The organism is Morganella sp. EGD-HP17 (assembly GCF_000512315.2).
GTDB lineage: Bacteria > Pseudomonadota > Gammaproteobacteria > Enterobacterales > Enterobacteriaceae > Morganella > Morganella morganii.
On record NZ_AZRH01000005.1, the window covers coordinates 1 to 57,671 of the forward strand.

At 50.8% G+C, this 57,671-nt stretch carries 52 protein-coding genes (1 of these 52 running past the window's edge); 22 read left to right on the top strand and 30 right to left on the bottom strand.

Translation table 11 applies throughout. The features are described from left to right. Positions 1-223: 223 nt before the first annotated feature. Complete coding sequence (locus X965_RS06810) at positions 224-1,345, top strand: cupin domain-containing protein (protein ID WP_004237569.1); 1,122 nt, start codon at positions 224-226, stop codon at positions 1,343-1,345. Positions 1,346-1,488: 143 nt separating this feature from the next. Then, positions 1,489-1,896, top strand: a complete 408-nt coding sequence (locus X965_RS19740; RefSeq protein WP_015422704.1) for a hypothetical protein — start codon at positions 1,489-1,491, stop codon at positions 1,894-1,896. A gap of 162 nt (positions 1,897-2,058) precedes the next feature. On the opposite strand, the gene X965_RS06815 is transcribed toward X965_RS19740, so the two are convergent. From X965_RS06815 to X965_RS06830, 4 genes are all read right to left on the bottom strand, one after another. Next, positions 2,059-2,385, bottom strand: coding sequence for a hypothetical protein (locus tag X965_RS06815; protein ID WP_253280766.1), 327 nt, complete (start codon positions 2,383-2,385; stop codon positions 2,059-2,061). An 82-nt stretch (positions 2,386-2,467) separates the two neighbouring features. Further along, entirely contained in the window at positions 2,468-5,164 is a 2,697-nt protein-coding gene (mgtA, locus tag X965_RS06820) for a magnesium-translocating P-type ATPase (RefSeq protein WP_036417521.1), read from the bottom strand. 669 nt (positions 5,165-5,833) lie between these two features. Further along, complete coding sequence (locus X965_RS06825) at positions 5,834-6,280, bottom strand: GNAT family N-acetyltransferase (RefSeq protein WP_036417523.1); 447 nt, start codon at positions 6,278-6,280, stop codon at positions 5,834-5,836. 4 nt (positions 6,281-6,284) lie between these two features. Beyond that, positions 6,285-7,622, bottom strand: a complete 1,338-nt coding sequence (locus tag X965_RS06830; RefSeq protein WP_036417524.1) for a PLP-dependent aminotransferase family protein — start codon at positions 7,620-7,622, stop codon at positions 6,285-6,287. Positions 7,623-7,708: 86 nt separating this feature from the next. On the opposite strand from X965_RS06830, the gene X965_RS06835 reads away from it, so the two are divergent. Next, positions 7,709-8,593, top strand: a complete 885-nt coding sequence (locus X965_RS06835; protein ID WP_036417526.1) for a DMT family transporter — start codon at positions 7,709-7,711, stop codon at positions 8,591-8,593. A 9-nt stretch (positions 8,594-8,602) separates the two neighbouring features. Further along, on the top strand, positions 8,603-8,842 hold the full coding sequence (locus X965_RS18930) for a M91 family zinc metallopeptidase (RefSeq protein ID WP_072144561.1): 240 nt from the start codon (positions 8,603-8,605) through the stop codon (positions 8,840-8,842). Here X965_RS18930 and X965_RS06840 read toward each other — a convergent pair. From X965_RS06840 to malI, 9 genes are all read right to left on the bottom strand, one after another. Continuing rightward, the gene (locus X965_RS06840; protein ID WP_036417528.1) at positions 8,833-9,975 is read right to left on the bottom strand and encodes an MFS transporter; all 1,143 of its coding nucleotides are present in this window, start codon (positions 9,973-9,975) and stop codon (positions 8,833-8,835) included. The genes X965_RS18930 and X965_RS06840 overlap by 10 nt on opposite strands. Beyond that, positions 9,975-10,769 carry an HEXXH motif-containing putative peptide modification protein gene (locus X965_RS06845; protein ID WP_225973376.1) on the bottom strand — a complete coding sequence of 265 codons (795 nt, stop codon included), beginning with the start codon at positions 10,767-10,769 and terminating at the stop codon, positions 9,975-9,977. The genes X965_RS06840 and X965_RS06845 overlap by 1 nt, the downstream gene beginning before the upstream one ends. 524 nt (positions 10,770-11,293) lie before the next feature. Next, positions 11,294-12,319, bottom strand: coding sequence for a low specificity L-threonine aldolase (locus X965_RS06850; RefSeq protein WP_004237556.1), 1,026 nt, complete (start codon positions 12,317-12,319; stop codon positions 11,294-11,296). 69 nt (positions 12,320-12,388) lie between these two features. Next, on the bottom strand, positions 12,389-13,045 hold the full coding sequence (locus X965_RS06855) for a Crp/Fnr family transcriptional regulator (RefSeq protein ID WP_036417529.1): 657 nt from the start codon (positions 13,043-13,045) through the stop codon (positions 12,389-12,391). A gap of 120 nt (positions 13,046-13,165) precedes the next feature. Further along, positions 13,166-14,413 (bottom strand): adenosylhomocysteinase, encoded by a 1,248-nt coding sequence (locus X965_RS06860; RefSeq protein WP_036417531.1) that lies wholly within the window; start codon positions 14,411-14,413, stop codon positions 13,166-13,168. 117 nt (positions 14,414-14,530) lie between these two features. Beyond that, on the bottom strand, positions 14,531-14,992 hold the full coding sequence (locus X965_RS06865) for an NUDIX hydrolase (protein ID WP_036417533.1): 462 nt from the start codon (positions 14,990-14,992) through the stop codon (positions 14,531-14,533). An 18-nt stretch (positions 14,993-15,010) separates the two neighbouring features. Continuing rightward, positions 15,011-15,916 (bottom strand): AEC family transporter, encoded by a 906-nt coding sequence (locus X965_RS06870; RefSeq protein ID WP_004237552.1) that lies wholly within the window; start codon positions 15,914-15,916, stop codon positions 15,011-15,013. A gap of 151 nt (positions 15,917-16,067) precedes the next feature. Then, entirely contained in the window at positions 16,068-16,637 is a 570-nt protein-coding gene (locus X965_RS06875) for a hypothetical protein (protein ID WP_004237551.1), read from the bottom strand. Between the two features lie 5 nt (positions 16,638-16,642). Next, positions 16,643-17,671, bottom strand: a complete 1,029-nt coding sequence (gene malI / locus X965_RS06880) for a Mal regulon transcriptional regulator MalI (RefSeq protein ID WP_004237550.1) — start codon at positions 17,669-17,671, stop codon at positions 16,643-16,645. A 195-nt stretch (positions 17,672-17,866) separates the two neighbouring features. On the opposite strand from malI, the gene malX reads away from it, so the two are divergent. Both malX and X965_RS06890 read left to right on the top strand, forming a co-directional pair. Beyond that, on the top strand, positions 17,867-19,483 hold the full coding sequence (malX, locus tag X965_RS06885) for a maltose/glucose-specific PTS transporter subunit IIBC (RefSeq protein ID WP_004239373.1): 1,617 nt from the start codon (positions 17,867-17,869) through the stop codon (positions 19,481-19,483). 50 nt (positions 19,484-19,533) lie between these two features. Continuing rightward, the gene (locus X965_RS06890; protein WP_036417535.1) at positions 19,534-20,706 is read left to right on the top strand and encodes a MalY/PatB family protein; all 1,173 of its coding nucleotides are present in this window, start codon (positions 19,534-19,536) and stop codon (positions 20,704-20,706) included. Positions 20,707-20,744: 38 nt separating this feature from the next. Here the strand turns inward: X965_RS06890 and X965_RS19515 are convergent, their stop codons facing one another. The 3 genes from X965_RS19515 to X965_RS06900 form a co-directional block, all read right to left on the bottom strand. Next, entirely contained in the window at positions 20,745-20,909 is a 165-nt protein-coding gene (locus tag X965_RS19515) for a hypothetical protein (RefSeq protein WP_004237547.1), read from the bottom strand. A gap of 1 nt (position 20,910) precedes the next feature. Continuing rightward, positions 20,911-21,666, bottom strand: coding sequence for a PadR family transcriptional regulator (locus X965_RS06895; RefSeq protein ID WP_051997318.1), 756 nt, complete (start codon positions 21,664-21,666; stop codon positions 20,911-20,913). Between the two features lie 241 nt (positions 21,667-21,907). After that, positions 21,908-22,918 carry an NAD(P)H-quinone oxidoreductase gene (locus tag X965_RS06900; RefSeq protein WP_036417536.1) on the bottom strand — a complete coding sequence of 337 codons (1,011 nt, stop codon included), beginning with the start codon at positions 22,916-22,918 and terminating at the stop codon, positions 21,908-21,910. Between the two features lie 502 nt (positions 22,919-23,420). On the opposite strand from X965_RS06900, the gene X965_RS06905 reads away from it, so the two are divergent. Together X965_RS06905 and uspE are read left to right on the top strand one after the other, a co-directional pair. Beyond that, positions 23,421-24,179 carry an FNR family transcription factor gene (locus X965_RS06905; protein WP_004237544.1) on the top strand — a complete coding sequence of 253 codons (759 nt, stop codon included), beginning with the start codon at positions 23,421-23,423 and terminating at the stop codon, positions 24,177-24,179. Between the two features lie 143 nt (positions 24,180-24,322). Beyond that, entirely contained in the window at positions 24,323-25,270 is a 948-nt protein-coding gene (uspE, locus tag X965_RS06910; protein WP_004237543.1) for a universal stress protein UspE, read from the top strand. 58 nt (positions 25,271-25,328) lie between these two features. Here the strand turns inward: uspE and X965_RS06915 are convergent, their stop codons facing one another. The 3 genes from X965_RS06915 to pntA form a co-directional block, all read right to left on the bottom strand. Continuing rightward, positions 25,329-25,772, bottom strand: coding sequence for a hypothetical protein (locus tag X965_RS06915; RefSeq protein ID WP_004237542.1), 444 nt, complete (start codon positions 25,770-25,772; stop codon positions 25,329-25,331). Between the two features lie 78 nt (positions 25,773-25,850). Further along, the gene (gene pntB, locus X965_RS06920) at positions 25,851-27,242 is read right to left on the bottom strand and encodes a Re/Si-specific NAD(P)(+) transhydrogenase subunit beta (protein ID WP_004239384.1); all 1,392 of its coding nucleotides are present in this window, start codon (positions 27,240-27,242) and stop codon (positions 25,851-25,853) included. A gap of 5 nt (positions 27,243-27,247) precedes the next feature. Then, entirely contained in the window at positions 27,248-28,777 is a 1,530-nt protein-coding gene (pntA, locus tag X965_RS06925) for a Re/Si-specific NAD(P)(+) transhydrogenase subunit alpha (protein ID WP_004237540.1), read from the bottom strand. 392 nt (positions 28,778-29,169) lie between these two features. Here pntA and ydgH point away from each other — a divergent pair, with 392 nt between their 5' ends. Both ydgH and X965_RS06935 read left to right on the top strand, forming a co-directional pair. After that, entirely contained in the window at positions 29,170-30,126 is a 957-nt protein-coding gene (gene ydgH / locus X965_RS06930; protein ID WP_004237539.1) for a DUF1471 family protein YdgH, read from the top strand. Between the two features lie 264 nt (positions 30,127-30,390). Next, positions 30,391-31,782 (top strand): amino acid permease, encoded by a 1,392-nt coding sequence (locus tag X965_RS06935; protein ID WP_036417537.1) that lies wholly within the window; start codon positions 30,391-30,393, stop codon positions 31,780-31,782. 251 nt (positions 31,783-32,033) lie between these two features. On the opposite strand, the gene hrpA is transcribed toward X965_RS06935, so the two are convergent. Beyond that, positions 32,034-36,005 (bottom strand): ATP-dependent RNA helicase HrpA, encoded by a 3,972-nt coding sequence (hrpA, locus tag X965_RS06940; RefSeq protein ID WP_152902658.1) that lies wholly within the window; start codon positions 36,003-36,005, stop codon positions 32,034-32,036. Between the two features lie 174 nt (positions 36,006-36,179). Between hrpA and X965_RS06945 the strand changes: the two genes are divergently transcribed. Further along, on the top strand, positions 36,180-36,785 hold the full coding sequence (locus tag X965_RS06945; protein WP_004237536.1) for an FMN-dependent NADH-azoreductase: 606 nt from the start codon (positions 36,180-36,182) through the stop codon (positions 36,783-36,785). Positions 36,786-36,878: 93 nt separating this feature from the next. Here the strand turns inward: X965_RS06945 and X965_RS06950 are convergent, their stop codons facing one another. Genes X965_RS06950 through X965_RS06960 form a run of 3 tightly spaced genes read right to left on the bottom strand, consistent with a single transcriptional unit; the run spans position 36,879 to position 40,044 of the window. Beyond that, the gene (locus X965_RS06950) at positions 36,879-37,217 is read right to left on the bottom strand and encodes a YdbL family protein (RefSeq protein ID WP_004237535.1); all 339 of its coding nucleotides are present in this window, start codon (positions 37,215-37,217) and stop codon (positions 36,879-36,881) included. Positions 37,218-37,225: 8 nt separating this feature from the next. Beyond that, positions 37,226-37,417 carry a YnbE family lipoprotein gene (locus tag X965_RS06955; protein WP_004237534.1) on the bottom strand — a complete coding sequence of 64 codons (192 nt, stop codon included), beginning with the start codon at positions 37,415-37,417 and terminating at the stop codon, positions 37,226-37,228. Positions 37,418-37,434: 17 nt separating this feature from the next. After that, on the bottom strand, positions 37,435-40,044 hold the full coding sequence (locus X965_RS06960) for a YdbH family protein (RefSeq protein ID WP_036417538.1): 2,610 nt from the start codon (positions 40,042-40,044) through the stop codon (positions 37,435-37,437). A 155-nt stretch (positions 40,045-40,199) separates the two neighbouring features. Here X965_RS06960 and X965_RS06965 point away from each other — a divergent pair, with 155 nt between their 5' ends. The 3 genes from X965_RS06965 to X965_RS06975 all read left to right on the top strand — a co-directional run bounded on the left by X965_RS06965 (position 40,200) and on the right by X965_RS06975 (position 42,638). Further along, entirely contained in the window at positions 40,200-41,204 is a 1,005-nt protein-coding gene (locus X965_RS06965) for a 2-hydroxyacid dehydrogenase (RefSeq protein ID WP_004237532.1), read from the top strand. Between the two features lie 564 nt (positions 41,205-41,768). Continuing rightward, the gene (locus X965_RS06970) at positions 41,769-42,089 is read left to right on the top strand and encodes a hypothetical protein (protein ID WP_015422702.1); all 321 of its coding nucleotides are present in this window, start codon (positions 41,769-41,771) and stop codon (positions 42,087-42,089) included. 279 nt (positions 42,090-42,368) lie between these two features. Next, the gene (locus X965_RS06975; protein WP_004239392.1) at positions 42,369-42,638 is read left to right on the top strand and encodes a hypothetical protein; all 270 of its coding nucleotides are present in this window, start codon (positions 42,369-42,371) and stop codon (positions 42,636-42,638) included. Between the two features lies 1 nt (position 42,639). Here X965_RS06975 and ytfE read toward each other — a convergent pair whose 3' ends face one another. Genes ytfE through norV form a run of 3 tightly spaced genes read right to left on the bottom strand, consistent with a single transcriptional unit; the run spans position 42,640 to position 45,988 of the window. Beyond that, positions 42,640-43,302 carry an iron-sulfur cluster repair protein YtfE gene (ytfE, locus tag X965_RS06980; RefSeq protein WP_004237529.1) on the bottom strand — a complete coding sequence of 221 codons (663 nt, stop codon included), beginning with the start codon at positions 43,300-43,302 and terminating at the stop codon, positions 42,640-42,642. A gap of 38 nt (positions 43,303-43,340) precedes the next feature. Further along, positions 43,341-44,477 (bottom strand): NADH:flavorubredoxin reductase NorW, encoded by a 1,137-nt coding sequence (norW, locus tag X965_RS06985; RefSeq protein ID WP_036417541.1) that lies wholly within the window; start codon positions 44,475-44,477, stop codon positions 43,341-43,343. After that, on the bottom strand, positions 44,474-45,988 hold the full coding sequence (gene norV, locus X965_RS06990; RefSeq protein ID WP_036417543.1) for an anaerobic nitric oxide reductase flavorubredoxin: 1,515 nt from the start codon (positions 45,986-45,988) through the stop codon (positions 44,474-44,476). The genes norW and norV overlap by 4 nt, the downstream gene beginning before the upstream one ends. A 179-nt stretch (positions 45,989-46,167) precedes the next feature. On the opposite strand from norV, the gene norR reads away from it, so the two are divergent. Both norR and X965_RS07000 read left to right on the top strand, forming a co-directional pair. After that, positions 46,168-47,691, top strand: a complete 1,524-nt coding sequence (gene norR / locus X965_RS06995; RefSeq protein WP_036417545.1) for a nitric oxide reductase transcriptional regulator NorR — start codon at positions 46,168-46,170, stop codon at positions 47,689-47,691. A 109-nt stretch (positions 47,692-47,800) separates the two neighbouring features. Next, positions 47,801-49,840 carry a TonB-dependent receptor domain-containing protein gene (locus tag X965_RS07000; RefSeq protein ID WP_036417547.1) on the top strand — a complete coding sequence of 680 codons (2,040 nt, stop codon included), beginning with the start codon at positions 47,801-47,803 and terminating at the stop codon, positions 49,838-49,840. 48 nt (positions 49,841-49,888) lie between these two features. On the opposite strand, the gene X965_RS07005 is transcribed toward X965_RS07000, so the two are convergent. Continuing rightward, on the bottom strand, positions 49,889-50,605 hold the full coding sequence (locus tag X965_RS07005) for a Crp/Fnr family transcriptional regulator (RefSeq protein ID WP_004237524.1): 717 nt from the start codon (positions 50,603-50,605) through the stop codon (positions 49,889-49,891). Between the two features lie 96 nt (positions 50,606-50,701). Here X965_RS07005 and X965_RS07010 point away from each other — a divergent pair, with 96 nt between their 5' ends. From X965_RS07010 to X965_RS07035, 6 genes are all read left to right on the top strand, one after another. Then, the gene (locus X965_RS07010) at positions 50,702-51,784 is read left to right on the top strand and encodes an ABC transporter substrate-binding protein (protein ID WP_004237523.1); all 1,083 of its coding nucleotides are present in this window, start codon (positions 50,702-50,704) and stop codon (positions 51,782-51,784) included. Next, positions 51,784-52,803 (top strand): iron ABC transporter permease, encoded by a 1,020-nt coding sequence (locus tag X965_RS07015; RefSeq protein ID WP_049246172.1) that lies wholly within the window; start codon positions 51,784-51,786, stop codon positions 52,801-52,803. The genes X965_RS07010 and X965_RS07015 overlap by 1 nt, the downstream gene beginning before the upstream one ends. Continuing rightward, positions 52,800-53,540: an ABC transporter ATP-binding protein gene (locus X965_RS07020; protein ID WP_015422700.1), complete on the top strand. Its 741-nt coding sequence runs from the start codon at positions 52,800-52,802 to the stop codon at positions 53,538-53,540. Before X965_RS07015 ends, X965_RS07020 begins: the two co-directional genes overlap by 4 nt. 40 nt (positions 53,541-53,580) lie before the next feature. Next, positions 53,581-53,928 carry a cupin domain-containing protein gene (locus tag X965_RS07025; RefSeq protein ID WP_004237520.1) on the top strand — a complete coding sequence of 116 codons (348 nt, stop codon included), beginning with the start codon at positions 53,581-53,583 and terminating at the stop codon, positions 53,926-53,928. Positions 53,929-53,931: 3 nt separating this feature from the next. Then, entirely contained in the window at positions 53,932-54,702 is a 771-nt protein-coding gene (locus X965_RS07030; protein ID WP_004237519.1) for a class I SAM-dependent methyltransferase, read from the top strand. A gap of 408 nt (positions 54,703-55,110) precedes the next feature. Next, positions 55,111-55,620 (top strand): ATP-grasp domain-containing protein, encoded by a 510-nt coding sequence (locus X965_RS07035; protein ID WP_225310083.1) that lies wholly within the window; start codon positions 55,111-55,113, stop codon positions 55,618-55,620. A gap of 160 nt (positions 55,621-55,780) precedes the next feature. On the opposite strand, the gene X965_RS07040 is transcribed toward X965_RS07035, so the two are convergent. The 3 genes in view from X965_RS07040 to X965_RS07050 are tightly spaced (at most 35 nt apart) and all read right to left on the bottom strand, a layout consistent with a single transcriptional unit that may run on beyond the window. Continuing rightward, positions 55,781-56,227 (bottom strand): YcgN family cysteine cluster protein, encoded by a 447-nt coding sequence (locus X965_RS07040; RefSeq protein ID WP_024473000.1) that lies wholly within the window; start codon positions 56,225-56,227, stop codon positions 55,781-55,783. Between the two features lie 35 nt (positions 56,228-56,262). Next, positions 56,263-56,919, bottom strand: a complete 657-nt coding sequence (locus X965_RS07045) for a fumarylacetoacetate hydrolase family protein (RefSeq protein ID WP_036417549.1) — start codon at positions 56,917-56,919, stop codon at positions 56,263-56,265. A gap of 34 nt (positions 56,920-56,953) precedes the next feature. Further along, on the bottom strand, positions 56,954-57,671 hold the 3' portion of the coding sequence (locus X965_RS07050) for a lytic transglycosylase domain-containing protein (protein ID WP_004237514.1). It continues 377 nt past the right edge of the window; the window shows 718 of its 1,095 coding nt (coding positions 378-1,095); the start codon falls outside the window, past its right edge — the gene reads right to left on this strand; its stop codon occupies positions 56,954-56,956.

The following is a 57,671-nucleotide window of genomic DNA, read 5'->3' on the forward strand; positions in this document are numbered from 1 at the left end:
TAAAGTATGAAATAACGAAATCTGTTATTCCGCCAGGCTAAATCATGCTGGTTCATTTATCGTGGATAACGATTTCTTGTCTCCGACCGTCCGACAACTGAATCACTATAAGCCCACGAATCTCCCCGCAAAAGTTATTGACCCGCACTTGACCCCAAACAAAAATATGACAGCGCATTGCTTCTATAATTATCCGCTTATTTCCTCATATAGATGTGGTCACATGGTTAACAAACTGAATCTTAACTGGCCTGAATTTTTAGAAAAATACTGGCAGAAAAAACCCGTTGTACTGAAAAATGCATTTCCTGATTTTGCCGACCCTATCACGCCGGATGAACTGGCCGGCCTGGCTATGGAGCCGGAAGTTGACAGCCGCCTGGTCAGCTTCATTGATAACAAATGGGAAGCGAGTCACGGTCCGTTTGAGGACTACAGCCAGTTAGGTGAAAAAGGATGGTCATTGCTGGTACAGGCTGTCAACCATTGGCATATGCCGGCTGCGGAATTGGTAAAACCGTTCCGCGTGCTGCCTGAGTGGCGTCTTGATGACCTGATGATTTCCTACTCAGTGCCCGGCGGTGGTGTCGGACCACATATTGATAACTATGATGTTTTCATTATCCAGGGCATGGGCCGCCGTCGCTGGCGTGTGGGTGACGCCCTTCCCATGCGTCAGTTCTGCGCACATCCGGCATTACTGCATGTCGACCCGTTTGAGCCGATAATTGATGTGGAAATGGCGCCGGGCGATATTCTGTATATTCCGCCGGGATTTCCTCACGATGGTTTCACCTTCGAAGATACCATGAACTATTCTGTCGGCTTTCGCGGACCGACAGGACGTGATCTGCTGAGCAGCTTTGCAGACTATGCACTGGAACAGGATTTGGGGGGCGTCAATTATGGCGACCCTGACCTGAAAGTACGTGAAAACTCAGGTTCAATGGAATCTTATGAGGTTGAACGCCTGCGTGCCATGATGATTGAAATGATCAACAAGCCAGGTGATTTCGAACAGTGGTTAGGCCGTTTTGCAACTACCCCGCGCCATGAGCTGGATATTGCACCTTCGGAACCGCCGTATGAGCCGGAAGAAGTACTTAGTGCTCTGAATGCCGGTGAAAAACTGATACGACTGAGCGGACTGCGTGTTCTGCGTATCGGGGAACATTTCTTCGTTAATACCGAAGGCTGGATGACCACCGAAATTAAAGGTGCGGATACATTGTGCCGGTTAACCGAAGTCGGCGTGAATGAGCTCGGTGAAGCACTGGAGAACCCGGTTTTTGTTGCGGAATTAACCGAATTTATCAATCAGGGATATTGGTATTTCGACGAATAAGTCACATCAGCCCGACAAGATAAAACACCCGCTGACGGGTGTTTTATCTCCGCGTTTCAAAAACCTCTCGTTCACTACGCTCAGCCATGATAAATTGGCCGGATGTCCATCCCCAAATATTTCCTTTTTTGTGAGATAGTTCAATGAGTAAGAGTGGAAGAAACTATACAAAAGAAAAAATAAGACAGCGCCATATAGCAAATAAAAAAAGAAAACACCCTATTCGTCTTTTTATCAAAAGTTGGGATTTTTGGGGTAAATCCTGCCTTGGCCTTTTTGTTTTTGGCATGTTTATTTATTCATTAAATGATAATGTAACCATTCATTTTTTATGGATAATCTATGCCTGCATTTGTTTACCTTTATTTCCGTTTGCTAAAAAATGCAGTGATGATGTCCTTCGTCATTATTTTTCAGAATCAACATTTGAGGATGTTATTAATGGTAGTAGCCCCCGGGGGCTTGGCGGATTGTATCTGATGCTCATTATTCCGTTTGTCATCCCACTGGCAGCGGGATACTTTATATATCAGATTATAAATTACAAATAAAACCTATCGTTATTTAATCATGTCCATCTGTATGATCTGAAAATAACCGGAATCGCCGGAAATCCACACCATCATAGTTAACAGAACCATCCGGCTGAAATCCGTAACGTGTTATAAACCGGGAAACTTTTCGGGATAACGGTAATAAAATGGTGATACTGGTTAAGTGTATTTCATCAAATGCGTGGCGGATAATTTCATCACAGATGATTTTTCCCGTTCCCCAGAAATCAGGATGAAGTACCAGCGCCAGGTCAGCATCATCACCTTCCCTCCCCAGCCTGCAAACACATCGTCGATCACAAATGCCCAAGGGCCATATCCATTTATTTCCCACTGAGCGTCTTTTTCTTCTGCCCAGTTGCGGCTTTTTCCATCATCAAAATCCGGACTACCCAGCGGCATTTGCTGTAACACTTTCGGGTGATTGTTCAGTGCGGTAATATCGGCCGGTTTTATCTGAGTGAGCCGTTTAAATTCTAATTGCATAGTATTCCTTTTATTTTGATACTCTGATTGTACCTATTATTCAGTAAAAATCAGCTGAATAACAGGTACAACATATCTTAACTTACAGCCACATTCCGAAACGGCGGATATAAATGCCCTTCATGATTTGTGCCAGACCGCAATAGCTGACCAGCGTAGCAGCAAGCCACGGGAAATATTCCCACGGTAACGGCTCAAGCCCGATATAACTTCCGATTGGTGAAAACGGCAGCCAGATCCCGATGGCCATAACAATCCCGGTAACCAATAATACCGGCAGTGTTGCTGTGCTCTGAATAAACGGGATCCGTTGTGTTCTCAGCATATGCACGACCAGCGTTTGTGATAATAACCCCTCAACAAACCAGCCGGAATGGAATAAGACCTGGTTGTCCGGACTGTTTGCCCCGAAAACAAACCATAATAATGCAAAGGTGGTGATATCAAATACAGACGATGTCGGGCCAATCCAGATCATAAAGCGCCGGATATTGCCCGCATCCCATTTACGGGGTTTGCGCAGGAATTCTTTATCCATTTTATCCCACGGCAGCGCAAGCTGAGACATATCATAAAGCAGGTTCTGAATCAGTAACTGAATGGCCAGCATCGGCAGGAACGGAATAAAGGCACTGGCGATAAGAACAGAAAATACATTACCGAAGTTAGAGCTGGCGGTCATATTCAGGTATTTAATAATATTACCGAATGTCTCGCGCCCTTTAATGACCCCCTCCTCCAGAACCATCAGATCTTTTTCCAGCAGGATAATATCCGCGGATTCTTTGGCGATATCCGTTCCGCTGTCCACGGAAATTCCGACGTCCGCATCCCGCAGTGCCGGTGCGTCATTAATTCCGTCCCCGAGAAAACCAACGGTATGGCCGGCGGACTGTAAAATCCGGACCAGGGCTGATTTTTGCAGCGGCGTCAGTTTGCAGAAAATAGTGTGTGTTTGCGCCACCTGTTTCAGTTCCTCATCACCGAGGAGCGCCAATTGATCACCACTGATACTCATCGAGGCATCCAGCCCGACTTCACGACAGATTTTTGCTGTGACAACCGCATTGTCCCCGGTAAGCACTTTTACGGTTACCCCGTTATGCTTCAGTGCTTTAAGAGCTTTTGCCGCACTGTCTTTCGGCGGATCCAGGAAGGTCAGAATTCCGCATAAAATCATATTCTGTTCACTGTCTGCGGAGAGCGGCAATCCCTGCTCTTTGCTGTCCAGAACCCGCTCTGCGAGCAGCAGCACTCTGAATCCGGTTTCATTATAATGATTGACCAGCGCCATAATGGCCTGTTTTTTCTTATCATCCGCCGGTGAAATATGATTGCCGGTCCGGATCAGAGAACAGCACGCCAGCATCTCTTCCGCCGCACCTTTACAGATAAGCAAGGCGGTACCATCCGGTTTTCTTACTGATACAGACAGACGTCTGCGGACAAAATCAAACGGCAGTTCGTCAATTTTCTGATAATTGTGCAGAGACTCTGTTTCGGCTTTACCGCGCCCGAAACGGATGATCGCCTGATCCATCAGGTTACGTGTGCCGCTCTGGTGAAAGCTGTTCAGCCACGCCAGTCCCAGTATGGCTTCATCGGTATTACCCTCCGTATCAAGATGATGCTCGAGGATAATATTATCCTGTGTCAGCGTTCCTGTTTTATCCGTGCACAGGATATCCATTGCGCCAAAGTTTTGTATTGCATTCAGCCGCTTAACGATAACTTTCCGCCGCGACATTGCAATTGCGCCTTTCGCCAGGTTCGAACTGACAATCATCGGCAGCATTTCCGGGGTTAACCCGACTGCGACGGCAAGTGCAAAGAGTGTGGCATCAAACCAGTCGCCTTTGGTAAATCCGTTAATCAGCAGGACAACCGGCACCATCACTAACATAAAGCGGATCAGCAGGATACTGACACTATTCACCCCGCGATCGAATGACGTCTGTGAGCGTGTTCCGACAATGGATTTCGCCAGTGAGCCAAAATAGGTTTTGTCACCGGTTGCCACCACAACACCCAGTGCCGTGCCGCTGGCCACATTGGTGCCCATCAGGCAGATATTGCCCGATTCCGTCAGTGATTGTCCGTTTTCCGTTATCGTTGCGGCATCTTTTTCATGGATATCGCCCTGAGTATCATATTTCTCTACCGGAACCGATTCCCCGGTCAGAATGGCCTGGCTGATAAAAAGATCACGGGAACGAAGCAGCCGCAAGTCCGCCGGTATCATATCCCCGGCGCTCAGAACTACTATATCCCCCGGAACCAGACATTTTACCGGCAGTTCTGCCCGGACAGATCGTCCTTTTTCACGCCGGAGTACTGTGGCAGTGGTTTTTACCAGTGATTTCAGGGCTTCTGCGGCTTTGTTGGTCCGGTATTCCTGCCAGAAACGCAGTACCACACTCAGAAAAACCATCGTTCCGATGATCAGTACACCGGTGAGGTCAGTGTCTTCGCCCTGTTGCAGGGGGATCAGATAATCCGTCATAAAGCTGATAACGGCCAGCGCCAGCAATACATAAATAAACGGATTATGAAATGCGGAAATAAACTGAATAAACGCGGGAGGTGCTTTGTCATGTGCCACCACGTTTTCCTGATGTTCTATCAGGCGGTCAAGGGCATCAATTTCATCCAGCCCCAGCATATCAGAATGTAATTCTGCTAATGTTTCGTCTGGTGTTTTTGCGGCATATACCGCCGCAGGGAAAGCATTATTATCGCGCACAGCCGGAGTGACAGTGCGGTTAACGTTGACAGTCATGGTACGATTCCTTTTATTTCCTCAGATAAACTGAGTCATTTATTTTTCACCGGACTGTCTGATTTAACAGTTAATTTAAATAACTGTCATGATAACGGACAGTCCGGGAAATGATATATTTCCGGGCCCGGGTGGTGTGTCCATATATTCCTTATCAGCAAAAGATAGCCTGTACGCTTATTCATAAATGAATACGTACTGTGGATTTTTTAATAAAAAGCCATGCCCCTTCCGTTCTGAATAGACGGAATAGCAGGATACGGTGCGCAAACACGGCAATTTAAAATGAATTAACCGAAAAACAATCAGTTAGGAGGGAATAACGCCAGCATATAGAGATTCATGATAAATCCGTCCTTTCGGGCCTATCCCGTGAAAGATAAGCTAAATTAAATAAGGAAGTACCATTATAAAGAGAGGTACTGCCGCAGTATTACTGCCGGCAGTCAGAGGAAAACAGAATTACCGGCAGGATCAATGTATTTTGATAAATAATCTATGACTGTCCAATTACGTGTTCTCCGCAAGAAATAAACACATGGAGTATATTCCCGTAAAATCACAAAGTAAATCGTTTTCTCTGAGGGAGAAACAATATATATAATAGTATTATTTAGTTAAACAACACACTGATTTAACAGCGTATATACGATAAAACAGTATCCCTTTTCACTGTTTATAAATATCCGGTCTGACAATCTGCCAGATATAATTCTCCCGGTTGACCGGGCTGTAACCCGATTTTTCATATAACCACGGCGCTGACGATGTGACCAGCATAATGCGTCTCAGCCGGTTCATCACCGGATGTGACTGACAGCACTCCATCAGCCAGCGGCCGAGTCCTTGTTTCTGATATTCATCGATAATATAAACATCGCAGAGATACCCGAATGTAACCCCATCGGTGACAAGCCGTGCAAAACCGATTTGTTCTGTACCGGCAAATAACCCGAAACACAGGCTGTTCAATATACTTTCATTGACCAACTCCCGGCTGATCCCTTCCGCCCATGCGGAATGCGTCAGATAGTCATGAATTTTACCGATATCCAGCCTGGTGATATCCGTTGTTACGGTATAGTGCCGGTCATGCCATTCGTGAATGCTTTTCATAACATCATAAATCCATCAGATAGGTAATGGTGTCTCTGACAGCCATCAGCGCGGATTCCAGGTCATCATACGGCAGTGTGCTGACAGCCACACGGATAGCCTGCGGGATATCGCGGGTTACGGCATAAGACTCTGCAGGACTGACGGCAATATTGGCCGCTCTCAGGCGGCTGATAACCGCATCGCAGCGCACATTTTCCGGTAACGGGATCCACAAAAAATAGCCGGCCGGATGTGCGATATGGGGTAAATCAGCAAAAATCCGGCTGACAATTTTTTGCCGGGCTTTGGCATCGCGGCGCTTTTTCTGCTCCAGTTTTTCGGCTTCTCCCTGCTCCAGCCACTCACGGACAATACCGGTCATCAGTGCTGGTGTGTTCCAGGTAGTGATGCGGATAATTTTTTCCAGCTCAGCAATATATTCCGGAGGAGCAACAATTAATCCGACCCGCAAGCCGGTGGCGATATTTTTGGAAAATCCGGTGACATAAAATGTGATATCCGGCGCCAGTTCTGCCAGCGGAGCTGGTGCTGGTTTCTGCAGAAAAGCATAGGAGCCGTCTTCTATCAGAAAAAAACGGTTTTCCCGGGCCAGACTTATCAGCTTCCTGCGGGATGTCAGATCCATCACCCAGCCGAGCGGATTATGCAGTGTCGGCATGGTGAAATAGCCGCGGATTTTCCGCTGGCGGCATAATTGTGCCAGCGCTGCCAAATCCGGGCCTTCCGGGGTAACCGGCACCGGAACCAATTCGATATGACAGGTTTGTGCCAGTGCTTTAAAGCCGGGATAAGTCAGTGCATCCGCCGCAATTACATCACCGGGGCTGAACATGCTCAGTACAACAGAGGCCAGACCGTGCTGGGCTCCGCTGACCATGACAACAGTATCCGGGTCAACGGCAGAAAAACCACGCAACTTCAGGTGATCAGCAACAACAACCCTCTCCTGATGCCGCCCGGCGTGAGGCAGGTAATGCAGCAGACTTTCCAGATGACCGCTCATGGATAACCGGCGCAGCGTGTGGCGCAGTAATGCGGTCTGTTCCGTGACTTCCGGATAGATAAAGTTAAGGTCATACATTGCCGGAGTGACATCACATTCAATACCGGTAACCGGTAATAAACTGATATCTCTGACAAATGTTCCCCGTCCGGTTTCACCACTGACCAGCCCCTGATTGATCAGTTCCTGATACACACGTGACGCTGTCACTAATGACAGCCCTTCCTGAGCCGCAAAAGCACGATGAGTCGGCAATTGTGTTCCGGCCGCCAGTTCACCGTTACGGATACGGGCTGCAAGGGTATCGACGTACTGTTTATAACGTGGCGTTGCCATACAAATGTATCCATGACAATTTTTTGATTGTCATAATTATCCGCATTACTCTCTGTAATAACAAGAGGCAATTAACGGAGTACAGGATGGATAATGCAATGACAACGGTTTCCCGCTCAACACACGGCTGGATCAACGGGTTTATCGGCGTGCTGATTTTCAGCGGCTCCCTGCCCGCCACCAAGGCGGGTATTACCGGCTTTGCACCGGATTTTCTGACAACCGCCCGCGCAGCGATTGCCGGCATTGCCGCTCTGCTCATTCTGGCCGTTCTGCGCCAGCGTTTGCCAGCTGCGAAGTATCTGTTGTCGCTGATCGTTGTGGCGGCGGGTGTCGTCGTCGGGTTTCCGCTGCTGACAGCTCTTGCTCTTCAGTATGTCAGTTCGGCACACTCGATTGTGTACCTGGGATTGTTACCGTTGGCGACGGCACTGTTTGGTGTGCTGCGCAGCAATGAGCGTCCGCGCCCGGCGTTCTGGCTTTTTTCTGTCCTCGGCAGCTTGTTTGTGATGGGGTTTGCCTTATTTCAGGGCGGTGAAAGTACTCTGACAGGTGATTTGTATATGGTTGCGGCCGTGTTGCTGTGCGGACTGGGTTACGCGGAAGGTGCCCGCCTTTCCCGGCCACTCGGCAGCTGGCAGGTGATCTGCTGGGCATTGGTGCTTTCTCTGCCGCTGATGCTGATTCTCAGTATCACTTTCCTGCCGGTGACATTCAGCGGTATACCGGCACAGGCCTGGGGCGGACTGATTTACGTTTCGTTATTCAGCATGCTGATTGGTTTTTTCTTCTGGTACCGTGGCCTGGCGGAAGGCGGTATTACCGGTGTCAGCCAGTTACAGCTGTTACAACCGTTTTTTGGGCTGGTGCTTTCCGCGTGGTTACTGAATGAAACCGTCAGCTCCGTAATGGTTGCGTCAACCTGTGGTGTGATTGCCTGTGTTGCCGGTTCAAAACGGTTTTCCCGGTAAGAAAAAACCATGTTGTGCCCGGTATCTACCGGGCTGGCTATTGTTTTGTATCATGAATTAGTACATGTACTCCATTATCTGCAAGGTGAATGTATACACATTATTCCTGCTGATTCTCCTGAAAGTATCCGTTATCCTTATTGGGAAGAAGAAGCCAGAACCATTGGCTTCGATCCTTTTACATCAGAAACTATCTCTGAAAATACTTTTCGTGCAGAAATAGGTGTTCCGCTGAGAATTCACTGGTAACCCACTCCCTTTCGCGATGCCAGTATACCGGCGACAACCAGATACAGCGCAATAACCAGCGGTAAAAACAGTATCGAATCGCTGTAAACCGCCGCTGTCATTGCCGCACCAATTGCCAGTGAAATACCGGAGAGACCGTCGAGGACTGCGATTTTACGCGGAGAATTGGCCAGAGTGATCAGAGTATCGATACCCGCACCGTAAAACATTTCCAGCAGAGTGACACCCAGCACAATCAGTAACAGAGCCGGAAGTTCTGCGATACCGGAGAACCACGGAATAAACAAAAAAATGCATAAACCGGTTGCCGCCATCAGTGCGGTAATAATACCCCACTTCTCCGTGAAGTAACGGTATACCGGGATTTGCCCTGCGATAATAACCAGCGTATTAAACAGCAAAACCGGTCCTATCAGATACTCAGAGCCGGATCGGATAAGCTCCAGCGGCACAATGACTTCAAAACTGTAATACAGCATGGCAAAAATAGTGCTGAGCACAGAGATCAGAACGGTGTCTCTGCCGGTAAGATCAGAAAAATGAAGGTAATAAAAGTGATTTTTCGTTTCACCGGGACAAGAACGCAGTTTTGCTGAGAAGAGAATACCAATCATGAAAATCCCGGTCAGAATCAGTAATGCGTACGTAAAAGGCAGTGAAAAAAAGACACACAGTGTAATGAGTACCGGTGCAATCGCAGCACCGGTATTATTCAGCGTCATTCGTACTGAAAAGCTTTCGCTGATATTTTCCGAGGTAGCTTTAATATAGTATTTTGCTGCTACTGAAAATACGGAAGTGGCAATACCGTTTGCCAGCATCACCACAAGACACAGATAAAATGTTTGTCCGATAAAGAGAAATAACAGTGATACCAGTTTAAACGACAGTGAAAAAATAATGGTTTTCTTACTGTCAAACCGGCTTATCAGCGGAATAATAAAAAAATAGGCCAATGAGAATGACCAGAATTTAATCGTGCCGAGATACAGAATTTCTTTTTCACTGAGTGTTTTCCCGGCAAAGTAAAGTAATGCCAGCGGCATCAGTAACCCGGAGCCCAGCGCATTAAAGAAAAAGCAGATATTAATCGCCCTGCTTTTCCGTTCAAAAATCACCCGGTAGATCAGCATCAGCTGAGATTCCAGCGCTGACAGATAGCCGTAAAAATATTTTTTCCTGTTTCTGTCAGTATGGCATGTTGCCTGACAATATCGGCAGTATTACGGAGTTTTTCCAGATTACTGCTCAGCCGGTCATAATATTCCGGCTCCGGTATACCGTCACTGTTACGGATAATTTCAGAAAATACATAGCAGATGCGGGATAATACAAACAGTGCATGAAAAATACCGATCATCGGCCGGTCGTCATCACGCAGTGGAGCAGCAAAGACTTCATCAGCTGGGTTTAGTACCAATGGATCCCCCGCATTGAGGATATTCAGTGCCGTATGGCCGCATTCATGTGCCAGAATATCAATATAATAAGCGACCGAATGTGACGGATGAACATAGGCAAACATCATTCCCCACATATAGAAATTGGTACCGGAACGCATAAAGCGGGAGCCGTCTGCGGTTTCCTGAGTCAGGTATATCTGATGGATAAACCGGTCAATTTCATTGCCGGTTTCCGGCGCGCAGCGATGAATAACGGATAATGCCTGTGTTATTTTTTCCGTTTCCGCTGCTGCCAGTACCGGATCATCACAATAGCCGAAACCAAGTTGTTTATCATCACGGATAATTTTCAGGATCATCGTTTCTGCCAATAAATGACCGGCAGATGTCAGTGGCGAGATAGTCAGTGGTAACGGCGTTCTTTTTCGCATCAACTGATTGAGGTAAGTTACCGCATCAGCATGTTCATCATCTTCCGCATATTTACCGGCGATATAATGAATAGCGCAATTTTGCCATGACAACGGAACTTCTGAGCTTATTTCTGGTAAACGATAATAGGATAATAAATAATTAAGTGATTCATAGACTTCATCAGAAAAATACTGATAAGCCTGCTGATGTTTATAATCAGGAAAAGTCAGATTTATCATATAACAGTGTCCGTCAGGTGGATAAGCCATGCCCCGGCTGACTGACATGGCCTATCAATTAGTTAGTGTGTTTATTATTTACTGAATGACCATCCTGATAACGGCGATTTTATTTTCAGCAATTTACTTTTATCTAATTTCTTCATTATTTCATTTCCTTATTAATAACAGATTATATGAATGGGTGTACTGTGTACTCAGATTGCTGTTAAACCCTAAAATAAAAATAACGATTAAAAAAACACTTTTTTTAGTCAGTGTTATTTTTCTGAATCAGTATCACGGAAATAAGCAGGAATAATGATGAAATAAATAATTGCCATAATATGAAGTATAAAAAAACCACGCTGTGTTTTCACCGCGTGGTTTTATCAATACGGAAATTATCCGGACCCTCAGATCAGTGACAGAAATGTCTTTTTAAAGTCATCGATATCATGCTGTGTGGTTGCCCACGAGGTGCACAGACGCAGACAGGATTTTCCCGGTTCCTGCAACAGCGTTTCATGGAAAACAAACTGTTTTTTCAGCTTTTCTGCCAGTGCGGAAGGCAGAATAACAAAGACCTGGTTGGATTCCGGCGGTGCCAGGAAGGTAAAACCCTGCTCCGTAAAGAATGCCGCCAGTTGTCCGGCCATGCTGTTGAGGTGTTTGCCTAATGAGAAATAGAGGTCATCTGTAAACAACGCCAGGAACTGAGCACCCAGCAACCAGCCTTTTGCCTGAAGAGCGCCCTTCTGTTTGATACTGAACCGGAAATCATCTTTCAGCGCCGGATTATTGATCACCAGAGCTTCCGCCGCGATCGCACCGATTTTGGTACCGCCGATATAGAACGCATCTGTCAGTGCCGCGATATCCTCAATTGTCAGATCACTTTGTGCGGACATTAAACCAGATGCGAGACGGGCGCCGTCAAGATAGAGCCATAACCCGTGCTCATCACAGAAACGACGCAGTGCCTGCAATTCTGCTTTACGGTAAACCGTGCCGATCTCAGTGGAATTGGTAATATAGACCAGTTTCGGTTGTACCCAGTGCTCATCATTATGTTCGGCAATGACCGGTTTAAGATGATCGGGTGTCAGTTTGCCGTCAGGGGAAAATACGGTGATGACTTTGTGTCCGGTCGCTTCAATTGCCCCGGTTTCATGGGTGGCAATATGGCCGGTGCTGACGGAGATCACTGCCTGATGCGGACGCAGAAAATGGGAAATCGCCGTCAGGTTGGTGATTGTACCGCCGTTAAAAAAGTGGATATCAGCCTGCGGCTGACCAATCCGCTGTTTAATCAGCGCTGCGGCATCACCGCATAAAGTATCCGTGCCGTAACCGTCATGGCGGTGGCCTGCTGTGTCAGTAATGGCTTTTAAAACAGCCGGATGTGCAACTTCATTATAATCATTCTGAAAACGGTACATATGCTCCTCCGATAGTGTGCAGTAATACTATGCTTATACTTACCGGCGCACAATGGCACGGATCGCAGTTCAGTCCGGTTTTACCAGCCCGATCACACCTTCACTGAGGGTAATTTTTCCCTGTGTTTTCAGGCGCAGCAGAACTTTATCAGTATGACGCCGCGATGTGCCGAGAATGCTGGCCAGCATGTCACGGGGAAGATGGATCTGATGGCCGCTGATTTGTGTCAGCATATAGAGCAGATTGTTTTCGACGGAATCAACAGCATTCATCAGCCGCTGTTCACCGTTGATAAGGCAGCGTTTTGCCAGCTGGCGGTTAAGCAGCAGAGACAGGCGGTGATCCTGTGACAACCAGGACAGAAATGTTGCCGCCGGCATCCGCAGTACACGGCAGTCTGACAGCGCAATCACATCATAACGGTATGCCTGCCGGCAAATCGCCTCCATCTCCCCGAGGAATTCACCACGATAGCAGAATGTCAGCCCGACCTGCTTACCATTCTCCGCCTGCTTGTTAACAATAAACTCGCCGTCCAGAATGATATAGACCGCCTGAGCCGGGTCGCCCTGGCAAATCAGATTCTGTCCGTTATAAATATGCAGTGTGGTGACACTGTTTCTGACAACTTCCGGCGCATCACGGAGCAGGCCGTCTGCCTCCGGCAGCAGCTCTTCTTCGCTGAATTTCAGCCATAATTCACGAAACGGGGTTGTATTTTGCATGTACCGTATCTGTCAGGACGGGATAATCAGTGGGTAAACGTTAGCATGGTTAACAACAGGTTTGAACCGGTAAACACCGGTTTTGACGGGCTGCGGATTACCGGCAGCCCATCAGTCAGGTTACTTCAGCTCGTAGCCGTTCAGATACTGCTGCTGTCTGGTGGTCAGATTATCAAGTGAAACCCCCATATCCTGTAATTTCAGTGCCGCCACTTCACGGTCGATTTCATCACTGACATCATAGACTTTTGCTTCGTGGTCATGGCTGAGCAGATACTCGGCGCTGAGTGCCTGAAGAGCAAAGCTCATGTCCATAATTTCTGCCGGATGCCCGTCCGCACAGGCAATATTAACCAGCGCACCACGGCCCAGCAGATAGAGTGTGCGGCCATTTTTCAGGGTATAACCTTCGATGTTTTCGCGGACGATTGTGACGCTGTCACTTAACTGCTGAAGATCGGTCAGATTGATTTCATCCTCAAAGTGCCCGGTATTACTGATAATGGCACCCTCTTTCATCAGACTGAAATGATCCGATGTCAGTACATCACAGCAACCGGTGGCGGTGATAAAGATATCACCCAGCGGTGCTGCGGCGGACATGGTCATGACCGCAAAGCCGTCCATTTTCGCTTCCAGGGCTTTTATCGGATCCACTTCTGTGACAATCACTTCCGCGCCCAGTCCTTTCGCCCGCATGGCACAGCCTTTTCCGCACCAGCCGTAACCGGCGACGACCACGGTTTTCCCGGCAATAACCAGGTTGGTGGTACGCATAATGCCGTCAAAAGTGGATTGTCCGGTACCGTAGCGGTTATCAAACAGGTGTTTGGATTGTGCACCGTTAATCGACAGCACCGGGAAATTCAGTGCGCCGTTTTTTTCACGGGCCACTGCACGCAGAACACCGGTGGTGGTCTCTTCACAGGCACCGATCGTGTGCTTTGCATATTCCGGATACAGGCTGTGCAGCTCATGTACCAGGTCACCGCCGTCATCAATAACAATGTGCGGTTCACAGGCCAGAGTCTGTTTTACAAAGTTGCGGTAGGCTTCCGCATCCGCGCCGTGGATGGCAAACGTATGAATACCGCTGACAACCAGTGCGGCCACGATATCGTCTTTGGTGGACATCGGGTTGCTGCCGGTGACGGACACCTCAGCCCCGCCTGCGGCCAGAACCCGTGCCAGATAGGCGGTTTTTGCTTCCAGATGAATAGAAAGCGCTATGCGTTTTCCGGCAAACGGCTGTTCTTGTGTGAAACGCTGTTCCAGTGCACGCAGCAGCGGCATATGGGCGCGAACCCAGGCGATTTTTTGCTCACCCTGTGGTGCTAAGGAGAGATCTTTATAAATACTGGTAACCATGGCAACTCCTGCATACGGCTTTTATAACGGGATGAGCCACAGTAATCGGAGGTTGCGGGGGTCTCCAGGGCATTTGCCCTGAAACAGAAAAAAAAGACAGCCGGGTGAAAGCTTTGTTCAGCGGCGCGCCTGCACCATAGCAATCAGGCCGCAGACATCCTGCGGGACATTGTCCGTTTTCAGGATCTCGTCCGGCGTCATCCACTGAAAGTCCGGATGTGGTACGGCGGTTTCATCCAGCGGATGGCACCAGTACACCATATCAATATGCCAGTGGTCGCCGGTTTTCTTATCCGGGATAAACTCTTTCAGGATCGCCATCGGTAATGGCAGCACGCCGGTTTCCGGCAGTGGTGTGATAAATTGCTGCGCCTGTGTATCCCAGCTGACAATCCGGCATTCCAGTCCGGTTTCTTCGTGAATTTCACGCAGTACAGCATCCTGAGGCTCTTCATTTTCCTCAATATGCCCGCCGGGCGGCAGCCAGATACCGAGCTTCGGATGGTGATGGAGCAGAAAACGGCCGTGGTTGTCACTGACCAGACCGGAAGCGGTAAAATGTTTGATAACAGACGTCATTATTTTTTCTCAGGTTATTCAGGTGATCATGGTCAGAACCACCGGCAGAGTCAGCACCGCCACCATGGTCTGAAACGTGATAATCCCGGCCATCAGCTGGCTGTCACCACCGAGCTGACGCGATAAAATATAGGCGGTCGGTGCGGTCGGAATAGCAAAAAAGATCACAAACAGCTGATATTCCAGTTGGGTTAATCCCATCACGGTCGCCACAGCAATCGCCAGCAATGGCATAACACACAGGCGGACAAGGCTGTTAAGGCTGATTTTCAGTGCGGAATAGCGGATAGTCGCCACCTGCAATGCCGCCCCGACACAGAGCAGCCCCAGCGGCAGACTGGCACCGGCCAGCAATCTGGCAAACTGACCGGTGTTATACGGAAGACCGGCACCGGTGACATTCAGGAGCATCCCGATAATACAGGAAATAATCAGCGGGTTTGTCAGAATGGGTAACAACAGGCGGCGCAGCGATAACTGCCGAAATTCAGATAACGCAACCACGGAAATGATATTACACAGCGGAACCAGTACCGCGAGGATCACCGCCGCCACCGCCACACCGGACGGGCCGTAAAAATCATTGACGATGGATAGCCCGAGATAGGTATTAAAGCGGATCGCGCCCTGCAGCAGTACGCCGAATTCTGCCGTTGGTATTCCGCGCAGACGTTTTACCACCGCAAATGCTGCGGTGGCCAGCCCGAGCATAATTACCAGTGCGATTGCCAGTTTCGGCAGTTGCGGGTTATCCAGCGGAGCAACGGCGAGGCTGTTGATAAGCAGCGCCGGAAATAAGATATAGTAGTTCAGCTTTTCCGCGCCGTTCCAGAACCCGGCATCGAAAACCGGCCGCCGCTTCAGAATGCAGCCGAGCAAAATCAGCGCAAACAGCGGCCATAATGTCATCAGAATTGCGAACATCAGCGGAAATCCGGCAAGAAACGTATTCCCGCATCATAACAGGAACAACAGGTTACGCGAGCAGCAACGCCGGTTTTGTATCGCTGATCTCGTTTTTACATTTTATCTGCCGCAGCGCATAAAACGCACTACGTTTTGCCGGGGCTATATGTTAGCCCCCGGCAGACGTAATCACCTGATAAGTGCAGTCAAATGCCGCTTTCTGAATACGGTAACTGTCCTGCGGATCCTGTCGCGAGCGCAGCAGCACATCCCCTTTCATAACCCGCTGTTTTTCACCCCACGGCGCAATAATCACAAACGGTTTTTCCTGCGTGATCACCAGATAATCCATCGGCTCTCCCTGCGGCCGGAAACGCTGCCGGTTGCCGCTGTCAGACGGTGTCAGTGCACTGCCGTAACGGCGTGTAAACGCCGTTTTTTTCACCAGAATTTCTTCATTGCCGGTAGCGTCACAGATGTTCTGTACCACCCAATCCCCGGCTTCCGCCGGTTTTGAACGGGTTTCTTCCCCTTCACCCCGGATAAGGGTCACTACGATTTCACCGGGCACCGCCGGACGGGCGAGAACGTCTCTGGTTTTACGGGCAACACCGGTACGGTTCCCCGCGTCCGCAAATAATTGGTTGCGATCCTGAACCGGCAGCAAATCCAAATCTTCCGCCGGTGCGGAAAACGCAGGCAGCGTCAGGAATAGCAGTCCGGAGAGTATTTTTTGCATCGTCGTTATCCGTTTAGCTGAGAAAATCCGGGTGACAGTGTCACGCTTGCAGGCGGCGAGCTATCACCACCAATACGCCGCAGCAGACGCGTTGCGGCACTGCGGCCCACATCCCGCGATGGCTGGGTGATAAAGGCTACCGGGATGTCATACAGTGCTTCACTGCCGATATCATCAAACCCCACCAGGGCGATTTCCTGAGTGAAATAACTTTCGTTATCCCCCTGTCTGACCGTGTTACCGGTGCTCAGGGCGGCAAAATACGCGCCCAGCGCCGTACCGGTGTTGTGGCAGACAATCGCACTGACTTTGGGGTACTGATACATAAATTCAGATACCCGGCGGATAATATTCTGCTGTTTGTTATCCGTTTCCACTATCCATTCGGTGCGGAACGGCAACCCGTACTGCACCAGTGTCGAGCAGTAACCGCCGACCCGCTCAGCGCGGGTGAGAGAATCACTTTCACCGCCGAAATAGGCAATCTGGCGGTGACCGTTTTTGATCAGGTATTCCGTTGCCATTCTGGCGGCAGAGGCATTGTCCGGGCGGACAACATCAATGCCGGAGAACTCACTGGCCCGGGCCGCGCACACCATCGGGATCTGATAATGATTTATCCGCTCAACCACGTCATTGGTGAGAAATTTACCGCCACCGACAATCACACCGTCCACGCCGTAGCGGATCAGACTGTCCAGAGAGCGGGCAAACCCGGCAGAAGAATTGCCGCACTGAGTCAGAAAAACCTGTTTGCCCTGTGTTTCCGCATATTCACTGACACCGGCAGCGACTTCCGCATAAAACGGTTCGGTAATATCTTTGACAATCAGGCCGATTACATTAGAGATATTGTCCCGCAATGTGGCGGCCTGCTGATTGCGGACATACCCCAGTTCTTCAATTGCCGCGTTGACTTTATCTGCGGTTTTCCGCGAGATCCGTCCTTTTCCGCTGAGCACCAGTGACACCGTGGTTACGGAGACACCTGCCTGCTGCGCCACATCGACTATCGTGACTTTTCTGAGATTCATAACGCCGGATACTTCCTTATGCTCAGGATACTGCACGGGATTTTACACAAAATACGATAAAACGTTTTATCTATTTCCGAAATATGGTTGCCAGGTCATGTTTATTTTTTGTGATCGGGCAACTATTATTACTTGGTAAAACGTTTTATCTTATTTTACCTTCACAACACCACACTGACATTTACAGGATACCGTATGAGTAGCCAACCAAAACAAAAAGTCACGCTCTGGGAGTTTTTCCAGGGACTTGGCAAAACCTTTATGCTGCCTGTCGCGCTGCTCTCGTTCTGCGGGATCATCCTCGGTATCGGCAGTTCCCTCAGCAGCCGGGATGTACTGACACTGCTGCCGTTTCTGGATCACACCGTCTTCCAGTTACTGTTCACCTGGATGAGCAAAATCGGCTCATTTGCCTTCAGTTTCCTGCCGGTGATGTTTGCTATCGCCATTCCGCTGGGGCTGGCGCGTGAAAACAAGGGCGTGGCTGCATTTGCCGGGTTTGTCGGCTTTGCGGTATTTAACCTCGCCACTAACTTCTACCTCACTGCCGCTGATATTTTACCGACTACCGACCCTGCTATTCTGAAAGCCCATAACATCCGTGATGTGCTGGGTATTCAGTCAATCGACAGCGGGATCCTCGGTGCGGTTATTGTCGGTATTATTGTGTATATGCTGCATGAACGCTTCAATACCATCCGTCTGCCGGATGCCCTGGCGTTCTTCGGTGGTACCCGTTTTGTGCCGATTATCACCACTCTGGTACTCGGCCTGTGCGGCCTGCTGGTTCCGCTGATCTGGCCGTGGTTTGCGATGGGTATCAACGGATTAGGTAAGCTGATTCAGAGCGCCGGAGCATTCGGACCAATGATTTTCGGCTCCGGTGAGCGGCTGTTACTGCCGTTTGGCCTGCATCATATACTGGTGGCGCTGATCCGCTTTACTGAAGCGGGCGGCACTATGGAAGTGTGCGGTAATACCGTTAACGGCGCACTGACCATTTTCCAGGCGCAGCTCTCCTGCCCGGAAACCCAGGGCTTTGCGGCCAGCGCCACACAGTTCCTGTCTCAGGGTAAAATGCCGGCGTTCCTCGGCGGCCTGCCGGGTGCGGCATTAGCGATGTATCACTGTGCTCACCCCGAAAATCGTCATAAAATTAAGGGATTACTGATTTCCGGTGTGGTTGCCTGTGTTATCGGCGGCACAACTGAGCCGCTGGAATTCCTGTTCCTGTTTGTCGCGCCGTTCCTGTATCTGATCCACGCAATTCTGACCGGACTGGGCTTTACCGTAATGGCGATTACCGGTGTCACTATCGGTAACACCGACGGTAACCTGATTGACTTTGTGGTCTTCGGGATCCTCCACGGTATCCAGACCAAGTGGTATATGGTGCCGGTGGTGGCCTTTATCTGGTTCGCTTCTTACTATGCGATTTTCCGTTTCGCCATTACCCGCTTCAATATCAAAACCCCGGGCCGCGATACAGACACCAAAGAAAGCGCACCGGCAACCGGCAGTTCCGCAGGAAAATCCGGCTATGATGTTCCGGCTATTCTGGCGGCGCTGGGCGGTAAAGAGAACATTATTTCACTGGATAACTGTATCACCCGTCTGCGGATGTCCGTGCAGGACATGAGCAAAGTGGATGACGCACAGCTTAAAGCATTGCGGGCGATCGGGGTTGTCCATCTGAATGAACATAACTTACAGGTGGTTATCGGCCCGCAGGTTCAGTCTGTCAAAGATGAACTGGAAAAGCTGATGAAATCCGCGCCTGATTCCGCTCAGCCGGAACCGCAAAACGCCTGATAACTGACACCGCACTGCCTGACAGTGCGGTTTTTCTTTACGGAGAAACTATGTCCTCTCTCTTTTCTGTCCCGGTTGACCGCCACGGCACTTACTGCACGCAATGGGATTTTGTGCAGGATCGCTTTGGTCAGGCGGATTTACTGCCTTTTACTATCTCAGATATGGATTTTGTCACCGCACCGGTGATCCTGAAAGCCATTTCAGAACGCACCGCGCACGGCGTGTTCGGCTACAGCCGCTGGCAGCACAACGATTTTCTCAGCGCTGTTGCACACTGGTTTTCATCCCGCTTTCAGGCGCAGATTGATACTCAGGCGCTGGTGTACGGGCCATCAGTGATTTACATGGTCAGCCAGATGATCCGCCTGTGGTCACAGCCCGGTGACGGTGTGGTGGTGCATACCCCGGCGTATGATGCATTTTATAAGACGATCACCGGTAATCAGCGCACTATTGTTCCCTGCCCGCTGCAAAAAACTCCTGAGGGCTGGTGGTGCGATATGGATGCACTGAGATCCCTGTTTGCAAAACCAGAGACGCGGATTCTGCTGCTGTGCAGCCCGCATAACCCGACCGGGAAAGTCTGGACCCGCGAAGAACTGACCACCATGGCAGAATTGTGTGAACGGCATAATGTGCGGGTGATCAGTGATGAAATTCATATGGATCTGTGCCGGGCGCCGCATCAGCACACGCCGTGGTCTGAAACCGGGCGCGGGGAGTGGGCATTATTCACCTCAGCATCCAAATCCTTCAATATCCCGGCACTGACCGGCGCTTACGGGCTGATTTCAGATACCGCCTCCCGCGAAGCCTATTTTCATCAGCTGAAAGCCTGTGACGGGCTCTCTTCTCCTGCCGTGCTGGCGGTTATCGCTCATATCGCCGCCTACCGGGAAGGTGCGCCGTGGCTGGATGAGCTGCGTGATTATCTCTTTGCTAATCTGGATTATATAAAGCAGCGGCTGGATGCTGAATTTCCGCAGCTGAACTGGCAGGTGCCGGAATCCACCTATCTGGCGTGGATAGATCTGAACCCGCTGAATGTTGATGATAATGCCCTGCAACATGCACTGATTACACAGGAAAAAGTGGCGATCATGCCGGGATATACCTACGGAGAGGAAGGACGCGGATTTTTGCGTCTCAATGCCGGATGCCCGCGTGATAAACTCGCCGCAGGCATGGATAAATTAATTAATGCGCTGAAATCACGCTGATTTTTTTGCACGACCCGGGCGCATTCGCTGCGCCCCGGTTATTCGTGTTTGCCGACCTTATTGCGCAAGGCGCGGCGTAAATAGGAAAACGGTAAGCTGGGACACGACTTATCTGCGGGCCTGCCGGTGTTCACCGCTTCCTGTTTTTCATCCTGAACCGGCTTTTCCGGCGGGATTTTTCCGGAGGTGGTGTTTTCCGCCATATTATTCCCCTTCTTTACTCAGAGCGTCGTTAACCGCTTCTATTTTCCGTACTGCATCATTAAGAATATCGGCAATCTGCCCGAGCTTGGTTTCATCCAGTTCACTGGTGACCAGTTTATGGCGCAGCAGTGCCCGTAAATTCCCCAGAGCCTGCTCGATTTCATCTGATAACAGAGAACCACGGCGGAAAGATTTGGTCTCCTGCAGGCGCTGTGCAATCTGTTCCAGAACATCGGTGTTCTCTTCCAGATGCATTTTACCTTCCGGTGTCAGGCTGTAGCTTTTACGGCCGTTACCGGTGTTTTCCGCGACAATCAGCTGCTGATCTTCGAGCAGGGTCAGTGTCGGGTAAATCACGCCCGGACTCGGTGTATAGAGGCCGGAAGTCAGCTGACCGATAGATTTGATTAACTCATAACCGTGACTCGGTTTCTGGTTAAGATTAGCCAGCATCATAATACGCAGGTCACCATGATCAAGCAGACGGCGAAGCCCTTTTCCGCGACCGCGGTGACGACCGTGGCCTTCGTGGTACTCATGATGATCACCGTGGCAACCATGTTCGTGTTGTCCGTCATGTCCGTGATGATCACCATGGCAGCAATGGCTGCGGTGTTCGTCGTGACCGTGATGTTCGCCGTGGCAACGATGCCCGTCTTGTCCGTGGCGTTCCCCGTGACGGCCGCCATGACCCCCGCGGCGCTGACGCCCTTCCTGTGAATCACAGGCGCGGTAGCGTAAAGCATGAAGAAACATAATAAATTCCTTTTGTGATAAATAGTGATAATCAGCAAAATCAGAATTTAGATATATCTGTTTTGCCTTCAGGAACTACTATAGTCTCCCAGAATAGAAAGATCAAATTAGATATATCTAAAATAGCACTTTTTGTCTTTTAACGGGAATGATTATCACTATCACAGTATAGCAGGAAGTGACCTGCACAATCAGCAAATGGTGCGAAACACCCTGACAGTGCAGGTATAAAGGAAGAAAATCAGAAGTCAGGATTAATCAGAACAATTTTTCCGGTTAAATCGCCGGACTCCATCAGCTGGTGGGCCTGTGCCGCATCCGCCAGGTTAAAGGTATAGTTGACCAGTGGCTTGACCTTTCCTGACCGCAGCAGCGGCCAGACTTTATGCGCAAGATCCCGGGCAATCACCGCCTTCTCTTCCGGCGTCCGCGCCCGCAGTGTCGAACCGGTATGCAGCAGGCGTTTTACCATCAGCGGCATCAGATTCAGGTTCTGCGGATTACCTCGCATCAGGCCAATCTGGATAATCCGCCCGCCTTTAGCCGCAACCTCATAGTTTTTGCTGACATAATCACCACCGATAAGGTCAACAACCATATTTACACCCTGACCGCCGGTCAGTTCCGGAATGACCTGTGCAAAATCCTCTTCACGGTAATTAATGACGTGATCGGCGCCCAGTTGCCGGGCAAGCTCTGCTTTTTCACTGCTGCCGACGGTGGTGTATACCGTGGCACCAAAAGCTTTCGCCAGCATGATCGCCACACTGCCGATACCGGAGGTGCCGCCGTGGATAAGCACACTCTCTTCACTCTGCAGTTTGCCGGTCTGAAAGACGTTCGCCCACACGGTGAAAAAATTTTCCGGAATGGCCGCCGCTTCCGTGTAACTCAGGTTTTCCAGCGGCAGCGCGATACTGTCATGAACCAGGCAATATTCCGCATATCCTCCGCCCGCAACCAGCGCACACACCTTATCGCCGACCTGGCGGCGTTTGCAGTCTTCCCCGACAGCCACAACGTCACCCGCGATTTCCAGTCCCGGAATCGGGGAAGCATCCGGCGGCGGCGGGTAACTGCCCTGACGCTGGAAGACGTCAGGCCGGTTGACACCGGCTGCGGCGACTTTAACCAGCAGGTATTCTCCCTGTACCTTCGGCAACGGCATCTCAATCGCCTGTAATACGTCCGGACCACCGTGCCGGGTAATATCAATTGCCATCATCGATTCAGGTAATGCATATGACATCATTACTTTTCCTTAACTTAATCAGTCCCGGTTTTGTAATACCTGTCGTTTTATGACGAATCAGGCAAATTACGGTTTCAGCATAATGCAGCATATCAAAGATAGCACTGCAGGTTTATGACGGTGTATTATGTCCGGCTGCTGCTTTTTTATATTTTTTATCTGTGCCGGACCGTGTTTCTTTTCGTTATTTATTTGTGATTTTTTTTAATGTATCACACCACTTTATAACGTGAAAAGAACGCGTTATTCATATTTAATCCATTTATTAACATACTGATGAGCAGGAAATTGACCTGCATTCCCTCCCTCTGTTATTTTAAACCGGATTATTGAGAGTTTAATCAAATAATTCACATTATGACATCACGAAAAAAGCATAATATGTCAATATTATGCCCCTGTTTTCAGCCCGGTATGACGATATTTAAACTCAGACCACTTACCACTTTTGGTAGTCTGTGATAAAATTGATTCAAATCAATATTATTTCAAGAGCAAGCCTATGATCCCGGAAAAACGTGTAGTACGTAGAATTCAATCAGGTGGCTGCGCGATCCACTGCCAGGATTGCAGCATCAGCCAGCTTTGCATCCCGTTCACGCTCAATGAGCATGAGCTGGATCAGCTCGATAATATCATCGAGCGCAAAAAGCCTATCCAGAAAGGCCAGGCACTGTTTAAAGCCGGAGATGAGCTGAAATCACTGTATGCAATCCGCTCCGGGACCATCAAGAGCTACACCATCACCGAAGAAGGTGATGAGCAGATCACCGGTTTCCATCTTGCCGGTGACCTCGTCGGCTTTGATGCCATTATCAATACCGAGCATCCGAGTTTCGCCCAGGCGCTGGAAACGTCCATGGTCTGTGAGATTCCGTATGAGACCCTGGATGACCTGTCCGGTAAAATGCCTAACCTGCGCCAGCAGATGATGCGCCTGATGAGCGGCGAAATCAAAGGTGATCAGGAAATGATCCTGCTGCTCTCCAAAAAGAATGCGGAAGAGCGTCTGGCTGCTTTTATTTATAACCTGTCCCGCCGTTTTGCGCAGCGCGGTTTCTCCCCTCGCGAATTCCGCCTGACCATGACCCGTGGCGACATCGGTAACTATCTGGGCCTGACGGTCGAAACCATCAGCCGTCTGCTGGGTCGTTTCCAGAAGAGCGGAATGCTGGCAGTAAAAGGCAAATATATCACCATCGAAGATATGGAACAGCTGGCGGCCCTGGCCGGTAAAGTACCTGCACTGCCACAGGATTAGTAATTCCTTCCCCGGCAACATTTTTGGCTGCCGTAAAACGCATCAGACCGGTTTATTTCGGTCTGGTGCGAATATTTCCTACATTCCTGCTCCCGTTTGGTTTATCTTTATAGATACGTATCCAGCCCCGCGAGGAGAGATGAATGTCTGAATATCAGAACCTCTTAGTTGCAATAGACCCCAATCAGGATGATCAGCCGGCATTACGGCGTGCGGTATATATCGTGCAACGCAATGGCGGACGCATCAAAGCTTTCTTACCTATCTATGATCTGTCATACGATATGACCACCCTGTTGTCCCCTGAAGAACGGGATGCTATGCGCAAAGGCGTAATTGCCCAGCGTTGCGCGTGGATCAAACAGCAGGCGCGTTATTATCTGGAAGCCGGCATCGATATCGAAGTGAAAGTGGTATGGCATAACCGGCCTTATGAGGCGATTATCAGGGAAGTTGTCAGTGGTGGTCATGACCTGCTGCTGAAAATGGCGCATCAGAATGATAAGTTTGAGTCTCTGATTTTCACCCCGCTGGACTGGCAGCTTCTGCGCAAATGTCCGTGTCCGGTCTGGATGGTTAAGGATAAAGTCTGGCCGGAACAGGGTTCTGTGGTGGTCGGTGTGAACCTGTCCAATGAAGAATCCTACCATGATGCGCTGAATCTCAAACTGGTGTCGCTGACACAGGATCTCGCAAAACGGATTGTGAAAGACCCGGCAATCCATCTGGTCAGTGCTTATCCGGTGGCGCCTATCAATATCGCTATCGAATTACCGGATTTTGACCCGAATACTTACAATAACGCGCTGCGCGGCCAGCATCTCATCGCCATGAAAGAACTGCGCCAGCAATTCTCCATCGGCGAAGAGTACACCCACGTTTATGAGGGATTACCGGAGAAAGTGATCCCGGAAGTGTGCGGTGAACTGAATGCCGGGGTGGTGGTGCTGGGTATTATCGGCCGGACCGGTATTTCTGCCGCGTTCCTCGGCAATACCGCAGAGCATGTTATCGACCATCTGAAGTGTGATTTGCTGGCGGTGAAACCGGACGGCTTTGTTTGTCCGATCGATACCAGTGATGATGATTAATCCTGTCTCCCGCAGAGGCCACGGCTTCTGCGGGAATTTTCTGCGCGTTCTGCGATAATCAGAACAATGGCGCACACATCCCGTCACCGAGCACTTTCTTCACGTTCTTCTTATTCGGTTTAAATTCACCGACTAATTTATTATCGGAATAAACCTTAAATTCCGCAGCTTTACTGAGCGCTTCAGTCAGATTGGTCCAGGCCGCAGCACCGGCACGGTGTTTGGTGCTGTCCGGTACAAAATATGCTTCGTCGTCAATCAGAAATTCAATCTGCCCTTCCACTTCATGATCACCGGCCGAAATATCAATACTGTGATCGATTGAATTTTCATAATCCTCCGGGTCCGCCCCGACGTTACAGGCAACGACAACGGTCACGCCGGTGTCATTACTGATCCCGTACTCGATAAACCCCTGGCCGAAACCGGATGTCCAGATATTCGGAATGGCTAATGCGGAGGCAGAAAAGAGAAAGAGTGAAACGGCCATCATTTTTTTCATTAATCTGAGCCCTCTGAGTGAAAAAAAGGCGGGTAACGCATTTACCCGCCTTGTGCATTTTATGCTTTTTTACCCGGATTACAGTGCGCGCAGAATAGCGTCACAGCTGGCTTTGGCATCGCCAAACAGCATCTGGGTGTTTTCTTTGAAGAACAGCGGGTTCTGAACCCCGGCATAACCGGTATTCATCGAACGTTTGAAGACAATCACGTTCTGCGCTTTCCACACTTCCAGAACCGGCATCCCGGCAATCGGGCTGTTCGGATCTTCCAGTGCCGCAGGGTTAACGGTGTCGTTCGCGCCGATCACCAGCACCACGTCGGTGTCTTTGAAATCATCATTGATTTCATCCATTTCCAGCACGATATCGTAAGGCACTTTTGCTTCAGCCAGCAGGACGTTCATGTGCCCCGGCAGACGACCGGCAACAGGATGGATACCAAAACGGACTTCGATGCCCTTATCACGCAGTTTCTGAGTGATATCGTGAACCGGATACTGAGCCTGGGCAACCGCCATACCGTAGCCTGGGGTGATGATAACGGAACTTGCCCCTTTGAGCATTTCCGCCACATCTTCCGCACTGATTTCACGGTGTTCGCCCTGCTCTTCATCACCGGATGATGCCGTACCGTCAGTACCGAAACCACCGGCAATCACACTGATAAAGGAGCGGTTCATCGCCTTACACATAATGTAAGACAGGATCGCACCGGAAGAACCGACCAGCGCACCGGTGACAATCAGCAGGTCGTTGCTGAGCATAAAGCCCGCCGCCGCCGCTGCCCATCCGGAATAGGAGTTCAGCATGGAAACCACTACCGGCATGTCCGCACCGCCGATAGAGGCGACGAGATGCCAGCCGAAGGCCAGTGCAATCACGGTCATCAGGATCAGGGTGAAGACCTGTAAGCCGGTGCTGTCGGTTTTGACAAAGGTCCATAACAGCAGGAAGGACACCACCAGTGCCGCCAGGTTCAGCTTATGGCGGTTAGGCAGCATCAGCGGTTTGGAGGATAATTTTCCGCATAATTTGCCGTAAGCAACAATAGAACCGGTGAAGGTCACCGCACCGATAAAGATGCCGAGGAACACTTCTGTCAGGTGAATATTGTTCATCACCGCCGAGGTCAGCGCCTGGTTGTGATCCATATAGCTGTTGAAACCGACCAGGACTGCCGCCAGACCCACAAAGCTGTGCAGAACAGCAACCAGCTCCGGCATTTCGGTCATTTCGACTTTACGTGCCAGACGAATACCGATTACCGCACCAATCACCATGGCAACAATAATCCAGCCGATATTGGCAGAATACGGCCCGAAGATGGTGGCAACCAGCGCGATAGCCATACCGGTAATACCCAGCAGGTTACCCCGTTGTGAGGTTTCATGGCGGGATAACCCGGCCAGACTGAAAATAAATAAGATTGCGGCAACAATATATGCCGCTGTAACGACTCCGCCCGACATATTCATTACCCCTTACGAAACATTTTAAGCATACGCTGTGTGACGGTGAATCCGCCGAAAATATTGATACTGGCAATCAGTACCGCAATGAAGGAGAAGAATGTCACCCAGCCGCCGCTGCCGATTTGCAGCAGTGCGCCGACAACGATAATCCCCGAAATTGCGTTGGTCACCGCCATCAGCGGGGTATGCAGCGCATGACTGACATTCCAGACCACGTAATAGCCGACCACACAGGAGAGTGCGAACACGGTAAAGTGGGATAAAAACTCCGGCGGAGCCACGTTGGCCAGCCAGGAGAACAGGATAAATGCCAGTGCCATCAGGCCGTATTTCAGCCACGGTGACATCGGTTTTTCCGGTTTTTTCTCTGCTTTCACAGCGGCCGGTTTTGCCTGCGGTTGTGCGGATACCTGAATCGGCGGCGCAGGCCAGGTGATTTCACCGGCTTTCACTACCGTCAGACCGCGGATCACCACATCATCAAAATCAATGTTGATCTGCCCGTCTTTCTCTTTGCACATCAGCTTCATCAGGTTCACCAGGTTGGTGCCGTAAAGCTGGGATGACTGTGTGGCAAGGCGCGCCGCCAGGTCGGTATAACCGATGATTTTCACGCCGTTTTCCGTGGTGTGGATTTCCCCCGGAACGGTCAGTTCACAGTTACCGCCGTTCTGAGCCGCCAGGTCAACAATCACGCTGCCTGATTTCATCGACTCAACCATTTCTCTGGTGATGAGTTTCGGTGCCGGTTTACCCGGAATCAGTGCGGTGGTGACAATAATATCCACTTCTTTCGCCTGATCCGCGAACAGCGCCATCTCAGCTTTAATAAAGGCTTCCGACATGACTTTCGCGTAACCGTCACCGCTGCCCGCAGTTTCTTCGAAATCAAGTTCGAGGAATTCGGCACCCATACTTTTAACCTGATCTTTTACCTCAGGACGGGTATCAAAGGCACGGACAATGGCCCCGAGGCTGCCTGCCGCACCGATAGCGGCCAGACCGGCAACACCGGCACCGATAACCAGCACTTTGGCAGGCGGTACTTTACCGGCAGCAGTGATCTGCCCGGTGAAGAAACGGCCGAAGGCGTTGGCGGCTTCCACAATCGCACGGTAACCGGCGATATTGGCCATCGAACTCAGTGCATCCAGCGACTGGGCGCGTGAGATACGCGGTACAGAATCCATCGCGAAGACGTTAACACCCTGTGCTGACAGTTTTTCCAGCAGCTGCGGGTTCTGGGCAGGCCAGATAAAGCTGACCAGTGAGCTGCCCGCCTTCATCAGCGGAATTTCATCATCCTGAGGAGCATTCACTTTAAAAATAAGGTCAGACTGCCAGGCTTCCTGTGTGCTGACAATATCAGCACCGGCTTCGCGGTAAGCGTTGTCATCAAAACTGGCAAGATGACCGGCTCCTGTTTCAACAGCCACATCAAATCCGAGTTTTTTCAGTTGTATTACTGTTGCCGGCGTGGCGGCGACCCGGGTTTCACTGGACTGTCGCTCTTTTGGTACACCAATACGCATAATGTTCCCTTATATAAGCTCAAGTGTTTTACGGATGATTGGTCGGACATGTGCGTAAAAAAACAACCAACTGCACAAATTCAGATCAAAAGCACCCTTTTATCCGATATGTCCTAATAAGCTACTGAAAAATGTGATATCGATCCATCTAATTTGTTTGCTGAATGAAATTAAAACGGTATTTATCCGGGCGGAAATTTTTTTTGCCGATAAATGACTATGATTGCATAAATTTATGGTAAAAATAGCTGTATGATTAACAGTCGTTAGATTGCACGATAAATTAAAGCGACAACAAGCACAAATACATGTCATAATTGTGCGGCCAGGATATAAAATTTACAGGTTCAGCACGTTATGAATATTAATTGCGCAAGGCGGAAGGATTTTGTATGAAGCTGAAAACAACGGTCATCGCATCTGCGATGTTTTTTTCATTTACCAGTCTGCTCCCCGCTCAGGCGGCACAGGAATTAACACCGGAACAGGCCGCTCAGTACCAGCCTTTCGAGCGGATTGCAGTTACAGGGCGTTTTAATGCTATTTATGAAGCCGCAGCTGCCGTTTCGCGTAAAGCAGACAAAATGGGTGCCGATGCTTTCTATATCCAGAGCCTCGATGATCTGAACAACAACGGCAATATGCGTGTTGTTGCGGATGTTTACCACCGCGATGCACCACCGGCCGAGGAAAAAGGCTACCGCCAGTTCCGTGGCGTTAATGAATTACCTGAGAAAGATGCTATCGGCCTTCAGCCGTTTGATACCGTCACTGTCAGCGGCTTTTTTGCCAACAGCCCTGATCTGAACGATGCTATCGCCAAAGAAGCAGTGAAAAAAGATGCGGCCTCTTTCTTTATCGTCCGTAATATTTTCACCAACGATGGCGGTAACCAGCTGGTCACTGCATATGTCTATAAAGCGGATGCACCAAAACGTGTACTGCAGACAGAAGAAGCGCTGATCCCTGCGGATTCTGATGCCGGTCGTGCCGCACTGGCTGCCGGTGGCGAAGCTGCCAAACAGGTCGAAATCCCTGGTGTGGCCTCCTCTACTGACACCGCCGGTAACAATGTCGGTCGTTTCTTTGAAACCCAGTCCTCCCGCAGCGGCCGTTATACCGTGACTCTGCCGGACGGCACCCAGGTTCAGGAACTGAACAAGGCGTCAGCCGCTGTTATGGCACCGTTTGACAGCGTAACCTTTACCGGTTACTACACCACGTCACCGGAAGTCTCTTATCAGGTCGCCAAACGTGCGGCAGCCAAAGGGGCGAAATATTATCATATCACCCGTCAGTGGCAGTCCAGCGGCGGTAACGTGACTATCAGCGCTGATTTATTTAAATAATCACCGCCTGACAGTTCACCGGAAAAAGCGTATCTCTGATACGCTTTTTTTATGGCTTTTGTCCGGGGTATTAACACTTTCACTACATTCTTCTGCTGTCGTTCTGATAAACAGTAAATATGCATAATATAATGCAATTAATGCATGATTAAACATTGCATATCCCGCCGTGTATCCGTACAATCAGCGCCAATTTTTGCGTATTCAGTCAGATTGACTGCATGAATACCCTGCTTACCGCATCAGATTTACCGGGAAGGTCTTTTGGATAAGAAACTCAGTTTAACCGCGCTCACCGCATTAGTGCTCAGTTCTATGGTTGGTGCCGGTGTGTTTAGTCTTCCGCAGAATATGGCCGAAGTGGCCAGTCCGGCTGCACTTATTATCGGCTGGTCAATTACCGGTGTCGGTATCCTCTTTCTGGCTTTCGCCCTGCTGCTGCTTTCCCGGCTGCGTCCGGATCTCGACGGCGGCATCTTTACCTATGCCAAAGACGGTTTCGGGGAACTGATTGGTTTCTGCTCCGCCTGGGGATACTGGTTATGTGCAGTGATCGCCAACGTCTCCTATCTGGTGATTGTGTTTGCGGCGTTCAGCTTTTTTACGGATACCCCGGACAATACTGTTTTCGGCGACGGAAATACCTGGCAGGCGCTGATTGGTGAATCTGTTCTGCTGTGGTTTGTGCATTGCCTGGTGCTGCGCGGCGTACAGACTGCCGCCGGTATCAATAAACTGGCAACGTTCGCTAAACTGGTGCCGCTCGGCCTGTTTATCGTCCTGGCGGTAATCGCATTCCGCTGGGATACCTTCCATCTTGATTTCACCGGTGTGGATCTCGGCGTGCCGGTGTGGCAGCAGGTGAAAGATACCATGCTGATCACGCTGTGGGTATTTATCGGGATTGAAGGTGCGGTTGTGGTTTCCGCCCGTGCCCGCCGCCGTAAAGATGTCGGTTTGGCGACCATGATGGCGGTGATTTCCGCACTGACGATTTATATCCTGGTTACCCTGCTGTCAATGGGGGTTGTTGCCCGTCCGGAACTGGCAGAAATGCGCAACCCTTCGATGGCAACACTGATGGTGAACCTGATTGGCGGCAGTGGTGAGATTATTATCGCAGCGGGTCTGATTATTTCTGTCTGTGGTGCATATCTGAGCTGGACAATTATGGCTGCCGAAGTGCCGTTTATCGCCGCACTGCATGGCTCTTTCCCGTCACCGTTTAAAAAACAGAATGCGAATAATGCCCCATCCTCCTCTTTATGGATGACTAACGGTGCGGTACAGCTGGCACTGGTGCTGATCTGGCTCAGCGGCAGTAATTACAATACGCTGCTGACCATTGCTTCTGAAATGATTCTGGTGCCCTATTTCCTGGTCGGTGCATTCCTGGTAAAAACCGCCCTGAGAATGAAAAAACCGGCACTGCTCGGCGTGGGTATGATTGCGGCAATGTATGGCTTATGGCTGATTTATGCATCCGGCATTATCAATCTGATGCTGTCAGTTGTGCTCTATGCACCGGGTATTCTGGTATTTCTCTATGCCCTGAAAAACCGTGAGATAAAAACCACACTGCATTTTATCGAGTGGAGCATTATTGCAGCCCTGCTGATAGCGGCAGTTCCCGCACTCTGGTATCTGGTGCGCTGAAAATCTGAAAACAGGAGCCGGTCACTGACCGGCTTTTTTGTCTCCTTCCCCGCTTCCCCCAATTTTCTCTGCCGAACATAAACAAGCACCGTTGCTTCCTGCGGAGGATTGAGATGAAAACACACTGCATGTTGTAACTAAAATGATGCATTCACAGAAAAAGGACAAAAGAAAACGGGCGATGATATGCCCGTTTGTTACTATAATCACCGGCACTGGATAAATAAACAGTATACCGCAAAAACGGCACTTTACCCGCTGATTTGTTCCATTGCCTGAATAATCCGTTTATCAGAAACCGGATACGGCGTTCCCAGTTGCTGGGCGAACAGACTGATACGCAACTCTTCTATCATCCAGCGCACAGCCTCCGCTTCCGGTCTGTGTTTCTCCACCGGTGATAACTTACCCTGCCACTGCTTCCACAGGTTCTGAACATGCTCAATTTTACTCATATTCGCCCTGTCGCGGTTAACGTCAGATACCAGTTTTTCGATGCGCCGCTCTATCCCCTGTAAATAGCGCAGGATATCCGGCAGACGCTGCCAGCCGTGAGCCGTTACAAAGCCCGGGAAGACCAGTCCGCTCATTTGTGCTTTGATGTCAGAGAGCGCAAACGCCATCTGCATATCAATCCGCCCTTTCAGGCGTTTACTGATGGCAAATGTGGTGGTCAGGATCTGCTCCACCAGCTTCGCGATACCGACAACGGTTTCGTTCAGCTCAGCCCGGACAAACTCCTGTAACTGCGCGAATTTGTCCTCCTGCCAGACCACACCGCCGTATTGTGCGATCAGCTTGTCGACACCACAGGCGATACAATCATCAATCAGATCCAGCACTTTACCGTACGGGTTAAAATACAGCCCCAGTTTGGCTTTGTTCGGTAATTTTTCATGCAGATATTTGATCGGCGACGGAATATTCAGCAGCAGTAAGCGCCGCGTTCCCGCCTGCATCGCCAGCTGCTGCTCAAATTCCGTTTCAAAGACCTTAATCCCGACACTCTGCTTTTCATCCACCAGCGCCGGGTAAGCTTTCACCGCATAACCACCGCGTTTTTGCTCATAACAGCCGGGAATATCGCCGAAACGCCAGATATGCGCACCGCTTTGTTCGATACCGTCATCGACCACATCAGACAGTGTCTGCTGCACCTGCTCTTTCAGGCTCAGTTTTAAAGCTTCCAGATCGTAACCTTCCGCCAGTTTTTTCTGTTTATCCCCCGTGATACGGAAGGTGATTTTCAGATGTGACGGAATTTGATCCAACTGCCAGGATTCGCGATCAACCGTGACACCGGTCATACGGCGCAGTTCCCGCTCCAGCGCATCCAGCAGTGCGCCCTGCGGCTCAGGTACCCGCTCCATAAATGCGCCCGCATAGTTTGGTGCAGGCACAAAATTGCGGCGTACCGGTTTCGGCAGCGATTTAATCAGCGCAATAACCAGCTCTTCACGCAGCCCGGGGATTTGCCAGTCAAACCCTTCCGGACTGACCTGATTCAGTACCGGCAGCGGAATATGTACGGTCACACCGTCCGCTTCGGTTCCGGGTTCAAACTGATAGCTCAGGCGGAATTTCAGATCCCCCTGATACCAGTAGTTCGGATAATCCTGTGCAGTTACCTGATTAGCATCAGAGCGGATCAGCATGTTTTTCTCATAATTGAGAAAATCCGGTTTCTGTAGCCGTTCCCGTTTCCACCAGTTATCAAAGTGGCGTGACGAGATAATATCCGGCGGCAGACGGGTATCGTAGAAACTGAACAGAGTTTCATCATCCACAAGGATATCGCGGCGCCGGGATTTGTGTTCCAGCTCTTCCACTTCATTACGCAGTTTCTGGTTTTCCCGGAAGAACGCATGACGGGTCAGCCAGTCACCTTCCACCAGCGCATGACGGATAAAGAGTTCACGACACAGCGCCGGATCGATATTACCGTAGTTCACCGGACGTCCCGCCACGACCGGCAGGCCATAGAGAGTCACTTTTTCCATTGCCATCACCGCACCCTGAGATTTCTCCCAGTGCGGCTCGCTGTAGTGATATTTCACCAGATGCGGTGCCAGCGGCTCTATCCATTCCGGTTCAATTTTAGCGGCAATCCGCCCCCATAACCGGCTGGTTTCCACCAGCTCCGCCACCATTACCCATTTCGGCGGCTTCTTAAATAAGCCGGAACCCGGGAAGACGGAGAAACGCGCATTACGCGCCCCGGTGAACTCCTGTTTTTCCGTGTCTTTCTGCCCGACATGGGACAGCAGACCGCTCAGGAGCGACAGATGGACACTTTTATAATCCGCCGGTTCGCTGTTCACCGGAATTCCCTGCTCTTTCACCACCTGGCGCAGCTGGGTATACACATCCTGCCATTCGCGGATCCGCAGATAGTTAAGAAACTCCTGACGACACTGTTTGCGCAACTGCGAGTTGGATAACACTTTCTGCTGTTCTTTCAGGTAGTTCCACAGATTCACAAAGGCAATAAAGTCAGATTCTTTATCCGCAAAGCGGCGGTGTTTTTCATCGGACGCCTGCTGTTTCTCCAGCGGACGCTCACGGGGATCCTGGATGGAGAGTGCGGCGGCGATCACCATGGTTTCCCGCACCGCGCCGTGGTTACGGGCTTCCAGCACCATCCGCGCCAGGCGCGGGTCAATCGGCAGTTTCGCCAGCTGACGGCCGGTTTGTGTCAGATGATAATGCCCTTCGGCGGAGGTTTTACCGTCGATAGCACCCAGTTCTTCCAGCAGTTTGACGCCATCCTGGATATTGCGTTTATCCGGCGCTTCCACAAACGGGAAGGCGGCGATATCCCCCAGCCCGATCGCGGTCATCTGCAGAATAACGGAGGCCAGGTTGGTACGCAGAATTTCCGGGTCGGTAAATTCCGGCCGTGACAGGAAATCATCCTCCGAATAGAGTCGGATGCAGATCCCGTCAGAAACACGGCCGCAACGCCCTTTGCGCTGGTTTGCCGAGGCCTGCGAAATTGGTTCTATCGGCAGACGCTGAACTTTTGTCCGGTAACTGTAGCGGCTGACACGGGCAAACCCGGTATCAATCACATATTTGATGCCGGGAACGGTCAGCGAAGTTTCCGCCACGTTGGTGGCCAGTACGATACGGCGCCCGGTGTGCGGCTGAAAAATCCGGTTCTGTTCACTGTTGGAAAGACGGGCAAACAGCGGCAGCACTTCGGTATGGCGTAAATCTGCTTTATTCAGGGCATCGGCGGTTTCACGGATCTCCCGCTCCCCGCTCATAAAGATAAGGATATCCCCCGCACTTTCCCGTCCCAGTTCATGCACGGCATCCAGAATGCCCTGAGTCAGGTCACGATCCGAATCATTCTCTTCCCCCATCACCGGACGATAACGGACTTCCACCGGATAAGTACGCCCGGAGACTTCAATAATCGGTGCATTACCGAAATGACGGGAAAACCGCTCCGGATCAATGGTCGCGGAGGTGATGATCACTTTCAGATCCGGACGTTTCGGCAGAAGCTGACGCAGATAGCCGAGGATAAAATCAATATTCAGGCTGCGTTCGTGGGCTTCATCGATGATGATGGTGTCATACTGCAGCAGCAGCTTGTCCTGCTGTAATTCTGCCAGCAGGATCCCGTCCGTCATCAGCTTAACCAGCGAATTATCACTGACCTGATCACTGAAGCGGACTTTATAACCGACGGCGCCGCCAAGCGGGACTTTCAGTTCCTCCGCAATACGGGAAGCTACGGTCCGTGCAGCCAGACGACGCGGCTGGGTATGACCGATAAACCCGGTGATACCGCGTCCCAGTTCCAGACAGATTTTCGGGATCTGCGTGGTTTTACCGGATCCGGTTTCACCCGCGATGATCACCACCTGATTATCACGGATCGCGTTATAAATCGCTTCGCGCTTCTGCGAGACCGGCAGATTATCCGGATAGGTAATCTCCGGCCGGTTGGCAATGCGCAGCTCTGTGCGGGTAATACCGCGCAGCATCTCATCCTGTAACCCTGCCAGCACCTTCTGCTGAGATTCGGGGTTGCGGATCTTCGCCACCCCCGCCAGCCGTTTGCGGAACTGATGCTGCTCCCGCAGCGATAGATGGGGGATTAACTGTTTTAATTCATTAAGAAGGGAATTCACCTTGCTGTCCTTCTGATAGGTAATATCGTGCCGTCTGTACGGTTTGGCTTTTTGTGCGGCGGGTCTCCCCTCTGTCATTGTTATCCCGTTTTCGGAGTAACGCACACCGCGTGTCTTTATTAAACTTGCCGTATCCGGCCATTGTCAGATTTTTTGATGTTATGCGCCGAATTTATCTGCTGTTCTTTATACAGCGGCTTTCATACACTGATTACGTAATAAATAAGCTGAATCACAATAACAAGGTTTACTATGCAAAAAGTTCTCGTTCTGAAATCCAGTATTCTTGCGGACTACTCACACACCAACAAAATGGCGGATTATTTTATCGGACAATGGCGGAAAAATCATGCAGATGATGCGATCACTGTCCGCGACCTGAGTGCTGACCCAGTACCGGTTCTGGATAACGAAATTGTTTCCGGTATGCATGGTTCCGCAGGCGGCACCTTAACACAGCGTCAGGAGTCCGCAAATGCATTACAGACTGAACTGATTGATGAGCTTTTTGCACACGACGTTATCGTATTCACCGCACCAATGTATAACTTCACCATACCGACACAGCTGAAAACCTATCTGGATTTCATTGCAGCTGCCGGCAAGACCTTCCGCTATACCGAAAAAGGTGCCGAAGGGCTGGTGACGGGCAAACGTGCGATTGTTCTGACTGCACGCGGCGGTTTCCACCGCGATCAGACGTCTGACCTGATTGTGCCGTTTATGACACAGTTCCTGGGTTTTATCGGGATCAGCGATATTGAGTTTATTTATGCCGAAGGTGTCTCGATGGGTGAGGATTTTGCTGAAAAAGCACAGCAGAATGCCCGTCAGTGCGTTGAAGCGCTTTCCGCATAACCGGATAACAACACAAAAACAAGCAGTATCATCATTAATCATCCTTGTTCCGCGCCGGGTCATCCGGCGCTTTTTTTTGCATCCGTTAATCCGTTACTCTTTCTTCAGCCATTTACCGTTGATACCGAGCACATATTCGCCCTGCGGCGCGCGGGTCACCAGTTTCTGTCCGGCGATTTTAGCCACTTCATCCGCTTTCATCCGGTTGGTTTGTGCCAGTTCACTGTATTTTTGCGTCCGGGCTGTATTAATCTCTTTCACCAGACCGCTGACATCCTGCCGTGACGATGCTTTATCCACGGCCGCGATATAACCGCTGAAGGTTTCGCCCACCAGTCCCTGCTGTTTGGCCTCATCCAGGGTCAGTGCAAACGCAGAGCTGCTGATCAGTAATGTCAGCGCGGCCAGCCCGCTGTTAATGAATTTACGCATTATTCACCTCAAAATATCGCTGAGTTATTTTTCAGCAAATCTTCAACCTGGCGGTCAATTTTGACATTAATTTCATGTTCAATTTTGACATTCATATTGATATCAATGGGTTTATCCGGTGTGGCCACTTCCACCCGCAGACAACCGTTAAGCGCGATAATCATCAGCGGTAATACCGCACCTGCTATCCATTTTTTCATTCTGACTCCGTCGGATGTTACTCCTGATTCTGTGAAATACTCTTTTCCAGCCAGGCTTCCAGATTGCTGCCGAAACGCAGACTGCGCCATAACTGAAACACATTTTCCTCATGCCGGTAATTCAGATTTACCGCCCGCCGTGCATCCAGTACCGGATTATAGCCGGAAACCACTGATGACATCGTCAGGACACCCAGGTTGGTCAGATTAACATCCGTCCGCACCCGTTTCATCACCAGATAATCCAGCCAGTTAATCGCCGTACCCGCTGAAATATTGTTTTCACTGACCGATTCAACAAACTGATTATCCAGATTGAGGGTCAGCGGTTCGTCGTTTTCCACCCAACCGTTATGCACAATCCACTGCGGATTATCAATATAAAACGGTAATTCCCCGCTGATACTGCCTTCAAGGGCAAACTGTGTCACTTTCAGCGTATTGATCAGCGGACCGGTATTCAGTTTATCCAGTTTTATCACCGCTGCGGTTTTCTGCGGAATGGTCAGTGACGGCATGGTGACCTGTCCGCCCAGAATATCCAGACTGACGCCGGACAGTTCCAGCGGATACGTCTCATCGTACGGGTAATAGCCCTGCAAATCGGCTTTAATATCCGTCACTTCAAACAGATTCTCAACGCGCGCAATCCGCAGCATCACAGGCGTTTTACTGCCGAGCTGCCAGCGGCTGTCCGCGAGCCGCCACGGCAGCACAAAATCCACACCGCTCACTTCGCCGTCTTTCAGCCACATGCCCGCCTGTTTGACCACCCAGTGACCACCGGCGACAAATCCCTGACCCGGTGCAGCGGAATACGCCGCCTGGGCATAGAAAACGCCGTTACGCAGTGTGATCCCCAGGTCGGCCGGGATCAGCGTCTGAAATGCCCGCATATCCTGCTCCGGCCAGCGGGCCTCACCACGCAGACGGACACCGTCCCAGCGGCTCCAGTAATGTATCGGCCCGATATTTTTTCCGGCTGACAGTGTGCCTTTAACAGAAAAATCGCGGGGGTCACGGCCATCCAGCGTCATATCAAAGGTCGCGGACGGCAGATAGCTGTTATCCAGCCGGATTTTCCGGGTGGTCAGCTGCACTTTACCGGACAATTTCTCCTGCCCGTCAACCCGCGTCCAGATCAGCGGGGATAACAGTGTCAGCGCCGGGGCATCCATCGACATCATACCGTAGCGGATACCGTTGAATCCGGTGTTCAGTTTCCGGATACGGATTTCCTCATCCAGCCAGGAACCGGCGCCGGAGAATGTCCAGTCCGCATTCAGCGGTTTCATCCGGCCATTTCCCCAGATTTGCCAGTACCAGCGGCCATTATCCGGCAGGAATTCCCGCGCCTGGCCTTTCATCTGAAAACGGTAACGCCCCAGCTCCGGATTATTCACCGTCACAATAGCATCCAGCGGCCCGGAAATTCCCTGCTGTGACAGCGAGGTTCCCGCCAGCGGCAGACGCAGTTCTTCCACCAGAAAATCCGGACTGAGCTGCCCGCGAGCCCGCACCAGTGCCCCGGAGCGTAACCGGATCACCGGATCGGCAAACGTGCCGGTCAGTACCGCCGGTACCCGTCCGGCTGCCCACATATCATTGTGATTAACCTGCCCGGCCAGCTCAAAAGGAATATCAAATTCAGTCAGCGGAAGCGGTGTTTCCGGTAACTGCAATACCACCGTGCCTTTACCGCGCACACCCTGCGTGGTCACGGAGATCCGCGCCCCCAAAAGCATATCCGCCGGTGAAGAGAGCCAGTTTTTCAGTTCTGCGCTGATAGTTCCCTTCAGTGGCTGTTCCCACTCATCCCAGCGCCATTCCCCGTTTTTAATCAGAATACTTTCCGCCGTGGCTTCCCAGGGAATATTCAGCAGCACGGTCTGCGGGTCGGTTTCACTCAGCGTCAGAACACCCTGCCGCCCCTGCCAGTCAAAGGCAGCCATCAGCGGCTGTGGCCGGTATGTGGTTGTGATTTCAGCCTGTAATCTGCCTTTATCCGGCAGCTCCGCTGTATTCAGCGGCAGTGTCAGTGCGCCGCTGAGCGCAAATTTTTCATCACCAACAGTGGCATCCAGTTGTGACAGAGTCAGGTTCAGCGCCGGATCAACCGCCAGTTCCGCCTGAATGTTCTCACCCTGATAACTCAATTGCTGTCCCCGGCCGGGTGCGGTTGTCAGGCTCAGTTTTCCCCGGTACATCTGCCAGGGCGCGGGGATAACGTTATCCGCGGTCAGCGTCACCGGCGGCAGCTGTGATAACAGCGCGCCGATATCAACCGGTGTAGTGTCTGTTTCTTCAGGGCCGGAAGGTAATTTCTGAAAGCAACCCGCATCACCGGTCAGTGAACCGGCATCAATAATCCAGCGGCCGCCGCGCTGATAGTGAAGTGACAGCTTTTCCCCGCCCGCCAGCTGACATTCATTACTGCGGAGAGCCGCTTCTTCTATATAGAGGCCACCCGCACGAATTTTTGGCTGAGAAAGTGACAGTGTAACGCCATCCGGCAGAGAGGATTTCACCACGGCAGGCAGCCAGCGCGGAATTGTCAGCCAGGCCGCCGGGAGGATAATCATCAGCAGAGCAAGCAGTACGACCAGCACTTTCAGTAATTTTTTCATAGACCTCAGAGGTGCAGTTCCCCGGTTACAGATACATCAACTAAGCGTTATACTGTAGTCAGCAGATTTCAATCATTTCTGAACACAGGACCGCCCTATTTTGTCAGGGCTATCCGGTTTAGTGTAGCGATTTATTTTTTAGCGGAGGAACCCCGATGAAAATCGTCAGTTACAGTACCAAACATTACGACAGCAAACATATGGATTTGATTAATCAGGATCCTCGCTTTCAGTATGATATCGAATATTTTGATTTCCCGCTGACACAACAAACCGCAAAAAACGCCGTGGGTGCCGATGCTGTCTGTATTTTTGTTAATGATGATGCGAACCGGGAAGTATTGCAGGAACTGGCGGATCTCAATATCAGAATCCTCGCACTGCGCTGTGCGGGTTTTAATAACGTGGATTTAGCCGCCGCTGAAGAGCTGGGTATTCAGGTTGTCCGTGTTCCGGCCTATTCCCCGGAAGCTGTGGCTGAACATGCCGTCGGTATGATGCTGAGCCTGAACCGCCGTATTCACCGTGCTTACCAGCGCACCCGCGATGCTAACTTTTCTCTCGAGGGTCTGACCGGCTTTAATATGCATAACCGCACAGCCGGGATTGTCGGAACAGGCAAAATCGGCCTGGCCGTACTGCGGATATTAAAGGGATTCGGGATGCGCCTGCTGGTGTCTGATCCTTATCCTAACCAGACAGCACTGGATCTGGGTGCAGAATATGTCGATCTGAACACGCTGTTTGCGCAATCTGATGTGATTTCACTTCACTGCCCGCTGACGCCGGAAAATCATCATCTGCTGAATGAAACCGCATTTGCCAAAATGAAAGACGGCGTGATGATTATCAATACCAGCCGCGGTGCATTAATTGATTCCGCTGCCGCCATTAATGCCCTCAAACAGCAGAAAATTGGCGCGCTGGGTATGGATGTGTATGAAAATGAACGTGATTTATTCTTTGAAGATAAATCGAATGATGTGATTCAGGATGATGTGTTCCGCCGTCTCTCTTCCTGCCATAACGTCCTGTTTACCGGCCATCAGGCGTTTCTGACAGAAGAAGCTCTGTTGAGTATCAGCGAAACCACGCTGGAAAACATCACTAAGCTCTATAATGGCGAAACATCTTGTAACATTGTATTACAGAATTGGTAGCTATTACACGGAACATTACAATTTAATCCCGGGGATTTTATTTTGTTTCCCGGGATTCTGGTCATAAAAAAACCAATAAACATAAACTTAGGTGATGTCATTCAGTTTATTCTTAATTTTGCCCATCCCGATTTTTGATGCTAATATTCGCTCCGTTTTTTGATGAGTTTTCCTCAATAATCACAGCAACTGACATTCCCGTTTATATTGATCAAATTTAAACAGGAATGTATTTCGGATAAAAAAAGCCCCGTAACGGGGCGGACAGAATATAGATACTGAGTAAAGTGTTTTTGTTTTAATGTCCGCATTATAAACTACACTTAATAAACAAATCCTAAATAAAAAGAACAGAAATAACAGCCCTTGTTTTTGTTGCGACAGGCTATTTGTTATGGGTCTGTTTAATAATACTGATGTAACATTCAAACTATAAAGTAAGACGTAGCGATCATATATTATCATTAACCGTTAACTATCATTTGTGATGTTATTAACTGATACTTTTCTCATAATATTAAAACGGGACACTTTCAGTTAATATCGAATACAGAGAGTAAAAATATGTCTATGTTAAACCGTTTAGTTTTAGTTGCAGGTATTGCATTATCTTTTGTTACACACAGCGCATCATTGCAGGGTCAGCAAGGCGGCGTCATCAATTTCTACGGGTCACTGACAGAAGCCCCCTGCACCTATCAGGTATCCGGCAATAACGTCAATGCCGAATGTTACCGTTCCGGTGAAACCGCCAAATATAACAGCAGTATTCAGGCGGATAATAAACCTAACGGTACATTAATACCGGATAACATTGGTGAAGTAAATATCACTCCGGTTTTATCTGATTCAGAAAAACATATTGTCACCATAAGCTATCGCTGATTAGGCAAAGATATACTACACAGCAAATATAGAAGTCAAATAACGGATTTATTAAAAATAACATTTATCCCGCATTATAAAAAATAATAAACAATATGCCTCATTTAAATCAAACACCCACGGGTGTTTGATTTTCTTATTTGTGATAAAGAAGAATCTTATTCCCGCCCTCATCGTGACCACTCTCAGATTCAGCCGGTAGTACTCTTATCTGTCATATGATAACGTCGTATGTAAATTAAGTAATATTAATGATACCGGTAAAGGGACACCGCACGAATGAATCATTCTCTGACAATGTTACTGCAGCGTTTGCAAACCACCGTACCTGCATCACAGGTTACTTTTACCCGTGATGAACTGAATATACTTATCCGGGTACTCTCTGCATACACTGCAGCACCGGCAGCCTCACTGATTATCACCACCCGCGACTCCGGAGCGGTCAGCCATGCTATTAACTACGGCTGGAGTGAGGAAGAAAAACAGCTGACGGAACAGCAAGGCGGGCAATATATCCCGCTGTTCCGTCATGATATCAGCAGCTGAACTATTCCCCGGCCAGAGCGCGCGGGAACAGTAAGTTATTCTCCAGGCTGATGTGTTCCATTAAATCATCAATGAAGGTATTGATACCGTTATACAGTACCCGCCAGGTTGTGCAGGCTTCTTCCGGTGCTGTGACATTATTGGTGATAAATTTAATCACCTCCACAATATCCCCCGCATCATCATGCTCTGCTTCCATAACCTGTACCGGCCCTGCCGCCTGCGGTCCCATGCCGTTGCAGATCATCGGAAACAGCACTTGTTCCTCTTTCATCATATGCGAGGTCAGCTCTTCATGCAGTGCCGTCAGTTGCCGGGTCAGCCCTTTCGGGACACTGGCTTTGGCGGCATGCACCCGCTCCACTTTTTCCGCCTGTAAAATCAGTTCCGGTAATTGTGCGCGGTGGCGATCGTGATAACGGGTAATAATAAAGGCGATAATGTCGCTCAGCGGGGCTTTCCGCCAGTCCTGCGCCGGTGCCTCATCTTTCAGGGCGAGTAATGCCTGTTCAATTTCATCGATATTCAGGGATTTTTTCTCTGCCGCTTTTGCCAGTGTCCGTTTTCCGCCGCAGCAGAAATCCAGATCATAACGGCGGAAAAGTGCCGATGCACCATTCACAGACAGCGCCAGTTCGCCCAGGGTTTTTTCACGTAATGTCATTTTTATTACCTCAAAATTCAGTCATAAACCATGATAAATCAGTGCTGCGGCAGCTGACGCAGCAGCGTAAAAGCATCACTGAGTTTGTCTTCCGTTACCGCAAAAGCGTGCAGATTTCCGGCGCTGTCATGGCCTTTGGCCGTCATACCGTTGCGGCTGATATCAATACTCCACCGCAGATCAGGATGATGAAAATCCCCGGCGAGCTGTACCGGCAGATCCGGTGTTTTCACCCTGATAAGCATTGGCGGCAGTGTCAGTTTTCCCTCTCCGCCGGTCAGATTTTTTGCCAGACAGACCGCGCTGAGCATAATCGGCTGCAGATACTGCATCACTTTACCGTCAATTTCCGCGCAATCGCCGAGGGCATAAATATCCGGATCGGATGTCTGTAATGAACTGTTTGTCACAATACCGCGCCGGACAGTCAGACCGGCCAGCTCAGCCAGCGAGGTATCCGGTTTCAGTCCGGTGGCGGCAATCACCACATCCGCGCGGGTCACACAATCATGATCAAACAACGCCTCTATATCATTTTCTGTTTTCTTCAGTGACTGTAACTGTGTACCGGTCAGCACCCGCACACCGGATGCGGACAGGTTATGCCGCAGACGGCTGCTGAGTTCAGCGGGCATCAGTGAGGACAAAATACTGGCCGCCATATCCGCCAGGGTAACGGTTTTCCCGGCCCGGCAGAAATCCATTGCCAATTCTGTGCCGATCAGGCCGCTGCCAAGGATCAGTACCCGCTGTGCATTACGCAGCCGTGTTTCGTGCCGCTGAAAATCCTCGCGGCTGTTAAGTGTCAGCATCAGTTCATTGCCGGGCACCGGCGGACGGCCCGGTGTTGCCCCGGTCGCCAGCACCAGTTTGTCATAGTGCCATTGCTGCTGCTCACCGCTGATAAGATGCTGTTGTGCATCAATGCCGCTGATCCGGGTATGCGGGAACAGCGCCACATTATATTGCTGTGCAAATTCCTGTGCTGACTGCCGGATAAGATCATCAGCACGCTGATTCAGACTTATCACATGGCTTAAATCCGGTTTGTTATATTCATCGATACTGTCTGCCGCAATCACCGTCAGCGGCACCTGTGTATCGGTTTTACGGATATTTTTCACCAGCTGGCGGGCAGCAAAGCCCCCGCCGATAATCACAATACCTGCGCTCATGCGGCCTCCGTCGCCAGGACATCAAATACATCTTTACCGAGAGAGCATTCCGGACACAGGAAATTATCCGGTACACAGGACCACGGTGTTCCCGGCTCCACGCCCTGCACCGGCTCGCCTTTCTCCGGGTCATAAACCCACTGGCACACACCGCACTGCATGCACGGCCCCAAGTCCTGAGATGATACATTAGTGACACTGTCACATGATTTTGCTTTTCCGGTATCATTCACAGCGGCTGCCGGGGCGGCCACCGGTTGCGGCGTGATCGCTTTTGGTGCCGCTGCTGCCGGTCTGCTGACCGCCGGTAATACCCCTGTCGCCCACTGCCGCGCCAGGTCACGTCCGTACTGGCGGCATTCTTCAAGGGTATTCAGATCAGGACGCCATTTTGCTTTCAGTGACATCGTGGTTTCAAAACCGGCATCCATCAGCCGGGTCTGCACACGGTCAACCGCTCCGCCGTTCCAGCCGTAACTGCCGAAAGCCGCTGCTTTTTTATTGCGGAACCGCAGACCTGTTAATTCCTCCAGCATGCCGGCAATTTTCGGCATCATGACATTATTCATGGTGGATGAACCCACCAGCGTCCCTTTTGAACGGAACACACTGGTGATAATGTCATTCTTATCACTGCGGGCGACGTTAAAGATTTTCACCGCCACATCCGGGTCCGCTTCATTAATCCCCTGTGCAATTGCATCGGCCATCATGCGGGTGTTGTTGGACATGGTGTCGTAGAAAATAGTGATACGATCTTCCTGATAATCCGCCGCCCATTTCAGATACCACTCCACGATTTGGGTCGGATTATCGCGCCAGACCACGCCGTGTGAGGTCGCGATCATATCCACCGGCAGCCCGAACCCGAGGATTTCAGTAATTTTCGGAGTCACCAGACGGCTGAACGGCGTCAGGATGTTGGCATAGTAACGCTGGCACTGCTCAAACAGCTCAGTCTGATCCACCTCATCATTAAACAGTCGCTCGTCGCAATAGTGCTGACCAAAGGCATCATTACTGAACAGGATGGCATCTCCGGTCAGATAGGTCATCATGCTGTCAGGCCAGTGCAGCATCGGGGTTTCGACAAAAATCAGCTGTTTGCCGTTACCGATATCCAGGGTATCCCCGGTTTTCACCACATTAAAATGCCATTCCGGGTGATGGTGGTGGCCGTTAATGGAATCAATGGCATTTTCAGTACAGTAGATTGGCGTGCCCGGGATCGCCGCCATCAGTTCGGTTAATGCCCCGGCGTGATCTTCTTCCGCATGGTTAATCACAATGTAATCAATATCGTTCAGGTCGATTTGTGTCTGCAGATGCTGCACAAACTCGCGGCTGAATTTGTGATCAACCGTATCAATCAGGACATTTTTTTCTTCGCGGATCAGGTAGCTGTTATAGCTGCTGCCGAGCAGGGTTTTGTATTCTGTTCCGTGGAAATCGCGGACTTCCCAGTCACGTTGTCCGACCCAATGCACATTATTTTTTACATGAATAGCCATTTGATAGTTACCTTCTGTTTTTATGCTTCGTTACAGAGAGATAATCAATTTGCATGCCAACTTTTATTTTGTTGTTTTATAATGATTTTAATTTTCAGGATAAAAAATAGGTGTCAAAATGACTATGAAATTGACTGTCAATATGACATTGTATTGTCATAATGACAGCGGAGGACAGCATGGGATTTTCAGTTGATGTACTTACCGGCATTGCTATTGCCTTACAGCGGGATATCGGCCATCAGGATCGCTTTCAGCGGCTGGTCTCCACACTGCGCCGGGTGCTTAATTGTGATGCGGCCGCACTGCTGCGTTATGAGTCACATCAGTTTATTCCGCTGGCGATTGACGGGCTGTCGCCGGATGTTCTCGGCCGCCGCTTCCGGCTGGATGCTCACCCCAGACTGGAAACCATCGCCCGCGCCGGGGATGTCGTCCGTTTTCCCGCAGACAGTCAGTTGCCCGATCCTTATGACGGGCTGATCCCAGATCATATCCATCTGAAAGTGCACGCCTGCGCCGGTCTGCCGCTGTTTGCCGGGCAAAACCTTATCGGCGCGCTGACACTCGACAGCCTTGCACCGGACCAATTTGATACATTCAGTGATGAAGAATTACGCCTGATTGCTGCTCTGGCCGCCGGAGCACTTAATAACGCCCTGCTTATCGGTCAGCTCGAGAACCAACAACTGGCATTCAGCGCCTCCGCCGGGCTGGCGGCAGGGCAATCCGGCGGACAAACCGATATTATCGGCCTTTCACCCTGCATGATGCAGTTAAAGAAAGAGATAGCCATTGTGGCCGGTGCGGATATGAATGTGCTGGTCAGCGGCGAAACCGGTACCGGTAAAGAGCTGGTGGTGCAGTCCATTCACGAATTATCCGCCCGCCGTGATCACCCGCTGGTGTATCTTAACTGCGCGGCGCTACCGGAAACCGTTGCGGAAAGTGAATTATTCGGGCATGTCAAAGGCGCATTTACCGGTGCTATCAGCAACCGCAGCGGGAAATTTGAAATGGCGGATAACGGTACGCTGTTTCTGGATGAGATCGGTGAGCTGTCACCGGCGTTACAGGCCAAGCTGCTGCGGGTCTTACAGTATGGCGATATCCAGCGGATCGGTGATGACAGGCCGCTGCGGGTGAATGTCCGCGTGCTGGCTGCCACCAACCGGGATCTGCGGGCTGAAGTTGCCGCAGGCCGTTTCCGGGCTGACCTGTTCCACCGGCTCAGCATTTTCCCGTTACAGGTGCCGCCGCTGCGGGAACGCCATGAAGATATACTGCTGCTGACCGGCTATTTCTGCGAACGCTACCGTCAGACGTTTGGTCTGCCGCAGGTGGTGATAAGTCCCGCGTTACGCCTGGCGCTGCTGCACTATCACTGGCCGGGTAATGTGCGGGAGCTTGAACATGCCGTGCACCGCGCCATTGTGTTGGCGCGAGCTACCGGTAACAGTGAAGAGCTGCTGTTACAGCCTCATCACTTCTCGCCGGAAGAGATCCCTGAACCGGTTGTCAGCCCGGAAACACTCTCTGCAGAGGCCGATCAGGATCTGCGCACGGCCACCGATGCCTTTCAGACGGAACTTATCCGCACGGCACTTACCCGCAGTGACGGCAGCTGGGCAGCGGCGGCCCGCCGTCTCGGGATTGATGCCGGAAATCTGCACCGTCTGGCAAAACGTCTGGGGCTGAAATAATCCCCGGACGGGACTTTTTGACAAATGTCATAGGGTAAGCCGCATTTTCTGCACTATGTTATGACCTCAAATGAAAATGATAACCATTACATTTATGAGGTCAGGGATAATGCAGAACAAAATCACCCGCCGCAGGCTGACACACTGCCTCGCGCTCTCACTTACTGCCGGTGTCTCCGCTGCGGCAGCGGAACCCGCACCGGACACCCTTATTGTCACCGCTGCAAAACAAAGCCGTCTCGCACCGGATGCCGCACAGGAAAAAGAAAAACTGGAGAATGTCGCGGGCGGCACCAACCTGATTATGGTTGAAAAGGATACCCGGCTGGCGACGCTGCATGATGCACTGGATTATCAGCCCGGCGTGCTGGTGCAGAATTTCTTCGGCGGTATTGATCAGCCCCGGCTGAATATCCGCGGCTCCGGTGTGCAGAGTGCCCCGCTGGCACGCGGCATTCTGCTGATGCAGGACGGACTGCCGGTCACCGATGCAGACGGCAGTTTTCATATCAGCACCCTGGAAATGCGGGATGCGCGGATGATCAGTGTCCGGCGCGGCGCCAACAGCCTGAACCCGCAGAGTAACAGTCTGGGCGGTGAGCTGGATCTGATTTCCTATACCGGCCGCAATGAAGGCGGACGCCTGCGCTATGAATACGGTTCTTACGGCCGCGAAGGTTTACAGACGGCATTCGGCGGCGTATCGGATGACGGCCGTTTCGACGGACGCATCAATTTCACTTATGACCATTTCGACGGCTACCGCAAACACTCCTCATCACAGCGCAAAACCGTGCGCGGTAACTTTGGCTATACCGGTGATAATTTTGAGAACCGCACCTCCCTCAACTGGACCGATCTGCGCTTTGATGTCGCCGGGCCGGTCTCTGAAGCCGTGCTCGACAGTGACCCGGCAGAGGTTTACCCGATGGTCTGGCTGCGGGATCCGCACCGCAATGTAGAGCAATTCCGTGCCGCCAACCGTTCGGACTGGCAGATCGATAATCAGCGCATCAGTGCCGGTGTCTGGTATATCCGTACCCACGATAATTTCACCACCCCTGCCTATTACCGTTTCAGTCAGAGCCACAGTGAAGGTATGCAGCTGGGCTGGCAGATGGAAACCGAGCCGGTCTCCTGGCGGGCAGCACTGGCGGCTGATCATATGAGCCTGGAAACCGATCTGATGCAGAACCGGCGCGGCACGAAGATGGACAAAACACCGATCGGTAAGTTTGACGGCAAAGCAGACAATATTTATGCCTCCGCCGGTGCCGGTATTCATCTGACACCGGATCTGACCCTGAATCTGGATCTCAAAGCCACTCATGCGCGGCGTGATACGGAAAAGCGCAACAGTTCCGTTTCACTGGATCAGAACTGGACCTTCTGGACCCCTAAAGCCGGGGTGATCTGGCGTCCGGCTGATAATCAGCGCTGGTTTGCCAACGTCAGCGCCAGTCAGGAGCCCGCGACCTTCCATGAAATCATTAATTCCTCTGACGGCCGCCTGACAAAACTGGATCCGCAGAAAGGCGTGACGTTTGAAATCGGCGGTGACGGTGATATTACCGAACAGCTGAAATGGAATGTGGCGCTCTACCGCAGCTTTATCAAAGATGAATACATCACAACTTATGATTCAGAGGGAAATATCACCGGCGTCTTTAATTATGCCGCCAAAACCCGTCATCAGGGGCTGGAAGCAGGAATTAACGGCGTGATCCCGGCGGGTCCCGGAGATGTGGAATATAAGCTGGCCTGGACGTGGAATGATTTCCGTTTTATGGGCGGTGAATATAACGGCAATTATATCGCCGGAATCCCGCGTAATATTGTCTCGGCGGAAGTGCTGTACCGGATCGGCGACTGGCGTTTCGGCCCGAATATTCACTGGGCACCGACCGACATGGCCGTCGATCACGAAAACCATCTCAATATTCAGAAGCGCAAACACTATGCGGTGCTCGGGCTGAGAGGCACTTATCAGCCTGCGGATAACTGGTCGCTCTATATGTCAATGGATAACCTGACCAACGAACACTATGCGACCACCTCTGTAGCGAACCGCTCAGTCACCGGCAAAGACAGCACTCTGTTCCCGGGGATGGGATTCAGTGTCAACGGCGGTATCACCTATAATTTCTGATCTTACTGATATAAGAAATCCCCGCCCGGCGGGGATTTTTTTATTTATTCAGAACGGGCGCTGCGCCGGGATAGCCAGTTCCGCCAGATAGGATTCATTGGTGATCCGCACCGCGTCTTTATCAATTCCGATAAACGCTTTCTGCCGCCAGCCGGAAAACAGGCGGCTGAGAGTTTCATAGCGGACACCCAGTTTTGCGGCTAACTGCCCGCGCGATAACGGCAGCACCACACAATCCGATTGCTGACACCGTTTCAGATCCAGCAGATAAGCTGCCAGCCGCTGCTCTGCGGAGCTGGAGGTCAGCCAGTCGATATGGTTGATATTCTCATACAGCTTCAGGCTGAACCGTGCCAGTAACTGCGCCATAATTGCCGGACAGGCATGACACAGCCGTAAAATCGCCTGTTTATCCAGCATCAGCGCGCAGCTGTCTGTTCTCGCCCGCAGACTCATCGGGAAGCGATTGTGCGGCATAAAGACAGCAGCAATCGCCACCAGCTCACCGGCGGTAAACATACCGAATACTTTCTCTTCACCCGACCAGGTGTGACGGAAAACATCAATCTGCCCGCTGATCATCAGCGGACAGGCTTTTACTGTCTCCCCTTCACGACTAATCAATTCCCCCGCCGCAAACTGACGATGTGTGCTGTCTGCCAGTACCAGCGTCAGATCATCATCCTCTGCCGCCTGAAATAACGGGCACGACCGGAGGATCGCCATTTGCTGTGCGGGGGCAAGGGTCTTTTTGACAAATGTCATAGGGTTTTCCTCTCAGTGCGGCCAGAATAAATGCAATTATAAATGATAACCAATCGCATTATCAATTTAATCATAAAATAAAAGGCGAATAACCTTATGATTAGTAATAGATTTACATTATTGCCGGTACTGTTTTTTACCTGCACAACAGCAGCTTATGCCGCAAAAGGTGCCGTGCATTTTACCGATATGTCACAGCAGAATATTGAACTCGCCGCTCCGGCACAGCGGATTGTGGTGATCCCGATTCCTGCCGCCTCCATGCTGGTCAGTGTTGATGAGAGCAGCAAACGGCTCGCCGGGATGCATCCCTTTGCCGGTGTCGCTGCCCGCGACGGCATGCTCAGTGTGATGTTTCCGGATGTGCTCTCTGTACGCAGTGATGTGGTGGGGAATGATTTCGCACCGAATATTGAAGCCCTGCTCTCGGTTAACCCGGATCTGGTCTGGCAATGGGGACACCGGGGCGATGACATTATCACGCCGATGCGCAATGCCGGTCTGACCGTTGCCACACTGGATTACGGCAAAGAAGCCTATACACAGGAGTGGCTGACCCTGATGGGGAAAACCCTCGGCAAAGAAACCAAAACGGACGGGCTGATAGCCTGGCGCAAACAGGTGATCAACCAGCTGGAAAACAGTGTTGCTGCGATTCCGGAAGACAAACAACCGCGTGTGCTCTATCTCTCTCATTTTAAACAGAGTATCCAGACTTTCGGATCCACGTCTCATAACAATGCGGATTTTGCACTCGCCGGGGGTGTCAGCCTCAACCGTGACCTGACCGGGCCGCGCACCCTGAATATCGAGCAGATTCTGGTGTGGGATCCGGACATTATCCTGCTGGGCAATTTTGAGGCCGGACTGGCACCCGCTGATATTTATAACAATCCGATGCTCAGTGATGTGACCGCGGTAAAGAATAAACGGGTCTATAAACTGCCGATCGGCGGCTTTATCTGGGATGCGCCAAATCAGGAAACGCCGCTTTACTGGCAGTGGCTGGCTCAGATTTTTCATCCGGAAAGTGCGGCATTTCCGCTGCGGGAAGAGATCCGCAAACGCTATCTGCAACTGTACGGCTATTCTCTAACCGATGAAGAAACAGACCGTATTTTACAACTCGATCTGAACCGGGAAGGCCGTGATTATCTGACACTGATGGGGCGGCCGTGATGCGAAAATCCCGTCTGCAATGGTGCCTGTTATCCGCCCTGCTATTACTGACCATCGTGCTCGCGCTGTGTGCTGGGCGCTATGCGGTCTCTGTGACAACGGTTCTGCAAATTCTGGCGGATACCCTGACCGGACGCAGCCCGTCTGCAGAATACAGCCGCACCGCTGAAAATGTGGTGTTATATGTCCGTCTGCCGCGCATTCTGATCGCCGGGCTGGCCGGTGCCGGGCTGGCGGTTGCCGGTGCCGCATTACAGGGCATCTTCCGCAACCCGCTGGTAGGGCCGCAGATTATCGGTGTTTCATCCGGCGCAGCGCTGGGCGGCGCACTGGCCCTGCTGCTTTTCTCCTCTTTATTTATCACTATCAGTTTTGCCTTTCTCGGCGGTCTGCTGGCCATTGTGCTGGTCTTTTTACTGGGGCTTAACCGGCACGGCAGCAGTCTTCTGATGCTGATCCTTGCGGGAGTGATTATTAACGCTTTTTTTGCCGCCCTGATTTCGCTGATCACCTATTTTGCGGATCCGAATAATACCCTGCAAACCATCGTGTTCTGGCTGATGGGCAGTTTTGCCACTGCAACCTACCTGAAAGTGAGCGTGTTACTGCCGGTTGTCATCATCGCAGGCGGGATTATTTTTGCCCTCCGCTTCCGCATCAATGTGCTGTCCCTCGGCGAGGAAAACGCACAGGCGCTGGGGCTGCCCGTCACCGTAACCCGCTGGACTATCCTGGTCTGCGTCACGCTGATCACCAGCGCCACCGTGGCCGTTTCCGGCACCATCGGCTGGGTCGGGCTGATTATTCCGCATATCGCGCGACTGATCAGCGGACATGACCACCGCGTCCTGCTCCCCGCCAGTGCCCTGACCGGTGCGATTTATCTGATCGCCGTAGATACCCTGGCGCGCAGTATGACCAGCGCGGAGATCCCGCTGAGTGTCATCACCGCACTGATCGGGGCACCGATTTTCGCCCTGCTCATTCACTCCATGAATAAAAAGGTGGCAGACCTGTGATCCGTGTTAATCAGCTCAGTTACCACACCGGCAAACGTCCGTTATTTGACGGACTGACATTCCGCCAGCCGCCGGGTACTATCGCCGCCATTCTCGGCCCGAACGGCCGCGGAAAAACCACCTTGCTGCGTCTGCTGCTCAGCCTGCAAAAAGGGGCAACCGGTACTGTGCAGCTCAGTGCACCGGCAGCCTATGTGCCGCAACTCAGCGGCGCGCTGTTTAATTACTCTGTCCGCACCATGGTCAGCCTCGGCAGGGTTCGCCACCTGCCCTGGTATGCGTCCCCGTCCCGCCGTGATCACGACATAACTGAACAGGCAATGGCTGACCTCGGATTAACCCCCTTTGCGGACACCCCATTTAACCTGCTCAGCGGCGGTGAAAAACAGATGGTGATGATTGCCCGCGCACTGGCCGGTGAACCGGACATTCTGATCCTGGATGAACCCACTTCCGCGCTGGATCTGGCAAATCAGGATACGGTTCTTTCCGTTCTGAAAATGCTGGCTGCAGAGCGCGGCAAAACCATCCTGTTTACCAGTCATTATCCGCAGCATGCCCTGCATATTGCGGATCACTCATTGTTACTGTTTGACGGTACACAGGCGCAGTTTGGTCAGACACCCGCACTGCTGACTGAAGAAAATCTGGGAAAGCTATATCAGCTTCCGGTTTCTGTCGTGCCGGTTAATCATCCGCACCGGCAGACCTGCGGAGTGATCCCTCTGTTCCGCTGACTCTATGTTTATTACCTGATTAACTACAAGGATACTTATTATGAGCAATAACACGATTACCCCGGCAGAAGCATTAGTGATTGCTGACCTGGTGAACTACACCGAACAGGGTATTTCCAGCCGCGTTCTCGCCAAAAACGGCGGCGGCAATATCACCCTGTTTGCTTTTGATAAAGGTCAGGCACTCTCTGAACACAGTGCCCCGTTTGATGCCATTGTAATGATTGCCGAAGGCTCTCTGATCCTGACCATCGCCGGAAAACCGGTGACGGCAAAACCCGGGGATATTGTCCGTATGCCGGCCAATATTCCCCATGCTGTGGACGCGCCGGAGCGGGCAAAAATGCTGCTGGTGATGTTACGTGAACCGGAAAACAAACAGGACTGAATAATGGAAAGTACACATACCGGTCATGAAGCCGGACACAAATTTCTGGCGCGTCTGGGTAAAAAACGTCTGCGCCCGGGGGGCCGCACCGCCACAGAATGGCTGCTGGCACACAGCGGATTACAGACCGACAGCCGCGTACTGGAAATTGCCTGCAATATGGGCACCACCGCCATTGAAATCGCACAGCGTTTTCAGTGTCATATTACCGGCATTGATATGGATAAACAGGCACTTGCCAATGCACGGAAAAATATCCTCGCTAACGGGTTGTCACACCTTATCACCGTACAGGAAGCGGATGCCTCAAAACTGCCGTTCCCGGATAATCATTTTGACGTGGTTATCAATGAAGCCATGCTGACCATGTATGCGGACAAAGCCAAAGCCCGTCTGTTACAGGAATATCTGCGGGTACTGAAGCCCGGTGGTCGTCTGCTGACCCACGATATCGCGCTGACAGAGCGGCGAGAGGATGAGAGTGTCACGCAGGAAATGCAGGCTGCCATTCATGTCAAAGCACAACCGATGCTGAGTGATGACTGGCTGGCACTGTTCCGTGACGCAGGTTTCCGTGATGTGATCCGCTCGGAGGGTGCGATGACACTGATGACACCGAAAGGTATGCTGCACGATGAGGGACTTGCCGGCACACTGAAAATCATCCGCAACGCCCTGAAAAAAGAGAACCGCCCGCAGTTTTTACAGATGTTCCGCCATTTCCGGCAGAATCGTGATCGCCTGCGCTATATTGCCGTTGTCAGTACAAAATAATAAGCAGTGAGGAATGTCGTGAAAAATGCACCGGATATTTTTTTCCGGTGCACTTTTATCTGTTTCCGGGGCAACGAATTGTTACCATGATGAAAAATGCTGCCCGTCACCGGGTTTGATATTCAGAGGAATGATATGCAAATTATTTATCCTGGATACTACACCGGCAACTATCTGCCTGACGACACCTTTGCTGAGGAATATCGCTGTGCACAGCAACAGGGGGTTTCCTGTCTGTTACTTGACTAGGAAGCGGTATCTGACGGTAAATACCGCTTTTCCGGCAATATTTCAGCTGACAGCCCGGTAATCTGGCGCGGGTGGATGCTGACCGGAAAAGAATACCGGCACTTACATCATGCTGTTACGACCTGTGGCGGTAATATGCTGGTGTCCCCTGAGGAATATTTGCAAAATCATCATATTACCGGCTGGTATGATTTTTGCCGTCATTATACAGCAGAAACAATCTTCACAACCGAAGATGCTGATTTCGATACCCTGACCTCACAATTAAAGTGGCCGGGGTATTTTGTTAAAGACTATGTTAAATCACTGACCACATCACGCGGATCACTTGCTGCAAACGCTGATGAGATCCGCGAAATTATCCGGCTGATTTTTCGCTACCGGGGACAAATTGAAGGAGGTATCAGCCTCAGGCACTATGAATATTATAAAACTGACAGCGAACGCCGCTATTTTGTGCTGAATGGTCAGGCTTTCTCTGCTGATGATAATATCCCGCCTGTTGTCCGGGAAATTGCAGATATCATTACCACACCTTTCTTCTCTGTGGATATTACGGAAAATACAGCCGGTGAATTACGTCTGATAGAAATCGGCGACGGTCAGGTCTCCGATATAAAAGAATGGGATACTGAAAAATTTATTACTCTGTTTTCTGGTGCTGACTGAGATTACATTTCGTTATGGCTCACTCACAACACATGACCTATCCATCAAAACTAAACTTAAATATGCCATGTTTCAAATGTATAATAAATATTTATTGCGGAACAGATGGAGCACGTCAGCGCAAAATGCCCCATCTATGTCCCGCGTTGTAAACAATCAGTTAAAACCCGCCCTCGGGCTTATTCAGAATATGGTCTTCCCAGTTCTGTACCACACTTTCGGTGACGGCTATGTGACGGACGGTAATGCCTTTCTGGTGCATCAGGGATTTGGATCCGCTGATTAGCGGGTGCCAGGGTAATAACGGTTTGCCTTCCATGACCAGGCGGTAAGCACAGGTCATCGGCAGCCAGGCGTCAAATGTCGGCAGGTTTTCCCGCGTCAGTTTGATGCAGTCCGGTTCATAGCGGAAACGGTCTTCATAATGACGGCACTGGCAGCTTTTAATATCCAGCTGGTTGCAGGCCACATCGGTGAAATAAATTTCATCAGTGTCTGCGTCCATCAGTTTCTGCAAACAGCATTGCCCGCAGCCATCACACAGTGATTCCCACTCTTCGTCACTCATTTCATCGAGGGTTTTCACCGTCCAGAATGGTTGAGACATGTTCTTTTTTCCTTTTACTTCGTGGCTGACCCGTTTCAGATAATCCGCGTGGTCAGCATGTGATCATTTACAGAGATTTTCAGCATATCGCCCGATACCAGCGGCCCGACACCTTCCGGTGTGCCGGTCAGGATAATATCCCCCGGACGCAGCGTGAAATAGCGGGACATATAGCTAATCAGCGGTATCACCGGCGTCAGCATTTCGCGGGTATTTCCCTGCTGGCGCAATTCATTATTAACGGTCAGGCTCAGGGTGACATTCTGCGGATCCGGGAATTCATTGACCGGAATAAACCCGGACACCGGTGCAGAGCCGTCAAATGCCTTACTTTTTTCCCACGGCTGCCCTGTCGCCTTTAATTTCATCTGCACATCGCGCAGTGTTAAGTCCAGCGCGACACCAAAACCGGCAATCGCCCGGGCGCAGCGATCTTCATTGGCCTGTTTCAGCGGAGCGCCGATCAGAACCGCCAGTTCGGTTTCGTGATGCACTTCGCCAAACTCTTTCGGAATGGCGACCGGCTGACGCAGATCGCACAGTGCTGTTTCAGGTTTAATAAAAAGAAGGGGTTCTGCGGATGCCTGTGATTTCATCTCCGCAACATGCTTTGCATAATTCAGCCCCACACATACCACTTTCCCGACCGGAAAATCCAGGAGAGCGCCCTGCCAGTCACGATGCTGATACATAGTCTTACCCCTTTAATTTATTATTCTGATGACATCAGCGGATTTCCGCACCGACATTATCTGCCATCAGCGAAACGCTGAGTGCAAAGAAATACGAGCGGTTCCAGTGCATGATGGTGATAAAGTTCTGTGTGACCAGATACACCCGCTCCTGCTTATCTTCCGGTACGACTAACCACATCGGGGTCGATTCCGGCAGGTTTGCCTGTGCAGGGAGTGTCACACCCAGGGCCTTCCACTGCGCCAGTGTTTTGCTCTGGTTTTTCTTTGTTCCCTCAATGCTGCGGTCAAAGCCTGCGGGAACAGTCACTTCATATCCCCACGGCAGCCCTTCTACCCAGCCTTCAGTGGCCAGATAATTCGCCGTGGAAGCAAACACATCCGCTTTGTTATTCCAGATATCCACCACGCCGTCACCATCACCGTCCACGGCATAAGTCAGATAGCTGGCCGGCATAAACTGGTTTTGTCCCATGGCTCCGGCCCAGGAGCCTTTCAACTGCTGATCTGCCGGGATATGTCCCTGGTCGATAATCTGCAGTGCTGCGATAAACTGTTTAATAAACATCTCTTCGCGGCGGCCTTCATAGGCCAGGGTTGCCAGGGCGGAAATCACATCTTCTTTACCCTGATAACGACCGAAACCACTTTCCAGTCCCCACAGGGAGACAATATATTCCTGCGGCACGCCGTAACGCTGACTGATACCGGATAGCAGCGCCGCATTGGCATCATGCTGTTTTACTGCGGCG

Bases quoted from the DNA above. Each gene is read 5' to 3' on its own strand.
- X965_RS06850 (WP_004237556.1), bottom strand. From the start codon at position 12,319: ATGTACCGTTTTCAGAATGATTATAATGAAGTTGCACATCCGGCTGTT.
- X965_RS06890 (WP_036417535.1), top strand. From the start codon at position 19,534: ATGTCCTCTCTCTTTTCTGTCCCGGTTGACCGCCACGGCACTTACTGC.
- X965_RS06860 (WP_036417531.1), bottom strand. From the start codon at position 14,413: ATGGTTACCAGTATTTATAAAGATCTCTCCTTAGCACCACAGGGTGAG.
- X965_RS06915 (WP_004237542.1), bottom strand. From the start codon at position 25,772: ATGAAAAAAATGATGGCCGTTTCACTCTTTCTCTTTTCTGCCTCCGCA.
- X965_RS06895 (WP_051997318.1), bottom strand. From the start codon at position 21,666: ATGTTTCTTCATGCTTTACGCTACCGCGCCTGTGATTCACAGGAAGGG.
- X965_RS06825 (WP_036417523.1), bottom strand. From the start codon at position 6,280: ATGAAAAGCATTCACGAATGGCATGACCGGCACTATACCGTAACAACG.
- X965_RS06875 (WP_004237551.1), bottom strand. From the start codon at position 16,637: ATGCAAAAAATACTCTCCGGACTGCTATTCCTGACGCTGCCTGCGTTT.
- malX (WP_004239373.1), top strand. From the start codon at position 17,867: ATGAGTAGCCAACCAAAACAAAAAGTCACGCTCTGGGAGTTTTTCCAG.
- X965_RS06955 (WP_004237534.1), bottom strand. From the start codon at position 37,417: ATGAAAAAATGGATAGCAGGTGCGGTATTACCGCTGATGATTATCGCG.
- X965_RS06960 (WP_036417538.1), bottom strand. From the start codon at position 40,044: ATGAAAAAATTACTGAAAGTGCTGGTCGTACTGCTTGCTCTGCTGATG.
- X965_RS06815 (WP_253280766.1), bottom strand. From the start codon at position 2,385: ATGCAATTAGAATTTAAACGGCTCACTCAGATAAAACCGGCCGATATT.
- X965_RS06840 (WP_036417528.1), bottom strand. From the start codon at position 9,975: ATGCTGATCTACCGGGTGATTTTTGAACGGAAAAGCAGGGCGATTAAT.
- X965_RS06855 (WP_036417529.1), bottom strand. From the start codon at position 13,045: ATGCAAAATACAACCCCGTTTCGTGAATTATGGCTGAAATTCAGCGAA.
- pntB (WP_004239384.1), bottom strand. From the start codon at position 27,242: ATGTCGGGCGGAGTCGTTACAGCGGCATATATTGTTGCCGCAATCTTA.
- norW (WP_036417541.1), bottom strand. From the start codon at position 44,477: ATGAGCGCAGGTATTGTGATTATCGGCGGGGGCTTTGCTGCCCGCCAG.
- X965_RS06810 (WP_004237569.1), top strand. From the start codon at position 224: ATGGTTAACAAACTGAATCTTAACTGGCCTGAATTTTTAGAAAAATAC.
- X965_RS07010 (WP_004237523.1), top strand. From the start codon at position 50,702: ATGATTAGTAATAGATTTACATTATTGCCGGTACTGTTTTTTACCTGC.
- norV (WP_036417543.1), bottom strand. From the start codon at position 45,988: ATGGCTATTCATGTAAAAAATAATGTGCATTGGGTCGGACAACGTGAC.
- hrpA (WP_152902658.1), bottom strand. From the start codon at position 36,005: ATGACAGAGGGGAGACCCGCCGCACAAAAAGCCAAACCGTACAGACGG.
- X965_RS06830 (WP_036417524.1), bottom strand. From the start codon at position 7,622: ATGGCAACGCCACGTTATAAACAGTACGTCGATACCCTTGCAGCCCGT.
- ydgH (WP_004237539.1), top strand. From the start codon at position 29,170: ATGAAGCTGAAAACAACGGTCATCGCATCTGCGATGTTTTTTTCATTT.
- X965_RS07030 (WP_004237519.1), top strand. From the start codon at position 53,932: ATGGAAAGTACACATACCGGTCATGAAGCCGGACACAAATTTCTGGCG.
- X965_RS07025 (WP_004237520.1), top strand. From the start codon at position 53,581: ATGAGCAATAACACGATTACCCCGGCAGAAGCATTAGTGATTGCTGAC.
- X965_RS07040 (WP_024473000.1), bottom strand. From the start codon at position 56,227: ATGTCTCAACCATTCTGGACGGTGAAAACCCTCGATGAAATGAGTGAC.
- ytfE (WP_004237529.1), bottom strand. From the start codon at position 43,302: ATGACATTACGTGAAAAAACCCTGGGCGAACTGGCGCTGTCTGTGAAT.
- X965_RS06970 (WP_015422702.1), top strand. From the start codon at position 41,769: ATGTCTATGTTAAACCGTTTAGTTTTAGTTGCAGGTATTGCATTATCT.
- X965_RS06905 (WP_004237544.1), top strand. From the start codon at position 23,421: ATGATCCCGGAAAAACGTGTAGTACGTAGAATTCAATCAGGTGGCTGC.
- X965_RS07005 (WP_004237524.1), bottom strand. From the start codon at position 50,605: ATGACATTTGTCAAAAAGACCCTTGCCCCCGCACAGCAAATGGCGATC.
- X965_RS06975 (WP_004239392.1), top strand. From the start codon at position 42,369: ATGAATCATTCTCTGACAATGTTACTGCAGCGTTTGCAAACCACCGTA.
- X965_RS06870 (WP_004237552.1), bottom strand. From the start codon at position 15,916: ATGTTCGCAATTCTGATGACATTATGGCCGCTGTTTGCGCTGATTTTG.
- X965_RS06945 (WP_004237536.1), top strand. From the start codon at position 36,180: ATGCAAAAAGTTCTCGTTCTGAAATCCAGTATTCTTGCGGACTACTCA.
- X965_RS19515 (WP_004237547.1), bottom strand. From the start codon at position 20,909: ATGGCGGAAAACACCACCTCCGGAAAAATCCCGCCGGAAAAGCCGGTT.
- X965_RS06950 (WP_004237535.1), bottom strand. From the start codon at position 37,217: ATGCGTAAATTCATTAACAGCGGGCTGGCCGCGCTGACATTACTGATC.
- pntA (WP_004237540.1), bottom strand. From the start codon at position 28,777: ATGCGTATTGGTGTACCAAAAGAGCGACAGTCCAGTGAAACCCGGGTC.
- X965_RS07000 (WP_036417547.1), top strand. From the start codon at position 47,801: ATGCAGAACAAAATCACCCGCCGCAGGCTGACACACTGCCTCGCGCTC.
- X965_RS18930 (WP_072144561.1), top strand. From the start codon at position 8,603: ATGTTGTGCCCGGTATCTACCGGGCTGGCTATTGTTTTGTATCATGAA.
- mgtA (WP_036417521.1), bottom strand. From the start codon at position 5,164: ATGACTGTCAACGTTAACCGCACTGTCACTCCGGCTGTGCGCGATAAT.
- X965_RS07045 (WP_036417549.1), bottom strand. From the start codon at position 56,919: ATGTATCAGCATCGTGACTGGCAGGGCGCTCTCCTGGATTTTCCGGTC.
- X965_RS07015 (WP_049246172.1), top strand. From the start codon at position 51,784: ATGCGAAAATCCCGTCTGCAATGGTGCCTGTTATCCGCCCTGCTATTA.
- malI (WP_004237550.1), bottom strand. From the start codon at position 17,671: ATGAATCTCAGAAAAGTCACGATAGTCGATGTGGCGCAGCAGGCAGGT.
- X965_RS06865 (WP_036417533.1), bottom strand. From the start codon at position 14,992: ATGACGTCTGTTATCAAACATTTTACCGCTTCCGGTCTGGTCAGTGAC.
- uspE (WP_004237543.1), top strand. From the start codon at position 24,323: ATGTCTGAATATCAGAACCTCTTAGTTGCAATAGACCCCAATCAGGAT.
- norR (WP_036417545.1), top strand. From the start codon at position 46,168: ATGGGATTTTCAGTTGATGTACTTACCGGCATTGCTATTGCCTTACAG.
- X965_RS06900 (WP_036417536.1), bottom strand. From the start codon at position 22,918: ATGATGTCATATGCATTACCTGAATCGATGATGGCAATTGATATTACC.
- X965_RS06835 (WP_036417526.1), top strand. From the start codon at position 7,709: ATGGATAATGCAATGACAACGGTTTCCCGCTCAACACACGGCTGGATC.
- X965_RS06965 (WP_004237532.1), top strand. From the start codon at position 40,200: ATGAAAATCGTCAGTTACAGTACCAAACATTACGACAGCAAACATATG.
- X965_RS19740 (WP_015422704.1), top strand. From the start codon at position 1,489: ATGAGTAAGAGTGGAAGAAACTATACAAAAGAAAAAATAAGACAGCGC.